The 57,671-nt window shown below is 70.4% G+C and carries 45 protein-coding genes and 2 pseudogenes (2 of these 47 running past the window's edge); 24 read left to right on the forward strand and 23 right to left on the reverse strand.

What is annotated here, in order from left to right; all coding sequences use genetic code 11:
• Nucleotides 1-734, forward strand: partial view of a helix-turn-helix domain-containing protein gene (locus UA75_RS28860; protein ID WP_257787612.1) — the 3' portion only. The gene continues 112 nt to the left of window position 1, outside the view; 734 of the gene's 846 nt are visible here — the last part of the coding sequence; its start codon lies off the left edge, out of view; its stop codon occupies nucleotides 732-734.
• A 145-nt stretch (nucleotides 735-879) separates the two neighbouring features.
• Here the strand turns inward: UA75_RS28860 and UA75_RS28865 are convergent, their stop codons facing one another.
• Nucleotides 880-2,658 (reverse strand): M14 family zinc carboxypeptidase, encoded by a 1,779-nt coding sequence (locus tag UA75_RS28865; RefSeq protein ID WP_075742917.1) that lies wholly within the window; start codon nucleotides 2,656-2,658, stop codon nucleotides 880-882.
• A 208-nt stretch (nucleotides 2,659-2,866) separates the two neighbouring features.
• Here UA75_RS28865 and UA75_RS28870 point away from each other — a divergent pair, with 208 nt between their 5' ends.
• The 6 genes from UA75_RS28870 to UA75_RS28895 all read left to right on the forward strand — a co-directional run bounded on the left by UA75_RS28870 (nucleotide 2,867) and on the right by UA75_RS28895 (nucleotide 8,980).
• Nucleotides 2,867-3,178, forward strand: a complete 312-nt coding sequence (locus UA75_RS28870; protein WP_083683749.1) for a hypothetical protein — start codon at nucleotides 2,867-2,869, stop codon at nucleotides 3,176-3,178.
• A 297-nt stretch (nucleotides 3,179-3,475) separates the two neighbouring features.
• Nucleotides 3,476-3,727, forward strand: coding sequence for a hypothetical protein (locus tag UA75_RS28875; protein ID WP_075742918.1), 252 nt, complete (start codon nucleotides 3,476-3,478; stop codon nucleotides 3,725-3,727).
• Between the two features lie 76 nt (nucleotides 3,728-3,803).
• Complete coding sequence (locus UA75_RS28880) at nucleotides 3,804-6,650, forward strand: FtsK/SpoIIIE domain-containing protein (protein ID WP_075744337.1); 2,847 nt, start codon at nucleotides 3,804-3,806, stop codon at nucleotides 6,648-6,650.
• On the forward strand, nucleotides 6,643-7,032 hold the full coding sequence (locus UA75_RS28885; RefSeq protein WP_075742919.1) for a hypothetical protein: 390 nt from the start codon (nucleotides 6,643-6,645) through the stop codon (nucleotides 7,030-7,032). The genes UA75_RS28880 and UA75_RS28885 overlap by 8 nt, the downstream gene beginning before the upstream one ends.
• Before the next feature lie 67 nt (nucleotides 7,033-7,099).
• Nucleotides 7,100-7,897 carry a GNAT family N-acetyltransferase gene (locus tag UA75_RS28890; RefSeq protein ID WP_198042869.1) on the forward strand — a complete coding sequence of 266 codons (798 nt, stop codon included), beginning with the start codon at nucleotides 7,100-7,102 and terminating at the stop codon, nucleotides 7,895-7,897.
• 75 nt (nucleotides 7,898-7,972) lie between these two features.
• The gene (locus UA75_RS28895; protein WP_075742921.1) at nucleotides 7,973-8,980 is read left to right on the forward strand and encodes an NADP-dependent oxidoreductase; all 1,008 of its coding nucleotides are present in this window, start codon (nucleotides 7,973-7,975) and stop codon (nucleotides 8,978-8,980) included.
• A 272-nt stretch (nucleotides 8,981-9,252) separates the two neighbouring features.
• Here the strand turns inward: UA75_RS28895 and UA75_RS28900 are convergent, their stop codons facing one another.
• Nucleotides 9,253-9,465, reverse strand: a complete 213-nt coding sequence (locus tag UA75_RS28900) for a hypothetical protein (RefSeq protein ID WP_075742922.1) — start codon at nucleotides 9,463-9,465, stop codon at nucleotides 9,253-9,255.
• Nucleotides 9,466-9,726: 261 nt separating this feature from the next.
• On the opposite strand from UA75_RS28900, the gene UA75_RS28905 reads away from it, so the two are divergent.
• The 4 genes from UA75_RS28905 to UA75_RS28920 are packed head-to-tail and all read left to right on the forward strand — an operon-like array spanning nucleotide 9,727 to nucleotide 12,921.
• Complete coding sequence (locus UA75_RS28905; RefSeq protein WP_075742923.1) at nucleotides 9,727-9,999, forward strand: helix-turn-helix transcriptional regulator; 273 nt, start codon at nucleotides 9,727-9,729, stop codon at nucleotides 9,997-9,999.
• Complete coding sequence (locus UA75_RS28910) at nucleotides 9,996-10,796, forward strand: hypothetical protein (protein WP_075742924.1); 801 nt, start codon at nucleotides 9,996-9,998, stop codon at nucleotides 10,794-10,796. The genes UA75_RS28905 and UA75_RS28910 overlap by 4 nt, the downstream gene beginning before the upstream one ends.
• Nucleotides 10,793-11,704, forward strand: coding sequence for an ABC transporter ATP-binding protein (locus tag UA75_RS28915; protein WP_075742925.1), 912 nt, complete (start codon nucleotides 10,793-10,795; stop codon nucleotides 11,702-11,704). Before UA75_RS28910 ends, UA75_RS28915 begins: the two co-directional genes overlap by 4 nt.
• Nucleotides 11,701-12,921, forward strand: a complete 1,221-nt coding sequence (locus UA75_RS28920; RefSeq protein ID WP_083683751.1) for an ABC transporter permease — start codon at nucleotides 11,701-11,703, stop codon at nucleotides 12,919-12,921. The genes UA75_RS28915 and UA75_RS28920 overlap by 4 nt, the downstream gene beginning before the upstream one ends.
• A 75-nt stretch (nucleotides 12,922-12,996) precedes the next feature.
• Here UA75_RS28920 and UA75_RS28925 read toward each other — a convergent pair whose 3' ends face one another.
• From UA75_RS28925 to pdxH, 8 genes are all read right to left on the reverse strand, one after another.
• The gene (locus tag UA75_RS28925) at nucleotides 12,997-14,388 is read right to left on the reverse strand and encodes a cryptochrome/photolyase family protein (protein ID WP_075742926.1); all 1,392 of its coding nucleotides are present in this window, start codon (nucleotides 14,386-14,388) and stop codon (nucleotides 12,997-12,999) included.
• Nucleotides 14,389-14,532: 144 nt separating this feature from the next.
• Nucleotides 14,533-15,837, reverse strand: a complete 1,305-nt coding sequence (locus UA75_RS28930; protein ID WP_075742927.1) for a citrate synthase — start codon at nucleotides 15,835-15,837, stop codon at nucleotides 14,533-14,535.
• A gap of 774 nt (nucleotides 15,838-16,611) precedes the next feature.
• Entirely contained in the window at nucleotides 16,612-17,655 is a 1,044-nt protein-coding gene (locus UA75_RS28935; protein WP_075742928.1) for a carbohydrate kinase family protein, read from the reverse strand.
• 201 nt (nucleotides 17,656-17,856) lie between these two features.
• Entirely contained in the window at nucleotides 17,857-19,074 is a 1,218-nt protein-coding gene (locus UA75_RS28940) for an amidohydrolase (protein WP_075742929.1), read from the reverse strand.
• 308 nt (nucleotides 19,075-19,382) lie between these two features.
• Complete coding sequence (locus UA75_RS28945) at nucleotides 19,383-20,309, reverse strand: aldose 1-epimerase family protein (RefSeq protein ID WP_075742930.1); 927 nt, start codon at nucleotides 20,307-20,309, stop codon at nucleotides 19,383-19,385.
• Between the two features lie 198 nt (nucleotides 20,310-20,507).
• Nucleotides 20,508-21,887 (reverse strand): APC family permease, encoded by a 1,380-nt coding sequence (locus tag UA75_RS28950; RefSeq protein ID WP_075744339.1) that lies wholly within the window; start codon nucleotides 21,885-21,887, stop codon nucleotides 20,508-20,510.
• A gap of 160 nt (nucleotides 21,888-22,047) precedes the next feature.
• On the reverse strand, nucleotides 22,048-23,733 hold the full coding sequence (locus UA75_RS28955; protein WP_412459530.1) for an MFS transporter: 1,686 nt from the start codon (nucleotides 23,731-23,733) through the stop codon (nucleotides 22,048-22,050).
• A gap of 404 nt (nucleotides 23,734-24,137) precedes the next feature.
• Entirely contained in the window at nucleotides 24,138-24,791 is a 654-nt protein-coding gene (gene pdxH / locus UA75_RS28960; RefSeq protein ID WP_075742931.1) for a pyridoxamine 5'-phosphate oxidase, read from the reverse strand.
• A 531-nt stretch (nucleotides 24,792-25,322) separates the two neighbouring features.
• On the opposite strand from pdxH, the gene serC reads away from it, so the two are divergent.
• Both serC and sepH read left to right on the forward strand, forming a co-directional pair.
• A complete protein-coding gene (serC, locus tag UA75_RS28965) occupies nucleotides 25,323-26,459 on the forward strand; it encodes a phosphoserine transaminase (protein ID WP_075742932.1) in 1,137 nt (378 codons plus the stop codon).
• A 216-nt stretch (nucleotides 26,460-26,675) separates the two neighbouring features.
• On the forward strand, nucleotides 26,676-27,692 hold the full coding sequence (gene sepH / locus UA75_RS28970) for a septation protein SepH (RefSeq protein WP_075742933.1): 1,017 nt from the start codon (nucleotides 26,676-26,678) through the stop codon (nucleotides 27,690-27,692).
• A 142-nt stretch (nucleotides 27,693-27,834) separates the two neighbouring features.
• Here the strand turns inward: sepH and UA75_RS28975 are convergent, their stop codons facing one another.
• From UA75_RS28975 to UA75_RS28985, 3 genes are all read right to left on the reverse strand, one after another.
• Nucleotides 27,835-28,740, reverse strand: coding sequence for a hypothetical protein (locus tag UA75_RS28975; RefSeq protein WP_075742934.1), 906 nt, complete (start codon nucleotides 28,738-28,740; stop codon nucleotides 27,835-27,837).
• Nucleotides 28,741-28,749: 9 nt separating this feature from the next.
• Nucleotides 28,750-29,769: an OmpA family protein gene (locus UA75_RS28980; RefSeq protein ID WP_075742935.1), complete on the reverse strand. Its 1,020-nt coding sequence runs from the start codon at nucleotides 29,767-29,769 to the stop codon at nucleotides 28,750-28,752.
• 483 nt (nucleotides 29,770-30,252) lie between these two features.
• On the reverse strand, nucleotides 30,253-30,489 hold the full coding sequence (locus tag UA75_RS28985) for a hypothetical protein (protein WP_075742936.1): 237 nt from the start codon (nucleotides 30,487-30,489) through the stop codon (nucleotides 30,253-30,255).
• Nucleotides 30,490-30,675: 186 nt separating this feature from the next.
• Here UA75_RS28985 and UA75_RS28990 point away from each other — a divergent pair, with 186 nt between their 5' ends.
• Both UA75_RS28990 and UA75_RS28995 read left to right on the forward strand, forming a co-directional pair.
• A complete protein-coding gene (locus UA75_RS28990; RefSeq protein ID WP_232237528.1) occupies nucleotides 30,676-32,871 on the forward strand; it encodes an ABC transporter ATP-binding protein in 2,196 nt (731 codons plus the stop codon).
• The gene (locus UA75_RS28995; protein WP_075742938.1) at nucleotides 32,868-34,733 is read left to right on the forward strand and encodes an ABC transporter ATP-binding protein; all 1,866 of its coding nucleotides are present in this window, start codon (nucleotides 32,868-32,870) and stop codon (nucleotides 34,731-34,733) included. Before UA75_RS28990 ends, UA75_RS28995 begins: the two co-directional genes overlap by 4 nt.
• 459 nt (nucleotides 34,734-35,192) lie before the next feature.
• On the opposite strand, the gene UA75_RS29000 is transcribed toward UA75_RS28995, so the two are convergent.
• Both UA75_RS29000 and UA75_RS29005 read right to left on the reverse strand, forming a co-directional pair.
• Nucleotides 35,193-35,813 carry a DUF2537 domain-containing protein gene (locus tag UA75_RS29000; protein WP_075742939.1) on the reverse strand — a complete coding sequence of 207 codons (621 nt, stop codon included), beginning with the start codon at nucleotides 35,811-35,813 and terminating at the stop codon, nucleotides 35,193-35,195.
• A gap of 166 nt (nucleotides 35,814-35,979) precedes the next feature.
• Nucleotides 35,980-36,811, reverse strand: a pseudogene (locus UA75_RS29005) (TrmH family RNA methyltransferase).
• Between the two features lie 186 nt (nucleotides 36,812-36,997).
• Between UA75_RS29005 and UA75_RS29010 the strand changes: the two are divergent.
• On the forward strand, nucleotides 36,998-38,494 hold the full coding sequence (locus tag UA75_RS29010; protein ID WP_075744340.1) for a glutamate--cysteine ligase: 1,497 nt from the start codon (nucleotides 36,998-37,000) through the stop codon (nucleotides 38,492-38,494).
• A 717-nt stretch (nucleotides 38,495-39,211) separates the two neighbouring features.
• Here UA75_RS29010 and UA75_RS29015 read toward each other — a convergent pair.
• The 3 genes and pseudogenes from UA75_RS29015 to UA75_RS29025 form a co-directional block, all read right to left on the reverse strand.
• Nucleotides 39,212-40,516 (reverse strand): annotated as a pseudogene (locus UA75_RS29015) (MFS transporter); the annotation flags it as partial.
• A 55-nt stretch (nucleotides 40,517-40,571) separates the two neighbouring features.
• Nucleotides 40,572-41,000 carry a MarR family winged helix-turn-helix transcriptional regulator gene (locus tag UA75_RS29020; RefSeq protein ID WP_075742940.1) on the reverse strand — a complete coding sequence of 143 codons (429 nt, stop codon included), beginning with the start codon at nucleotides 40,998-41,000 and terminating at the stop codon, nucleotides 40,572-40,574.
• Between the two features lie 151 nt (nucleotides 41,001-41,151).
• Nucleotides 41,152-42,726: an NCS2 family permease gene (locus tag UA75_RS29025; protein WP_083684180.1), complete on the reverse strand. Its 1,575-nt coding sequence runs from the start codon at nucleotides 42,724-42,726 to the stop codon at nucleotides 41,152-41,154.
• A gap of 269 nt (nucleotides 42,727-42,995) precedes the next feature.
• Between UA75_RS29025 and UA75_RS32280 the strand changes: the two genes are divergently transcribed.
• On the forward strand, nucleotides 42,996-43,289 hold the full coding sequence (locus tag UA75_RS32280; RefSeq protein ID WP_232237529.1) for a DUF2530 domain-containing protein: 294 nt from the start codon (nucleotides 42,996-42,998) through the stop codon (nucleotides 43,287-43,289).
• Between the two features lie 231 nt (nucleotides 43,290-43,520).
• Here UA75_RS32280 and UA75_RS29035 read toward each other — a convergent pair whose 3' ends face one another.
• The gene (locus UA75_RS29035; RefSeq protein ID WP_198044211.1) at nucleotides 43,521-46,625 is read right to left on the reverse strand and encodes a sacsin N-terminal ATP-binding-like domain-containing protein; all 3,105 of its coding nucleotides are present in this window, start codon (nucleotides 46,623-46,625) and stop codon (nucleotides 43,521-43,523) included.
• Nucleotides 46,622-48,001 (reverse strand): DUF3027 domain-containing protein, encoded by a 1,380-nt coding sequence (locus tag UA75_RS29040; protein WP_083684181.1) that lies wholly within the window; start codon nucleotides 47,999-48,001, stop codon nucleotides 46,622-46,624. The genes UA75_RS29035 and UA75_RS29040 overlap by 4 nt, the downstream gene beginning before the upstream one ends.
• 102 nt (nucleotides 48,002-48,103) lie before the next feature.
• Here UA75_RS29040 and UA75_RS29045 point away from each other — a divergent pair, with 102 nt between their 5' ends.
• The 3 genes from UA75_RS29045 to UA75_RS29055 all read left to right on the forward strand — a co-directional run bounded on the left by UA75_RS29045 (nucleotide 48,104) and on the right by UA75_RS29055 (nucleotide 52,061).
• Entirely contained in the window at nucleotides 48,104-48,916 is an 813-nt protein-coding gene (locus UA75_RS29045) for a glutaminyl-peptide cyclotransferase (RefSeq protein ID WP_083684182.1), read from the forward strand.
• A 135-nt stretch (nucleotides 48,917-49,051) separates the two neighbouring features.
• Nucleotides 49,052-51,394 carry an MFS transporter gene (locus tag UA75_RS35120; RefSeq protein WP_318533275.1) on the forward strand — a complete coding sequence of 781 codons (2,343 nt, stop codon included), beginning with the start codon at nucleotides 49,052-49,054 and terminating at the stop codon, nucleotides 51,392-51,394.
• A 169-nt stretch (nucleotides 51,395-51,563) separates the two neighbouring features.
• Nucleotides 51,564-52,061: a DUF2771 family protein gene (locus tag UA75_RS29055; RefSeq protein ID WP_232237530.1), complete on the forward strand. Its 498-nt coding sequence runs from the start codon at nucleotides 51,564-51,566 to the stop codon at nucleotides 52,059-52,061.
• Between the two features lie 187 nt (nucleotides 52,062-52,248).
• Here UA75_RS29055 and UA75_RS29060 read toward each other — a convergent pair whose 3' ends face one another.
• The gene (locus UA75_RS29060) at nucleotides 52,249-54,072 is read right to left on the reverse strand and encodes a right-handed parallel beta-helix repeat-containing protein (RefSeq protein ID WP_075742943.1); all 1,824 of its coding nucleotides are present in this window, start codon (nucleotides 54,070-54,072) and stop codon (nucleotides 52,249-52,251) included.
• A 99-nt stretch (nucleotides 54,073-54,171) separates the two neighbouring features.
• Between UA75_RS29060 and UA75_RS29065 the strand changes: the two genes are divergently transcribed.
• Nucleotides 54,172-55,038, forward strand: coding sequence for a TetR/AcrR family transcriptional regulator C-terminal domain-containing protein (locus UA75_RS29065; RefSeq protein ID WP_075742944.1), 867 nt, complete (start codon nucleotides 54,172-54,174; stop codon nucleotides 55,036-55,038).
• 40 nt (nucleotides 55,039-55,078) lie between these two features.
• On the opposite strand, the gene UA75_RS29070 is transcribed toward UA75_RS29065, so the two are convergent.
• Nucleotides 55,079-55,465 carry a cold-shock protein gene (locus tag UA75_RS29070; RefSeq protein WP_075742945.1) on the reverse strand — a complete coding sequence of 129 codons (387 nt, stop codon included), beginning with the start codon at nucleotides 55,463-55,465 and terminating at the stop codon, nucleotides 55,079-55,081.
• Nucleotides 55,466-55,604: 139 nt separating this feature from the next.
• Between UA75_RS29070 and UA75_RS29075 the strand changes: the two genes are divergently transcribed.
• A complete protein-coding gene (locus UA75_RS29075; protein WP_075742946.1) occupies nucleotides 55,605-55,811 on the forward strand; it encodes a hypothetical protein in 207 nt (68 codons plus the stop codon).
• Between the two features lie 201 nt (nucleotides 55,812-56,012).
• Here UA75_RS29075 and UA75_RS29080 read toward each other — a convergent pair whose 3' ends face one another.
• Nucleotides 56,013-56,642, reverse strand: a complete 630-nt coding sequence (locus tag UA75_RS29080; RefSeq protein ID WP_075742947.1) for an HAD family hydrolase — start codon at nucleotides 56,640-56,642, stop codon at nucleotides 56,013-56,015.
• A gap of 80 nt (nucleotides 56,643-56,722) precedes the next feature.
• Here UA75_RS29080 and UA75_RS29085 point away from each other — a divergent pair, with 80 nt between their 5' ends.
• Nucleotides 56,723-57,352: a TetR family transcriptional regulator gene (locus tag UA75_RS29085; RefSeq protein WP_083683759.1), complete on the forward strand. Its 630-nt coding sequence runs from the start codon at nucleotides 56,723-56,725 to the stop codon at nucleotides 57,350-57,352.
• Between the two features lie 68 nt (nucleotides 57,353-57,420).
• Nucleotides 57,421-57,671, forward strand: partial view of a PhzF family phenazine biosynthesis protein gene (locus UA75_RS29090; protein ID WP_075742948.1) — the beginning only. It continues 535 nt past the right edge of the window; only the first 251 of its 786 coding nucleotides appear in the window; the start codon lies at nucleotides 57,421-57,423; the stop codon falls past the right edge of the window.

Raw genomic sequence — 57,671 nt, forward strand, 5'->3', positions numbered from 1 at the left:
GCAGCACGGCGCGGCGGAAGGAGAACGGGACGACGTCGTTGAGCGTCACCGAGGTCCGTGCGCTCTGCGCTCTCTACCGGGCCACTGCGGAGCAGGAGGCCGTCCTGGTGGGGATCGCCGCGAGACTCGGCGAGCCCGACTGGTGGCAGCCCTATGCGGCAGGCGCCACGGGCGCCTTCCGGGACTTCCTCGAACTGGAATCGGACGCCAGCGAAGTCCGGAATTTCGAGATCGACGTCGTTCCCGGCCTGTTGCAGACCGAGGGCTACGTCCGGGCGCTGGTGGAGTCGTGGATTCCGCGGGTCCCCGAGGCGACGGCACACGCGAGGATCTCCCTGCGCCTGGCGCGCAGACAGCGCCTCCTGACCGGACCGTCGACCCTCTGGGCAATCATGGACGAGGCGGCGCTGCGCCCGCGCATCGTGACGGGCCGAGCCTGGCAAGAGCAGACGGCGGCCCTGCTGGAGTTCGCCGATCATCCGAACATCACCCTTCAGGTGCTGCCGTTCTCGGCGGGACCGCATCCCGCGATCGGGAGCCCCTTCGCGTGGCTGGGTCTGCCTGCGCCCGACCCCGGCGTGGTCCTGCTGGACAACGTCGCAGGCAGTGTCGCCGTCGAGGACGCCGCGGAGGTGCAACGGTTCCGCAACGCCTTCGACCACCTGCGGGCGATGGCGCTGGCTCCGTCCGACACGCGGTCCTTCCTCTCGACCGCCCTGAGAGCCTGTCCTTGATCCCCCTGGAGTCGTGAGCGGGGATCAGCGTGGATGAGCTGAGGCGGAGGAAAGAAACATGACGGAGTTATGTTGACTGACGACAACGCCGCAGATCGCCGCGCCTGCCCCGCGCAACAGGAAAGTGGGGATTAAAGACACGCTCTCAGGAGCCCGCCAGCCACGCCGAGGTGACCGGGCCCCAGTTCCCGTCGGCGTCCTGGGCTCGGACGTGGATCGGATGCCTCCCGGCGGGCAGCCCGGCGATGCTGATGACACCGCCCAGCTCCACCTCGGCGCCGGAGCCCTGCACCCCGATGGGCTGCGGAGTGCCGCCCGCCCACGGCGGCGCGTCCAGGTAGACCTCGGCGGCCACCACGTCCTGCGCGGCCGGTCGGTCGACGCCGACCTCCCCGTAGGCGTCGTCGTCGGCCGTGGCGTGGACCGAGGCCCACCAGCCCAGCGCCCTCGTGCTCGTCACCTCCGACACCGTCGGCCCCAGCGAGAGCGCGTAGGGCTGCCGCGCCGTCTTCGCCGCGTACAGCAGCGCGTCCCGATTGAGATCCCAGAACATGTCCTGGCACGAGTAGGCCGCGTGGAATCCGGGACATCCCGAGGCCGAGGAGCCGATCTCGAAGGTGTAGGAGGCGATGCCCAGGGTGTCGTAGGTCCAGTCGTCGGTGGCCCCGGTGACCGCGTAGAGCACCTCGGGCGGCTGGCCGGTGGTGTAGCCGTTGAAGTGGCTGAGCCGGAAGCCCAGCGACCGCAGTCCCGCGTCGTTGGGCGCCTGCTGTGCCGCGTCGTGCCCCCAGGGGAAGAGCACCAGATCGCCGGTGGAGTGCAGGGTGATCATGGTGCCGGTGGTGGTCTGCGGCGCGGCGTCGTCCTCGCCGGGACCACGCTGGTCGGGAAAGAGGCTCTCGATCAGCGTGGCGAGCTGGTCGGTCTCCGGTTCGGAGTTGCCCGCCGGGCCGGGATAGGTCTGTCCACAGGGGTTCGGGCTGGTGCCGACGCCGCCCCAGCGGGTGTCCCAGTTGCGATTCAGGTCGATGCCGTCGTGATTGGACGACCAGGAGCTGCCCGTCCCGCACTCCGCGACGTTGTTGGCGTGGTCGACGTTCTTGCGCTGCCAGGCCGGGCTGCTCGACCCGAGGCCGACCTCCTCGATGCCGTCCTCGACGACGGTGACGCCGTCGGGATTGATCTGCGGGACCACCCAGATCTCGGTGCCTGCGAGCAGCGTGGTGATCTCGGCGTCCCGTCGATGACCGTCGAGGAGCTCGGTGATGAACCGCCAGGTGAGCTCGCTGGTCGTGAGTTCTCGCGCGTGGATCTGACCCAGCAGCAGGAACCTCGGCCTCGGCGAGTCCGGGTCCAGGGCACAGTGATCGGCCGCGTCGGCGGTGATGCACAGCGCGGTGAGTTCGTGGCCCGTCGACCAGTCCTGCTGTCGCCGCCACGAGTCGCCGTACTCGACCTTGCGGACCAGGTCCGGATAGGCGGCGGCGACATCGTCGGCGAACCGCTGATGACCGGCGACGGTCCGGTAGCCGCCGTAGAACGTCGGATACTCCCGGCCGCCAAGTCGGTCGGGCAGCGGATGCTCGCCCTCCGAAAGCGGCAGTGCGGCAGGCGCGGCAGGATCGGTCCGAATCGGCTCGAGGCCCGTCGCCGCCAGCTCGTCGGCGTCCTCGGCGACGCCGAGGACGACCAGGTGATCGCCCTCGCGCCCGACCACCTCGAAGCCCTCGTGAGCGAGCCGCTCGGCGAGGGCGGTGTGCGACTGGTCGCCGACCGGCACCTGAAGGAGCAGCATCTGATCCCCGACCCCCGGCTGGTCGACGGCGGAGTCCGCCACGGCGACGGCGGCAGGGGTGGTGGCGAGAGAGACGGCCGCCGCGAGGAGCAGCAGCCCGATCCGTTGTCGGTGAACACGTCTGGCCATGGGCATCTGCACCGCCTGAGACGAGTACGAAGAAGACGGACACTGAATTCTCTGCACGGGTCGCGCACACCGGCAAGACGCCATTCCGCTGCACCTGACTAGGGATCTCTCGGCCAGGCGTGGAAAGCACGGGCGGCAGGCGTGCCGAACGACGGTGATGTTCCTTGCATGGCCGAGGTGATCACCCACTAACCTCGAACACACACGCGTGGCGACGATCGTCGGACGCGACTTCGGCAGTGATGTGGAGGCAGGGGGCATGGCAGGCATCGAAGAGGTTCGGGCGAGCGTGGCACTGGCCAACGAGAGGGTCAATCAGGCACTCGCCGCAGTGGCGTCAGCCGTCGAGGCGACGCAGGACGCACATTCCATCTTCTCCTCGGCGACGCAGGGCAGTGCCCAGGTCGCGGTGCCACAGGGCCTCGGGATGTTGACGCAGGCAGGCGAGAACCTCACCGCCGCCAACGGGAATCTCAACGGCTGGGTGGGGTTCGCCGACGAGTACGTCTCACGGCTCTAAGAGCCTGTCTTTGACCCTGCTTTCGGAGTTGCGCGAGGCAGGCGCGGCGATCTGCGGCGTTGTCGTCGGTCACCATGGCTCCCTCCTGTCGCCTGGCAGCTCAGCCACGCTGAGCCCTCGCTCACGGCTCGAGAGGGATCAGAGACAGACTCTCGAAGACTCGTTCGGAGTCGTCAGGGCATCGAGCAGCTGCGGCATGGCGGCGCGGTACGAATCTGACCCGCAGGGCGTCGATGCCCCGGGACAGGCACGGCGGACACGGCAGTGATCGAGTAGTGGTCGGAAGGTGACGCGGAGATGTCGAGTGTCGAGGACGTGCGTGCCGCGCTGGAGCAGGTCAAGGACGAGATCAACCGGGCACGGCTGAGCACGGCCACGGCCCTGCGTCTGGTCGAGGAGGCCCTGGCCATCGTGGCCGAGGTCGAGTCGGATCACCACGAGACGATCACCCCGCCGGAGGCGAGCCGCGCCAGAGGAGACCTCGATCGGACCCTCGAGTCGCTGACGGGTTCGGAACAGGCGGTGGATGCGGTGCTCAGCCGGCTGTGATGATCGCAAGTAACGTTGATCTCGACAGGCCGGTGGTCACCGAGCCGACCAGGGAGAGGCGTCACGAGGTGTGCTGGTGAACAGGCGAGACGAGCGACGACGTCGCATCACGGAGTCCTTCGAGGAGTTTCGGCTGGCCGTGGCTCGCGCCCTCGGAGTCGCGGTCCGGCAGCACACCGCCGCTCAGCAGATTCACGCCGAACGCATCTTCGAGCTGTGGCTGCGGGACGCGGGTATCGATCGTGCGCTGGTGGACCCGGAGCTGGCCGTCGGGCTGCGCAATCCGGCGCTGGAGACCGTGGTGCAACGAGCCACGAACGATCGAGACGCGCACTTCGCCGACTGGACGGGCACCGTGCCAGGGGAGCTGGCGAGCCTGGTGGCCCGGTCGGCCCCGGGCTCGGCCTCCGAGCCGTATCCGGAGTGGCTCGGTTCGCCGGGCAGACGCGACGGCAGTGTCGGCGACGGCGGTGTTCCCGAGCTCTGGCGCATCGGCACGGCCGTGATGGACAGCGCCCCGGTCCCGGAGCCGTTCCCGGTCGCAGTGCCGCTCCTGGACGGCGCGCATCTGCACATCACGTCGTCACCGGAGTCCAGAGTCGACGCCGAGAACCTGGTGGAGACGCTGCTGCTGCGCGTGCTCAGCCACTTCCAGCCCGGTCTGGTGCAGGTGCACGTCTGGGACGTCGGCGCGCTCACCGGATCGCTGCCGGGCCTGTACCCGCTGACCAGGGCGGGCCTGCTGACCGTGCACGACCCGGCCCGGCTGCATGACCTGCTCGACGAGTTCGCCGAGCACATCCGGCGCATTCACACCAGCGTGCTCGTCGACGGCAGACGCTCGATCGGGGCGCTGCACTCGGAGACCGGCAGACGCCCGGAGCCGTGGCGGGTCGCGGTGCTCTTCGGCAATCGCACGGCACTGCGCGAGGAGCATCAGCAGAAGCTCCAGCGCATCGCGCGCAACGGGCTCTCCTGCGGTGTGCAGCTCATCATCGTCGACCTGCCGATCACCGTGAACAGCGCCGTGGAGACGCTCCGGCTCCACGACGATCAGACGGCCCGATGCAGCATGACCGGGCCGCATGCCACGGTCTACCTCGATCCGGCGCTGCCGAGGGAACTCGTGCCTCGGGCCTGCAATGCGATCGCCGACGAGCTGCTCACCCGACGCAGCCGGGTCTCCAGCTTCGACGACCTGCTGCCCAACGAGCCGTGGACCTACCACTCCGCCACCGGGCTCCAGACGCCGATCGGCTACGCCGACGGCGACCCGGTGTACGTGTCACTGGGCGACGCCTCGCCGCACGCCCTCATCGGCGGGCCGAGCGGCTCCGGCAAGACGAACTTCCTCTATGCGATGCTCGGCGGGCTCGCCGCGCGGTACTCGCCCCACGAGCTGGAGTTCTACGTCCTGGACTTCAAGGAGGGCGTGTCGTTCGCGCAGTTCGCCCCCGGCCGTCGCGACCCGAGCTGGCTGCCGCACGCGCGGCTGGTGGGGGTGAACGTCAACGAGGATCGCGAGTTCGGCGTGGCCCTGCTGCGCTACCTCTCCGACGAGATGCGACGCAGGGCCGAGCGCGCCAAGCAGCACGAGGTGACCAAGCTGGAGGAGCTGCGCGCCGAGGACCCGACGGGCCGGTGGCCTCGGATCGTCGCGGTGATCGACGAGTTCCAGTATCTGTTCGCCGCCAGAGACGAGGTGACCAGCATGGCCGCCGCCCTGTTGGAGGACGTCGCACGGCGGGGCCGGTCGCAGGGCATCCACCTGGTGCTGTCCAGCCAGGACGTCTCCGGCATCGAGGTGTTCTGGGGCAAGCCCGCGATCTTCGAGCAGTTCACCGTGCGCATCGCGCTCCCGAAGGCGCGCCGGGTGCTCACGGAGGTCAATCAGGCCGCGATGGAGATCCCGCGCAGGCACGCGGTGATCAACCACGACTCCGGCGTCCCGCACGGCAACGAGGTGGCCCGCATCCCGGACTCCACGGCGCGCGGCACCGCCGATCGGCTACAGGCCGATCTGTGGCAGCGCAGGCCCCCGGAGCTGACCGAGCCTCGGCTCTTCGACGGCAGCAACACCCCGAAGCTGCGCACGCTGCCGGACTTCACCCGGTTGGCCGCGCCCGCGACCGGGTCCCGACACGTCCCGGTCGCCCTGCTGGGCCAGGTCATCGACATGGCGGGCAGCGGCGCGGTCGTACCGTTGGCGGCCAGTCCCGGCCGCAACATCGCGGTGCTGGGCTCGGTGCAGCGCGATGCGAGCGCGGTGCTCACCGCGGCGGCGCTGTCCCTGGCCAGGCAGCACAAGGCGGGGACGGTGCGCTTCACGGTGGCGTCGCTGGTGGAGGGCTCGGAGCAGGCGGCGGAGAGCCTGCACGGCGAGCTGAAGGATCTCGAACACCGTGCCGAGATCAAGTATCTCGTGGATGCCAGGGACCTGATCGACGCCACGGCCGACGAGTTGAAGGCCAGACTCTCCGATGAACCGCCCGCCGAAGACGAGAAGAAGCTTCCGCACTACCTGCTGCTGTTCGGCGTCGACTCGGCGCACCCTCGGCTGGAGGATCGCGACACAAAGAAGGCCCGCACCGGTCTGGACAGCCTCCGGCTGGTGCTCAAGCACGGACCGGAACTCCAGACCCATGTGATCGGCTGGTGGCGCAGTACCGGCAGACTCAAGAGCGCACTGGCGATGGGCGGGTTGGAGGACATCGGGGCGTGGGTGGCGTTCGACGTGCACGGGCAGGAGCTCGGCAGCCTGGCCGCGAACCAGGTGATCACCTGGTCGCCTCGGCCTCGACGCGGCCTGTTCTTCGACCGCTTCCATCATTCCCGGCCGCAGGTCGTCATTCCCTGCGACGCGGGCGAACGAGAGACCCCCGGCCCGATCCCCTCGCCCGACCCACGGAGTGACGATGACTGAGTTCGGCTCGGCAGGCGAGCGGTACAAGGAGCTCTGCGGGACGGCCACCGGAGCACTGGCCGCGATGCGCGCACAGGATCAACGACTCGCGGCAGAGCTGCGCGAGTCCGTGGCCGAGGCGCGCGACGACGTGCTGCGCGCCGCCGACCGGGAGCGGGTCACCCGGCTCATCGTGCGACTGCGGTGGGAGGCTGCGGTGGAGGCCCTGTGGGATCAGCGCTGGCTGACCATGACGCCGCTGCCCAGACCGGCGGCGGTGGCACTCGCCTACGACCTCGACGACTGCGAACGGGACATCGACCGGGCCTTCGATCGGCTGGACGAGGCTCTGCGCCGCCGAGGCCTGCTCGACCTGCCGATGCTGACCCGTCGTCGGTCCTGACCGGAGGGCGTGTGGCCTTGCACCCAACTTCTAGAGCTGAAAGCCCCCACAGCGGATGATCCGGCGCGTGCACGAATTGTTCGGCCCCGACGAGGTGGCCGCCTCGACAGACAGCCTGCTGGTCCAGTGGGCCTCGCAGGTGCTGCTGCCGACCCATCCCCACGGCAGAGGCCGGGCCTACCGACTCGGCGACGCGGTGGCCGTCGTGGCACCTCGGCTGAACCGGGACGATCGGATCGTGGTGGACGGGCCGGAACGCGACGTCGCGGAGCTGCTCATCTCCGCCTGGGAACGGCACGGCCCCGACTATCGGCCCCTGCTGTGGACCGACCTGGCCGACGCACCGCTGCTCGCCGGGTTCAGCGAGGCGGGCCGAGCCGACTTCGGCTGGATGGAGCTCAGCAGGCGGGGAACACCGGTGGAGACGCATCGGGCGCGCTGGCTGCGGGACGACGAGATCGACGAGGCCGACGAGCTGGTCCGGCGGAGCAATCCGGACGCCTTCGTACTGCCCTCCGGTCCGGAGCGAAGCCGATGGGCGGGCTGGCACAACACGAAGGGCCGGTTGGTGTCGGTCGGCGGCAACGCGTGGAGCGGGCCGACGGTCGGCTTCCTCGGCGGCGTCGCGACCGAGCCGCACTATCGGGGCCGAGGCGCGTCGACGGCGGTGTGCGGCTTCATCCGCGACTCGCTGATCGCCGAGTACGGCCGAGCGACTCTGATGGTCGATCAACAGAATATGGCGGCGATTCGCGTCTATCGACGGCTCGGCTTCGACTATCGCCGGGTGACCGCGTTATGGGCGGTCGCCAGTCGGGCACGGAGGTCACCGGAGAAGACCGCCGATCCAGCCCGACAGCGGTGAGCCCGCGGACCCGCTCGCTCACCCCGCCGCCCTCCCGTCACCGTCACAGCCGCCAAGCGTGAGGAGCTGGTCGTCATGACCGCGTCGAACTCCAGGGAGATCCGACTCGCCGCCCGTCCGGTCGGCTGGCCGGTCGCGGAGGACTTCGACCTCGTCGAGGTGCCGATCCCGGCCCCCGGACCGGGCCAGGTGTTGATCCGCAACCTGGCGATGAGCGTCGACCCGGCCATGCGCGGTCGGATGAACGACGTCGAGTCCTATGCGCCGCCCTTCGAGATCGGGGCGCCGATGCAAGGCCTGGCCGTCGGCGAGGTGGTGATGTCGGACACCGAGTCGGTGCGCACCGGTGACCTCGTCCTGCACAACCTCGGCTGGCGGGAGCACGCGGTCGTCGACGCCCGGCACACCACCCGGGTAGACCCCGATCTCGCGCCGCCGAGCGCATACCTCGGCGTGCTGGGCATGCCCGGCCTGACGGCGTATGCCGGGATGTTGGAGGTGGCGGCGTTGGCGGTGGGCGACGTCGTCTTCGTGTCCGGCGCGGCGGGCGCCGTCGGCTCCGTGGCAGGCCAGGTGGCCAGGCTCAAGGGCGCGGCCAGGGTCATCGGCAGCGCGGGCTCTCCCGAGAAGGTGCGGTACCTGACCGGGGAGCTCGGCTTCGACGCCGCCTTCGACTACAAGGACGGGCCGGTGGCCGACCAGCTCCGCGCCGCCGCGCCCGAGGGCATCGATGTGTACTTCGACAACGTCGGCGGCGAGCACCTGGAGGCCGCCATCGGCGCGATGCGGCGCAACGGCCGCATCGCGATGTGCGGCGGGATCTCCGGATACAACGCGACCGAGCCGCCGCCCGGCCCCCGCAACCTGCTGCGCTTCGTCGCCCGTCGGCTGACCATGCGCGGCTTCCTGGTCATCGATCACGCCGACCTTCGTCCCGAGTTCCTGCGCGAGGTCGGCGGCTGGGTGCGCGACGGCAGCCTCCGGTACCGGGAGACCGTCGTCGAGGGGCTGGAGAACGCCCCTGCCGCGCTCATCGGGATGATGCGAGGGGAGAACATGGGCAAGATGGTCGTCACCCTCTGACGGGGTCTCGGCAGGAGCGTGCGCGGCCTCCCGGCGGCTTCGACTCGGCAGGCGGGCAGAGTCAGCCGGGGGGTGGCGCCAGCCGGGGCAGAGCAGCCTGGCTCGGCAGCGATCTCGCACGGCCGCCGCCAGCCTGCGCGGTCGGCAAGGCATCGGGGCAGGCCAGCCGGACTGAGGGCCTGCGCCGTCGCAGCCGCCGGGCCGACGGCGCGGGGCTGCACAGGGAGTCGCCCCGCCGAACCGGGCCGATCGGCTCGACGCCTCGCATTCGGTCACTCCCCGGAGGACGGAACGCTGCCTCCGGTCGCGGGCCCGGCCGTCTCCGTCTCGGGCGCCCAGACGTGCCATCCGTCGTCGTAGTGCGGGCATCGGCGGGCTACCAGGCAGCCGTCGGCGACCCGGACCAGCGCATTGGCGGTGCCCTCGTCGAGCAGGGCCCGGTGCGAGCACGGTTCGCATCGGTCCGCCTCGCTGTACATCGTCATCCCGCTCTCCTCCCAGTGGCGAGTAGGCATCTCGGTGTCGCCGCACGCCTGCGGCGGCCGGGCCCGACGGGCAGGTCCGGATACACGCCCCAGGGTGCGGCGTCCCAGCTCGTCCGGCAATGCCCTCCGACGAGCCTCGACGGGCACCGATCGTAGCCACCCGATCACCTCGCGAGACCGGATCTCGGCCTGGGCGGGTCCACGACCACCGAACATGAGTTCGTTTTGACTTCCTGTTGTGTTTTTGCAACATTGTGTTGCGTGAGCCCAGTCCGTAGGGGGAAAGACCTGCCGATCTTCAATCGGATTCAGGTGCTTCGGACCGAACGGGGGTTGTCGAGAGTGACGTTGGCGAAGGCGGTCGAGGTGAATCCACAGACGATCGGGGCGTTAGAACGCGGGGATCACTACCCGAGCCTCGACCTCGCCCTGCGAATCTGCGAGGTCTTCGGGCTGCCCGTCGAGGCGGTGTTCAGTCGAACCCCGTTCGCCCCCTTGTCCGAGGAGCTCTACGGCAGGCGGGGCGAGACGTGAACCGGCAGGAGACGCTCCGGCAGCGCTATCGCGAGATCCGCGTCGGCGCGCATCAACGCCGCCTGGAGCGGCTGGACCGCACGCTGCCCGCCTGGCGCGATCGAGCCCACCGCAGGCCGCTGGTGGTGACCTGCGGAGCCACCGCCGTCGCAGGCGTGCTGGTCACCGTGACCTCAGGCGGCGAACCGAGCTGGCGTCAGCTGCTCTGGCTCGGGTTGGTGGTCCTCTGGATCGCGCAGTGGATCCTGTTGCGTGTCGTCACCAGAGGCATCTCCGAATCCAGCACGCTGGTGCTCGACGAACGAGAGAGCGCCCTGCGGGACAGAGCGACCCGGTACGGCTTCATCACCGCGATGACTCTCAACGGGGCGGTCTGTGGAGCACTGGGTTCGCTGGGCGCCCAGCAGGTCACTGCGGCACACCTGGCCGTGGTGATCGCCTCGGTCACCCTGTTCTGCGGCACGGTCCCCGTCGGCGTGCTGGCCTGGACCCTGCCCGACGACGACCCGGCGGACCTGCTCGACGAGGTCGAGGAGGCGGGCGGCGCCGCGGCCACGCCTCGGCAGGCAGGCTCGACCACCGCAGTCACCGCAGAGAGCGCGGAGAACGCGCCCACCGCCCAGACTGTCCCCACCGCAGAGGCCCCACCACAGACACCGGAGTCGACCCGAGACCAGAACTTCCACCGCGAGGCTTCCACCGACGAGGCCGCCCACGGTGTGGAGCCCCGCGTCGCCCGCTTCGGCGACGCAGAACAGAGAACACCGCACGACAGAAATGGGGGAGGACGACAGTGAACGAGTCCACCTTAGAGATCGACCGGCTGAGCAAACGCTACGGCGAACTGGTCGCGCTGAACGAGATGACCTTCGAGGTCCGGTCCGGAGAGCTCTTCGGGTTCGTCGGCAGCAACGGTGCGGGCAAGACGACCACGATGCGCATCGCCATGGGGGTGCTCGCCACCGACTCCGGCGAGGTCCGCTGGCAGGGCCACGCCGTCGACTTCGACACCCGCCGCAAGATCGGCTACATGCCCTCCGAACGTGGGCTCTACCCGAAGATGAAGGTGCACGACCAGCTCGTGTACCTGGGTGAGCTGCACGGGATGGCCACGGCCGACGCACGTCGGGCCGCCGACGAGTGGACGGAGCGGCTCGGCCTCGCCGAACGCCGCAAGGACGAGGTGCAGAAGCTCAGCCTGGGCAATCAGCAGCGCGTGCAGCTCGCCGCCGCACTCGTCCACGACCCCGAGGTGCTCATCCTGGACGAGCCGTTCTCCGGGCTGGACCCGATGGCCGTCGACGTGATGAGCAGCGTGCTGCGCGAGAAGGCATCGGCAGGAGCGCCGGTGATCTTCTCCAGCCACCAGCTCGAACTCGTCGAGCGGTTCTGCGACCGCGTCGGCATCATCCGGTCGGGCGAGATGGTGGCCTGCGGCACCGTCGACGAGCTGCGCGGTGACGCGGCGCTGCGCATCCGGATCGACGTCCCCTCGGCGCAGCCGGGGTGGACCGACGCGATCTCGGGCGTGCGAGTCGTCGAGCAGACCGGCTCCGCCTACCTGGTCGAGCTGTCCCACGGCGTCGACGACCAGCAGCTGCTCGCCGCGGCGTTGGCGACCGGGCCGGTCCGCGAGTTCTCCCCCCACCGCCCCGCCCTCACCGAACTGTTCCGCAACGTCGTCAGTCAGGAGGTGGCGCAGTGAGCGCCCCGACTCCCTCCCGCAGCCGGGCGGTCAGCCCCACGAAGGCGATCATGCTGGTGGCCAAGCGGGAGATCGACACCCGACTGAAGTCGAAGAGCTTCGTGTTCGGCACGCTCGGCCTCGTCGCAGCCATCGCGCTCTACATCGCCATGATGACCTTCATCGGCGGCCGTGACAGCTCGACGTCCATCGGGCTCACCGGCGAGATGACCGCGATCTCGGCGGAGCTGTCCGCGTCGGGCGAGGCGCTCGGCGAGGACCTGGTCGTCACTGAGGTGCCCGACGCCGCCACCGGCGAGCAGCAGGTGCGCGACGAGGAGCTGGACGTCCTGGTCGGCGGCACTCCAGCCGAACCCCAGGTGACGGTGAAGACCGGCCTCCCCGACACCGTCGAGGTCCTGTTGTCCGGCATCGCCCAGCAGGCGGCGCTGAACGCCCAGCTGACCGCAGGCGGGCTCGATCCGGCGCAGGTCCAGCAGGAGGTCGCGGCGGCGGCGCAGGTCCAGATCACGCACCTCGACGAGGCCAACCCCCAGCAGGTCGAGCAGCTCTTCATCGGCATCGCGACCTGCTTCCTGCTCTACATGTCGATGATGATGTACGGCTCCTACGTGGCGCAGGGCGTCGTGGAGGAGAAGTCGAGCAGGGTCGTCGAGCTGCTGCTCGCCACCATCCGGCCCTACCAGCTGATGCTCGGCAAGGTCGTCGGCATCGGGGCGGTCGGGCTCGTACAGCTGCTGTCCATCGCGATCATCGGCGTCGGCGGCGCCGTGGCGGCGGGACTGCTGACGGTGCCGACGGCGGCGTTGAGCGCCGCGGTGTCCGGCCTGCTGTGGTACCTGCTCGGCTTCTTCCTGTTGGCCACCTTGGCGGCGGCCTCCGGGGCGCTGGTCTCCCGGCAGGAGGACGTGCAGTCGGTGATGATGCCGATGATGATGCTGGTCCTCATCCCGTTCATCCTGACCTTCACGCTGCTGGTCGGTGATCCGGAGAACGAGACGGGCGAATGGCTGTCGCTGCTGCCGTTCTTCTCGCCGTTCATGATGCCGGTCCGGATCGCGACCTCGGTGGTGCCGATCTGGCAGATCGGCGTGGCCGTCGTCCTCAGCCTCGTGGCGGCCGCGGTGCTGCTGGCGCTGGCGTCGCGGATCTACTCGAACGCCGTGCTGCGCACCGGCAGCCGGGTGAAGCTGAAGGACGCGCTGAGCAAGGCCTGATCCCACGCCGCAGACCGACTCGGCCCCGCTCTCGACTCGTGGAGCGGGGCCGAGTCCCGTCTCGGCAGCGGTCCGTCAGCGACCGCTGATCTCGCCGAAGCGGCGCAGCGCCTCCTGCCGTTCCTCGCCGTGATCGACCATCCGCTCCGGATAGTCGGCGGGCGCGTCCTCCCCTGCCTTCCACGGTTCGTGCACCGCCTTGCCTGCGATCCCCCGCAGTTCCGGGACGTGCCTGCGCACGTAGTCGCCGTCCGGGTCGAAGCGCCGCCCCTGTGTCACGGGGTTGAACACCCGGAAGTACGGCGCCGAGTCGGTGCCGCTGCCCGCGACCCACTGCCAGTTATGCTGATTCGACGCCAGGTCGCCGTCCACCAGCGCCGTCATGAAGTGCCGCGCACCCCACCACCAGGGCAGGTGCAGGTCCTTGACCAGGAAACTCGCCGTGACCATCCGCACCCGGTTGTGCATCCAGCCCTCGCGGGTCAGCTGTCGCATCCCGGCGTCGACGAAGGGGAAGCCGGTCCGTCCGGTTCGCCACCGTTCGAAGCGCTCGTCCGCGTCCGGACCCGTGTCGTAGGAGATCCGGTCGAAGCGCCGGTCGAGGTTCTGCCGCGCCGACTCCGGCTGATGCCACAGCACGTCGGCGAGGAAGTCCCGCCAAGCCAGTTCACGTCGGAAGGCCGTCGCGCCTTCTCCTCGATCGCCTGCCAGGTCGGCGAGCAGGGTGCGCGGGTGGACACAGCCCCAGTGCAGATAGGTCGAGAGCCTGCTGGTGCCGTCGGCCGAGGGCCGATCCCTGCCTTCCGCGTAGTCGGCGAGTCGCTCGTCGCGGAAGGACGCCCAGCGGTCCAGCCCGGCCCGCTCCCCCGCTGCGGGCAGTCGGACCTCGCCGAGGTCGTCGTCAGCGGGCACGGGCACCGCCGTCGGGCCGCCGCGAAGCGTGCCGGGGTCGATCCAGTCGATCGTCGAGGGATCACTCGCCGAGGGCTGCCGCCACCCGTGTTCACCCCAGGCCCGGCGGAACGGTGTGAAGACGCGATAGGGGGTGCCGTCCGGCTTGCGCACTCGGCCTGGCGAGACCGCGTAGGCGGTCCCGGTGCCGATCAGCTCCACGCCCTGTCCGGCAAGCCGTCGCTGCACCGCGTCGTCCCGACGTCGTCCGTACGGGCCGGTGTCGGTGGTGACGTGCACGGTGCGGGCGGACACCGCCTCGGCTGCGGCCGCGACCGCCTCGACCGGATCACCGTGCACGATGAGCAGTCGTCCGTCGAGCTGCTCGGCCAGCGCCCGCAGACAGCGGAAGAGGAAGGTGCGACGCGGGGCGCCCGCAGGCCCGAGCAGCCGATCATCGAGGACGAACAGGGCCAGCACCCGGCCTGCCCGTTCCCCGGCCGCCGCCATCGCAGGCTGATCCCCGCAGCGCAGGTCACGCCGAAACCACAGCACGCTCGTGTCGTCCCAAACCATGCTCGCGACGCTAGCCGCAGAGCATCGCCTGCGCAGCGGTGTCGTCGGCGGCGATCCGGCACCACCGGCACAGGAACCGGCCGACACACCACGAAGGGCACCCCTGCGGAGTGCCCTTCGTGACGGTGCCTGCGGTGCGGCGGATCAGCGCTCGGTGAGCGGGATGAAGTCCCGGTCGGTCGCGCCGGTGTACACCTGCCGAGGCCTGCCGATCTTGCGGGCCGGGTCCTCGATCATCTCCCGCCACTGTGCGATCCAGCCGGGCAGCCTGCCCAGCGCGAACAACACGGTGAACATCCTGGTCGGGAAGCCCATCGCCTTGTAGATCAGACCCGTGTAGAAGTCGACGTTCGGGTAGAGCCTGCGCTCCACGAAGTAGTCGTCGGACAGGGCCCGCTCTTCGAGCTTGAGCGCGATGTCGAGCAGCGGGTCGTCGACGCCAAGCCTGCCGAGCACCTCGTCGGCCGTCTTCTTGACGATGGCCGCGCGAGGGTCGTAGTTCTTGTAGACCCGGTGACCGAAGCCCATCAGCTTGACGCCGTCGGCCTTGTTCTTGACCTTGTCCACGAAGCTCTCGACGTTGCCGCCGTCGGCACGAATGCCGTCGAGCATCTCCAGGACGGCCTGGTTCGCCCCGCCGTGCAGCGGCCCGAACAGGGCGTTGATGCCCGCCGAGACGCTGGCGAACAGGTTCGCCTCCGACGAGCCCACCATCCGCACGGTCGCCGTCGAGCAGTTCTGCTCGTGGTCGGCGTGCAGGATGAACAGCAGGTCGAGGGCGCGGATGAGCGCCGGGTCGACCTCGTAGGGCTCTGCGGGCAGACCGAAGGTCATCCGCAGGAAGTTCTCCACCAGCCCGTGCGAGTTGTCCGGGTACAGGAACGGCTGTCCCACGGACTTCTTGTACGCGTAGGCCGCGATGGTGGGGAGCTTCGCCATCAGGCGAATCGTCGACATCTCGACCTGATGGGGATCGAGCGGGTTGAGGCTGTCCTGGTAGAACGTGGACAGCGCCGAGACCGCCGAGGAGAGCACCGGCATCGGGTGCGCATCGCGGGGGAACCCGTCGAAGAACCGTTTCAGGTCCTCGTGCAGCAGCGTGTGCCGCTGGATCTTGTCGGTGAAATCGTCGAGCTGGGCCTGGGTGGGCAGCTCACCGTAGATCAGCAGGTAGCTGACCTCGATGAAGTTCGACCGCTGCGCGAGCTGCTCGATCGGATATCCCCGGTAGCGGAGGATGCCTGCGTCACCATCGATGTAGGTGATGGTGGAGGAACAGGCCGCGGTGTTGACGAAGCCCGAGTCGAGCGTCACCAACCCCGTCTTCGCGAGCAACTTGCCGAGATCGATACCAGACGCCCCGTCGGTGGCGGGCACGACTGACATCTCATGGTCGCCGCCCTTGTGGCGCAGCGCGACGGAACGGTGAGCATTCGCGTCGTCGGGCATACTGGTCCCTCTCAACACTCGGACGAGACAACGCTCACCGTGCTAGTCGCACTACGCCACCGCAAGCCGAATCGGCTGCCCACAGCTGAAACGTCAGCACCGCCTCGTCGGGGTCCTGTCTCTCGCCACGCTAGTCCTCGGAATGGCCGCCGCCTACCCATCGCGTTAGCCGGCAGGCCCAGTTGGGATCACAATCACAGATTGGGGAGAGGCTCAGCTCACAATTGAGCCCGCTGAGGCCGCTCCGCCCGCCCGCGCGGTCTCCGGCGAGCGGACACCCCCGACCGACGGTTGCGCTACGGAGTCGGCGACTACTCCATCAGACGGATGCCTACGGCGGTCGAACGGCCGGACCCCGGCACCAGGACGGGGTGCAGCATCGGAGGCGTCCGCGAAGATCACCCGGAACGGAATGAGACGGACATCACACACAGTGATCGTTTCCGGCCGCTGGGCCGTCCGGGGTAGCACGACGGCGGAGACACCGAAGGCATAGATTCTTCACATTTCGACCCCGATCGGGCCGGATGAAGTGTCGATCCGTTCCCATTCTCGTGCCGGGACGATAAAGAAACCCGGATGCGGGCACTGATCGAGGACACGGAAAGTGACAATTTCCGGTGCCCTCGATCAGAAGATGTTCGGCCGCCCGCGAATAGTCGGCTCACCAGTCACCGAGGGCATCCGAAACCGAGGATGAGGTCATCGTCGGCGCCTGGACCGAATATCCGGGGACGACCAGGATCAATCGATTCGGCAGGCGCCATGCCGAACTCATCCCGTAGACCACCCCGCCAGTTCGGCGGCCCAGGGCGGTTCGGCGCCCTGCCGAGAACAGGTCAGGGCCGAGGCGGCCGCAGCGAACGACAGGCAGTCGGTCCAGCCGCCCTCGTCGAGGCCCGCGAGACCGGCCGGGGTCACGGCGCCGTGCCGATGCAGCCACGCCAGCACCGCGCCGGAGACGGTGTCGCCCGCGCCGATGGTGTCCACGACGGTGACCGGGACGCCCGGCACCTCGACGAGGCGGCCGCCGGAGAACAGGACCAGCAGGCCGTCGGCGCCTCTGGTCAGGATCACGGCGGCGGGCCCGGCCTCCTGCCATCGACGGGCCGCCGCCAGCACCCGAGGATCGACGCCGAGCGACTCCTGGGCACCGTCGACGCCGTGCGTCACCTCGGCAGGCTCGGACAGCGGGGCAGGCTCTCCTGGCTCGACGTCGGCCAGCCAGGCCGCGTCGTCGTCGGAGAGCTTGAGTACGCCGACGTCGGGCAGCCAGGACAGGAACCGGCTGCGATACGCCGCCGCGTCGGGGATGAGCGCGGCCCGGATGTTCGGGTCGAGCATCGTCAGCGTGCCGCGTCGCACCGCCCGCCGCAGCAGCGACTCGTACCGGCTCGCCCCCGGCTCCAGAACCATGCCCAGGGTCCCGAGGCACAGGGCGGTCACCTCGGCAGGCAGGGTGGCGGGCTCCTCGACCAGCCGATCGGCCGTCGCGGCGACATGGAAGGTGTACCGGGCCGAGCCGCCGCCGTCGAGGTCGACGACGGCGAGACTCGTCGGCTCCTGACCTCGCTGCACCAGTGTGACGTCCACCCCGGAGGCCGTGAGCCTGGCAAGCAGCGCCCGACCGAAGGAGTCGGTGGAGATCCGCGACAGGAAGCCCGTCGGCACACCGAGCCTGCCCGCCGCCATCGCCACGTTGAACGGGCCGCCCCCGAGCCGGGGCGACAGCGAAGCGAGATCGTCCTCGCAGGCTCGCCGATCCGCCGACTGCTCCGGAACGAGGTCGACCAGCGCTTCGCCGCCCACCAGGATCATCCGTACTCCTCATCGACAAGGTCACCGCCTCAGAGCCTGTCTTCAATCCCCACTGTCCTGTTGCGCGGGGCCAGCGCGGCGACGGAGGGGGATCAAAGACAGACTTTCAGACCGGCGTCGCCCTGACCTATCAGACCCGAGGCCGCGTGGGCAAGACGTCGATCGCCATCCTCGGCGGTCGACGGGAGCAGGTGCGAGGCCTCAGCCCTCGCGATAGAACGGATCGGCGATGGTCTGCTCGCGGGTGGCCTCGTCGTAGGTCAGGACCTCCCGGCCGTCGACGAACACCCGCAGCGCCCGACTCATCACGTCCAGCGGGTCACCGGACCACAGCACGACGTCGCCGTCCAGACCGGGTGTCAGCGAGCCGACCCGGTCGTCCAGGCCGAGGATGCGCGCCGGGTTGACCGTGAGCGAGCGCAGCGCTGCCGCCGGATCGAGCCCCTCCTTGACCGCCAACGTCGCCTGGTGCACGAGGAAGTTGATCGGGATGACGGGGTGATCGGTGGTGATCGCGATCTCCACGCCCGCCCGGTCCAGGATGCCGGGGTTGCGCAGGTGCCGCTGTCGCACCTCGACCTTGGACCGGGTGGTGAACAGCGGGCCGATGATGACCGGGATCTGCTTCTCGGCGAGCAGATCGGCCACCAGATGACCCTCGGTGCCGTGGTTGATCACCAGTCGGTAGCCGAACTCCTCGGACAGCCGGATCGCGGTGGCGATGTCGTCGGCCCGGTGCGTGTGCTGGCACCACGGCAGCTCCCGGTCCAGGACCTTGACCAGGACCTCCATCGTCGCGTCCCGTTCGAAGGGCTTGCCCTCCTGGCGGGTGTGCTCCCGCCGCTCCCGGTAGTCCTGGGCCTTCAGGAAGGCGTCCCGGATGATCGCGGCCACCCCGAGCCGAGTGGACGGCGTCTTCTTCTGCTCGCCGTAGACCCGCTTCGGGTTCTCGCCGAGCGCGCTCTTCACGCTGACCGGCTGCCGGACGAGCATCTCGTCGACGGTGCGACCCCAGTTCTTCACCGCGACGGTCTGGCCGCCGATCGGGTTGCCGGAGCCCGGCTTGATCACCGAGGACGTGACACCGCCCTCCAACGCGTCGTGGAAGCCGATGTCGGCTGCGTTGATCGCGTCCAGCGCGCGGAAGCGGGCGCCGTTGGGGTCGGTCATCTCATTGGTGTCCTGCCCCGCCCAGCCCTCACCCTCCTCGTGCACGCCGATGTGCCCGTGCGACTCGACGAAGCCTGGCAGCACCCATTGCCCGCTCGCGTCGATCGTGCGAATGCCGGTGGGCGCGGTGACCTCGGCGGCCGAACCCACCGCGACGATCTTCCCGGCCTGGATCAACACCGAGCCGCCCGAGATCGGATCGCGGTCGACCGGGACCACGTATCCGCCTGTGATGAGGACATCTGTCATGGTTAGCAACGCTAATCTCTTCGGCCGATCAGAGCAACGCGGCATCGACGTCGGCGCAGGCGATCGGCGGACCTCCGGCACCGCACAAGACAGTCCGTCGAGACCGAGACGGGCGGGCAGAACACCCGCCCGTCGTCGAATCACGGTCGAATCACACCCGCATCACCGTCGTATCGGGCTCCGCGACACAGACACCGGCGCCCGGCCGCAGCCCGTCGAGACCCGCCAAGCGAGGCCTGCGCCGTCGAGCCGCGCGCCGGGCGTCGGCGTGCGGGTGTGACGGCGACAGGCCGCCCCCGGCACCGCGATCACACCCGCCGGATGCCCCAGCTGCCCTGCCAGGTCTCGCCGGGCTCCAGCCAGATCAGATCGACGCCCGAGTTCAACGCGTCCGGCGGACAGGTCATCGCCTCGATCGCCACCGCAGGGCCGTTCCCGCCGAGGTCCTCCGGAGTGAAGACCTGCACCCAGCTGAACACCGGCTCGGCCCACACCTGCACTCCGGAGCCGTCCGGGCCGAGCAGGCTGTGCCGGACCAGACCCGTCTCATCCGGCCGACAGTCGCCGAAGGCGGTGTCCAGCGTGACCCCGCGCAGCGGTCGGCCCGCCCGGAAGTCGAAGTCCGTCCCGTCGACCGGCTCGGCGGGCCCGGTCGGCAGCAGCCGGTCGTCGACCGGGAGGACCGTGCCTGCGGGCAGCGTCAGCGTGCAGTCCAAGGTCGGCGTGTTCCCCGGCCTCGGGAACGGATGGGAGGCGACCCCGAACGGGCTGCGGCTCCGACCGATGTTGGTCGCGCGGTGGGTGATCGTGAGTCCGTCCGCGCCGACCTCGTAAACGACGGCCACCCGCAGCGGAACCGGCCAGCCCGCCTGCACGTTGACCGTCGCGGCGAGCTCGATCCGGGCCTCCCGCCGCTCGACGACCTCCCAGGAGGTCTGCCGGAGCAGTCCGTGGATCGCGTTGTGCCGGGCTGGCTCGGTCAGGGCGAGCTGCTGCGGCTCGCCGTCGAGGGTCCACCTGCCGTCCGCGACCCGGTTCGGCCACGGCGCCAGCAACGTGCCCGCGCCGAACGGCGGCAGCTGCTGTTCGGAGAAGGAGTGCAGGTAGGCGATCCCGTCGACCTCGAATTCGCGCAGGCCTGCGCCGACCTCGGTCGCGACCGCACGAACCTCGCCGTCTCGGATCTCGTACTGCTCGCCGGTAACGGGTCGGACGGCCTGGTCAGGGGACGACATCGTCGTGATCTCCTCAAGGGGAACTCTGGCCCGGCTGCGCCGGACGGGCTGTCGTGATCGAACTCTGTTGCCGATCGGCGGTCGTGCCGATCCGATGCCGCCGCACGGTGGCACGGCAGGATCGAGGGCACCGGGTTGATCCTCGGCGAGGTCGCTCCGGCCGGGGCGAACTGCGTTCGATCGGCGGAGGCAGGCGCGTCAGTCGGCTCGTCGCGAGCCCGCTGCCGGATCGACTGTCACCCTGCCCAGGATCATCCGGTTCACCGCCCAGAACACCAAGCCGATCACCAGCAGGATGCCTGCGATGCCGTACTCCTCCGCGGGCCTGCCGGTGAGCGGACTGGCCAGCAGGAAGCAGGTGATCGCGCCGAGCACCGGCACTGCCGTCGGGGCGCGGAAGTGTGCATGTGCCACCTCCTCGCGCCGCAGCACCAGCACCGCGATGTTCACCACGCCGAAGACCACCAGCAGCAGCAACGAGGTCGTGCCGCCCAGCAGGGCGATGTCCACCGTGCTGACGAGCACCACGGCCACCATGCTGGTGAACAGGATCGCCACCCACGGCGTACGGCGCACCGGGAGCACCCGCCCGAACTGCCGGGGAATGATCCTCTCCTTGGACATCCCGTACAGGAGCCTGCTGGCCATCATCATGTTCATCAGCGCCGAGTTGGTGACCGCGCAGATCGCGATGGCCGAGAAGAGGATCAGCGGGAAGCCGGGAGCGCCGATCCGCACGACCTCCAGCAGCGGCCCGTCGGAGGCGGCGAGCACGTCGGTCTCGACGAGCAGCGAGGACGTCAGCGCCACCAGCACGTAGATCAGTCCGGTGATGCTCAGCCCGAGTAACAGGCCGCGCGGGAAGATCTTCGCGGGCTCGTGGCACTCCTCGGCCATGTTCACCGAGTCCTCGAAGCCGACCAGTGCGAAGAACGCCAGCGCCGTCGCGGAGGTCACCGCCAGCAACGGCCCCATCTCGGCGTTGAACTCCAGCAGCCTGCCCGGATCGCCCGCCCCGTTGAGGACCGCGCCCACGCCGATGGCGATCACGATGAGCAGCCCGAGCAGTTCGATCACGGTGAGCACGACGTTGGCGATGAGGGACTCGGCGACACCGCGGAGATTCACCAGTGCCAGGAGAACGATGAACCCGATCGCGACCACCAGCGCGGGAACCGTCACGAACTCCTGGAGGTAGTCGCCGCTGACCGCGCGGGCCGCCGAGGAGGCCGAGGTGATGCCGGAGCACATCACGGCGAAGGCGATCATGAAGGTGAAGAAGGGACTGCGAAACGCTCGGTTCGTGTACAGCGCGGCGCCTGCGGCCCTCGGGTACTTGCCGACCAGCTCGACGTAGCTGAAGGCGGTGAGGAAAGCGATGCCGAACGCGATCAGGAACGGCACCCACAGCGCGCCGCCGACCACTCCCGCGACCCGGCCGCTGATGGCGTAGATGCCGGTGCCCAGCACGTTGCCGATCACGAACAACAGCAGCAGCCGAGGGCCCATCACGCGTTTCAGCGCGGGCTCCTCCGAGGCAGGCTGCACCGGTGATCCCCCACTGGTCCCGTTCACCATGACCATGGAGTGTGCCGCGCAGCCGACGATCCGGGTAGCGGCCGATGAGGATGGAACCCTTCTGTCGGAACGGACTGCGCCATCCAGGCCGGAACAGGTGAGCCGAACGGCCGACGAGCGGCGGACGCCGCCGCAGTCCTTCACTCGTTCAGCGCAGCGATCACCTGACGGTGGCGTCGCCGCCCCGCTGCCCGTTCCGTTCTGTTTCCGCAGGCACGTCCGATTCGTGGCCGGTTGTCCTGATCTCAGGGTCAACGGCGTCGACAGCGAGGACGGTGTCCAGGGCGCCGACGGGCGCGTCGGCGGTGTCTCCTGCGCCGACACCGGTGTCGGCGGTGTCCACTGCGCCGACATCCGTATCGGTGTCCACGGCGGCTGCGCCGCCGGGCACCAGACCGGTCGACTCCGGCTCCGGACCGGCGGGCTCCGCGCGGGCCGACTCCGATTCAGCCGCGCCCACTTGAGCCGCGCCCACTTGAGCCGCGTCCGATGGAGCCGCGTCCGATCCGGCGGCGCCCGCCCCCGCTGCGTCCTGGTCGTCGACGGGCGGCCGATATCGCCAGACCGCAGGCAGCAGCAGCGCGCCCACGATGGTCAGCACCACCACCAGCACCCCGCCGCCCGCCGTGGCGGCTGCGGTGCCCACCGACGCCCCCGCCGTGCCGTGCAGCACGTCGGCCAGGCGCGGCCCGCCCGCCACGACCACGAGGAACACGCCCTGGGTCCGCCCCCGCATGTCGTCGGTGGCGACCGTCTGCAACATCGCGCCCCGGTAGATCGTGCCCACCAGATCGGCCGCGCCGCCGAGCGCGAGGAACAGCACGGCGAGCCACAGCGAGTCAGCCAGCCCGAAGCCGATGACGGCCAGCCCCCAGCACAGCCCCGCGATCACCAGGCCCGCGCCCTGCCGTCGGATTCGCGTCACCCAGCCGGAGAAGAGACCGAACAGGAAGGCGCCGAGCGGCAGGGCGGCGTACAGCAGGCCCAATGCCGCGCCGCCGCCCGGCGGGTCGCCGAAGGTCCGCTCGGCCATCTCCGGGAACAACGCTCTGGGGAGCCCGAACACCATGGCGATCACGTCGAGGACCAGGACTGCGACCAGCACGGTGTGCACCCGCATGTAGCGCACGCCGTCGATGACCGACCGCAGTCCCGCCCGCCTCGGCGCGGACGCCGACGGCGGCATCGCAGGCAGTCGCCACACCGCCGCCAGCGCCACCAGCAGCGAGAGCGCATCGACCAGGTAGAGGGTGGAGAGCCCCACGAAGGGCAGCAGGATGCCCGCGAGAAGCGGGCCGACCACGGCTCCGAGCTGCGCGACGGTGGCCGTCAGCGCCTGCGCCGCCGGGAGCTGCGCGGTGGAGACCAGTCGCGCCACCGACGCCGTCCTGGCGGGCATGTTCACCGCGAAGAACGACTGCTGCAGGGCGTACAGCAGCAGGACGGTCCACACCGAGTCGGTGTTCACCGCCGCGGCGGCCCACAACAACAGCGCCGTGGTCGCGATGCCGAGGTTGGTGACGATCATCAGCTTGCGGCGGTCGACGCTGTCGGCGATCGCACCGCCCCATAAGCCGAAGACGAGCAGCGGGACGAGGCCGAACAGACCGGTCAGACCGACCCAGCCCGAGGAACCGGTGATGTCGAAGATCTGCTTGGGCACCGCCACGGCGGCGAACTGCGCGCCGACGGAGGTGACCACGGTCGACGTCCAGAGCCGCCGGAACGGGGCGACCCGCAACGGCTCGGTGTCCAGCATCAGCCTGCCGAGCCTGCCGCGCGGCCGACGGGGCGGCGGGGAGGACGTCGATGACTCGTCGTTGTCGTCCAGCCCCGGCTCGCTCACCGCCGCAGCCTAATGCCCTTAGCGACGCGAACAACTGCCCTGCCGAGGATCTCAGTCGCAGGCAGGCGGCGCGGGCGCGCGGCGCACGCCACCGGAACCGCGCCGCGAGAAGGCCCTTCGGGTCCGTCCCCGGGCGGCCCTGCGAGCGCCGCCCTTCCCGCACCACGGCCGATGTCGACGTCACGTCCCGGTGGACGAACCTGCCGCATCGCCGGATCGACAGACCGACGCCCCCGCCGTCGGCATCGCGCCGGACCCGGCACGCCTGCCGTGCTGCGACTCGCCAGAGATCGACCGCCGCGAGGCAGCCCGACCGAGCGCGGACGGTGCCCGACGCGAGGGCCCGCAGCCGTGGTCAACAGGCTGCGGACCCGGTGGTCGTGGTGCCCGACAAGGAGCCCGGTTCAGGGAGCGATGCGCTCCACCCGCCAGCCGTCCCTGCCCTGGCGGTAGCGGAGCCGGTCGTGCAGGCGATCGGGCCTGCCCTGCCAGAACTCGACGGTCTCCGGTCGAATCCGCCACCCGCCCCAGTGCGGCGGGACCGGCACGTTCTCGACGTCGGCGAATCGCCGCTGCACGGCCGACAAGGCCGCATTCAGGCTGCTCCGACCGCTGACCACGGCCGACTGCGGCGAGGCCCAGGCGCCGAGCTGAGCGCCCCGTGGACGCTGCTCCCAGTACGCGGCCGTCTCCGCGCTGTCGATCTTCTCCACCTGCCCGCGCACCGTCGCCTGGCGCTGTAGAGCGATCCACGGGAAGGTCGCGGAGGCGTACCGGGTCGCGGCCAGTTCGTGGCTCTTGGCCGACGTGAAGTTGGTGAAGAACACGAGGCCCCGCTCGTCGAGCATCTTCGCGAGCACGGTCCGTGACGACGGCCTGCCCTGCGGGTCGGCGGTGGCCAGGACCATCGCGTTCGGCTCGGGAAGCCCGGCGGCCGCCGCCTCGTCCAGCCAGAGCTGCAGCTGCTCGGACCACGTCCCGGAGAGCTGCTCCTCGTTCAGCGCTCCCGCCTGGTACGCGACGCGCATGGAAGGCAGAACGACGTTCACCTCGGACATGGGTCTCACACTCCCCGCCTCGACCGCAATGGCACCCGTGACGAGGCACCGTACGTTCACCGAGCCGCCATCCGATAGCACCCAGAAGGTGAAGTCCTGCCAACCGTCGGGTGATCCTGGACACCAGAAAAGCGCAGATCAGCAGCGGGATCGATCCCGTGACCGATCCAGCGTCGAGTCGGGCTCCAGGGACGTCTCAGATCCTGTCTCTGATCCCTGCCTTCGGGCTTGCGCGGGGCAGGCGCGGCGATCTGCGGCGTCGGCGTCGGTCACCATGACACCGCCATGGCTCCCTCCTGTCGCCTGGCAGCTCATCCACGCCTAATCCCCGCTCACGACTCCAGCGGGACCGAAGACCGACTCTCAGATCATCCACGCCCTGCCCGTCGCGCAGCCCTCGGAGAGTCGCGATAGAGTTGATCATCACGCGACCCCCTGAAGTCATCTGTCCGTCATAGAGCTGCAACACTTGCTCATCCGGCAACGGCGCCGGAGGAGTACCTGTCCGCTGCTCCACACGGAGGCGCCGTCATGACCCAGACAGTCGACCCGACCACCTTGGTGCTCCCCGCCGAGCTGCTGCCGTCCGACGGCCGCTTCGGCTGCGGCCCCTCCAAGGTGCGGCCGGAACAGCTCGCCCGCCTCGCGGCCGAAGGCGCCGCCGTGCTCGGCACCTCGCACCGCCAGAAGCCGGTCAAGTCCCTCGTCGCGCGCGTGCGCGCGGGACTGCGCGAGCTGTTCGCCCTGCCCGACGGCTACGAGGTCATCCTCGGCAACGGCGGCACCACGGCCTTCTGGGACGCCGCGGCCTTCGGTCTGGTGCGGGAGCGCTCGCTCCACCTCACCTACGGCGAGTTCTCCTCGAAGTTCGCGAAGGTCACGCAGGGCGCCCCCTTCCTCGCCGACCCGGTGGTGATCAAGGCCGAGCCGGGCGACGCGCCCGCGCCGACGTCCCACGAGGGTGTCGACCTGATCGGCTGGGCACACAACGAGACCTCCACCGGCGTCGCCGTGCCGGTCAGCAGGCCTGCCGGTTCCGAGAACGCCCTGATCGCCATCGACGCCACCTCCGGCGCGGGCGGTCTGCCGGTCAAGGCCGAGGACTTCGACGTCTACTACTTCGCGCCGCAGAAGTCCTTCGCCTCCGACGGCGGACTGTGGATCGCACTGGCGAGCCCGGCCGCGGTGGCGCGCATCACCGAGATCGGCGAGTCCGACCGCTGGGTGCCCGAGTTCCTCTCGCTGCCCACCGCACTGGACAACTCCCGCAAGGACCAGACGTACAACACCCCGGCGGTCGCCACCCTGTTCCTGCTCGCGGACCAGATCGAGTGGCTGCTGGCAGGCGGCGGCCTCGACTGGGCCACCAGCCGCACCGCCGACTCGGCGAGCAGGCTCTACTCCTGGGCGGAGAAGTCGCCCTACGCGACCCCGTTCGTCGCCGACCCGGCCAACCGCTCCGCCGTCGTGGGCACCATCGACTTCGACGAGACCGTCGACGCCGCCGCGATCGCGAAGGCCCTGCGCGTCAACGGAATCCTCGACACCGAGCCGTATCGCAAGCTCGGACGCAACCAGCTGCGCGTCGCGATGTTCCCCGCGATCGAGCCGTCAGACGTCGAAATCCTGACCCGCGCCGTCGACTGGGTGGTTGAACGACTGGTCTGAACGGGCGGCTAATCGGCATTGAACTGGCGCGATGACTACAGAGAGGGCAAGATCGGAGGTGGAGACAAGCTGCCGTGTGGGTGAAATGGCGGCACTGTAGGTAGATGAGACGGACCTCCCGGACCGGGGCGGGGCCGTGCGGCCTCGAGAATTCGGGTGTCGCACCGAGCCACTCCTGTCGTCCGAGGAGGCCTGTGGTCATCGGGGGAGGTCGTGATGCGAGCGCTGCGAGTCGTCGGGCTCGACGACGACGGCAAGACCGTCATCTGCGAAGACCCGGCGCGCGGTGAGCGCTTCTCGATCCCGGTGGACGAGCGGCTGCGTGCTGCCGCCCGGGGCGATGCCACTCACCTCGGCCAGGTGCAGGTCGAGATGGAAAGCCAGATGCGTCCGAAGGAGATCCAGGCGCGAATCCGGGCGGGGGCCTCGGTGGAGCAGGTCTCCGAGGCAGCGGGAATTCCACCACACCGGGTGGAGCGCTTCGCGTACCCGGTGCTGTTGGAGCGCTCGCGGACGGCGGATCTGGCCCAGCGGGCACACCCGATGCGGGAGGACGGCCCGGACGTCCAGACCCTCGGCGAGGTCGTCTCGCACGCGTTCAGCCTGCGCGGGCAGGAGTACTCCGATTCGGAGTGGGACTCCTGGCGGGGCGAGGACGGCAAGTGGGTCATCTCGCTGCACTGGCACGCGGGCCGGTCCGACAACCGTGCGCACTGGGTCTTCCACCGGGGTGCACACGGTGGCACCGTGATCGCCCTGGACGAGCACGCCGCAGACCTCCTCGACCCGTCGCCGAGCAGACCGCTGCGCACGGTCCGACCGGTCACCCAGCTGGCCCGTCAGGCGTTGGACAACCCCTACGAGGACACCACGATCATCCCCGCCATCACCGACGAGGAGCCCGCTGTCGAGGAGCACGTGGTGGCGGGCGATTCCGGCGGTGATCGCGAGCCGCTACGGCCGGGCGATGGCGCCGAGACGGCGATCGACGCGACCGCCAGAGAGACGATCGTGCCGCCGCCGCTGACGGCGGGTCCCCGCCCCGGTGATCGCCGGGCTGCGGCACGGGCAGGCGGGGCAGGCGATGGCTCGGACGGGGCCGCTGCCCAGGGCACGGCGGACGCCGATCACGTCGGCGACGCGGGCAAGGCCGGTGCTCGGCGGAAGAAGAACCATCCGATCGTGCCCTCGTGGGAAGACGTGCTCCTCGGCGTCCGCTCCCAACGAGGCTGAGGCCGGTCCGGCACTTCGACACCCGAACCGACGAGACGGAAGGGGCGGTCACCACTCGGTGACCGCCCCTTCCGTCGTCGCCTAGGCCTCGTCGGGGTCCGTCCTGGCCGGTGCGGCCGCTCGGATCAGGACGAGATCTGCCTCAGCGGACCGACGTCGATCGGCGTACGGCGCTGGACGTGAAACCCGCCTGCTCCGCGTCGGTCTCGGTCTGGAACCACACCGTCGCCTTGGTCCGGGTGAAATACGGCGAGTCGCTGGTGTGGTAGAGCTTCGACTTCTGGTTCCCCTTCACCCGGTAGTCGGGCGCGGGTGCCGTGCCGTCGGGCGACGGGCGAGCCGAGTTCCGGTACGGACCGGGCACGACCATGCGAGGGGATACCTGCTGCTCCTCCTCGGACGGCTCCGGACGGGCCGACCTCGCAGGCTCCGGTTCCTCGTCGACGGGGCCACGAGTCTGAGCAGGCACCTGAGCCGCCGCCAAGGGCTGCACGGCCTTGCTCTCCTGGGCCCCGTTGCCGTTGTGTCCTGCACCGTTCTGCCCGTCGCCCGCAGCGCCGTTCTTCTCCTGCCCGTTACTCCTCGGGTCGCCTGCGATCCCCGCCGTCTCGGGCTGCCTCCGCTCCTCGCCGGGCTCATGCCAGGCGGGCTCGCCGTCCGCCGCCGCATAGGTGAGCCGGACCGACAACGAATCCTCGAACTCGGCGTCTTCGAACTTCGTGTCCCCGAACTTCGTGTCCTTGACCTTCGGTGCTGCCGACCGAGCCTCCGTCGGCAGCACCGACCCCGGCAGGACCTCCGGGCCGGGACCGCCCGACGGTTCGACGAATCCCTTCACCGCCCCGCCTGCCTTCGCCGCGCCGTCGCCACGCTCCGGTTCGATCGCCTGCGGCCGTGCGGCCTCGGCGACCTCGCCCACCGGGACGGTCCGCACGGCCCGCCCGGTCTCGATCCGCCGTTGCCGCGTCACGAACAGCCAGGTCACCAACGACCCCAGCAGGAACGACAACGCGCACAACAGGAACACCTGCCCGAACAACCAGGCCACCGCTCTCTCCTAACCAATCTGCACGTCGACGACGTCGACGTCACTGTCATCGGCGGCATCCACCGAGCTGCGCATGGTGACCAGCGAACCGGACACACCTTGATCGAGCAGTTCGGCGCGGACCGCCTCCGCGCGGGCTCCGGCGAGATCGGCCTCGCCGTCTGCCGCGCGGCCGTGAAGGATCACCGGCATGCCGGGCGCCACCCGCAACAGCCCCACGAGCTGTCGAAGCACCTCGGTTCCGGACGTGGTCAACCGGGCCGAGCCCGCCGCGAAGCGGAGGCCGCCACCGTCGGCGAGCATCGTGCTGACGGTCTCCTGGAAGGCCTCCGCGCCGAAGGTGGCGGTCTCACCGAGCCGGGCCTGCCAGGTGCGGTCCTCCAGCCGGATCTCCGCAGGCAGCACCGCACGCACCGAGGTGCGGAGTTCGATCGCGGTCTGCTCGTCGATCACCGGACCGGTGAGCATCAAGGTGTCGGACCACCAGTACATGCTCACCGTCGCCGCGGTCCGTTCCGGCACCTCGGCCAGCACCTCGGCGATGAGAGCCGGGTCGGCGGGCAGCGCGGAGCCGTCGACGACCAGTACGGCGTCGACCACCTCTCGGCCGTCCCGCCGGTCGCGGATCTCGTCGAGAAGCCGCCGGGCGGCCTGCTCGTCGGGAGCGATGCCCGACACCGCGAGCTGCCTGCCTCGGGGGATCACCGACAGGCCGCCGCCCGCAGCGCCGTCGGCGACGGCGGACACGGCACGAACGCCTGCGACCTCTTCGATCTTCTCTCGTGCCTCGGCCCGCCTGCCCGATGGCACGCCGGACACCCGGACGTCCCGACCTCGGACCTCCAGGCCCGTCCAGGAGATCCGAGCCTCGGTCAAGGCCTCCTCGGATCGTCGGGTCAACGTCTCCTCGATCGCCGCACCCGGCCAGACCATCCCGGCCGTGGACAGCACGGCGGGCACGAGAACCAGCATCGCCAGCCAGCGCCAGTTCTGTGTCCGCCCCACCTTCGGCAGTTGCCTATGCACCATCGCACTCCGTCAGTCGGCCCGGCCCTTCCGGCAGACGCGGTCGTCGGCTGCGCAGCGCGCGGCGAGCGGACCGACGTCGACGTGATCGTTCACCGAAGACACCTACCAGTGTCGGATCGGTCACTGAGGGAAACGCGCCGCGCGCGAGACAGGCGTTCCGTGGAGTCCACTCGATCGAGCAGTTCACGTCATCCGAACGGGCGGATCGCTGGAATGCGGTCATCGGGCTGCCGCAGGGAAGAGATTCGACGTCCACGGACCGCCCCGCGCGCAAGGCGGACGGCAGGTCGATCCGGTCCGGCCAGGCGGTGGAACGACAGCGGCCGACCCGCGACGAGTCGGGCGGAGGCCTCGAGTGCGGAGGTCACGCGGCAGCCGCCCAGGGCAGGCCGATCAACCGGGGAACGCTCAGCGCCTGCTCTCGAACACGAGACCCGCCGACCGGCACGACGCCGTCGGACGCGGGTGTCGGGACCCGGACGTCTACAGGCGGTAGGCCTCGTCCAACAGGTTCAGATCCCAGCCCTCCTGCTCGCACCAGTCCTCGGCACCCGCTCTGGACAGCTCGGCCGTCACGGCGGGCAGGATCGCACCGAGCCGAATCCAGCCGTCCGCCGCGAGGACGTAGCCGACGCCGTCGACCGAGACCAGCAGTCGTCCCACCGGGAAGGCCATGCTGGACGGGGTACGGAGGAAGGTCACCGAACGTCGGTCGGTCATGGTCTCGGATCATGCCCGCAGGACGGGAGCGCGGCATCTCCTCACCTGCGAACCGATCGGCAGGCACGGGCCGTCGACCGCCCTCGTCCCTGCCGTCCGATCCACCGTGCCGGGTGAGAAATCAGGATGCTTCGGCGCGACCCTGTCCGTAACGTCAACTCGGCTATGGGTACCGACCTTCCCCACGTGGGTTCTCGTGTCAGTCCGGAAGCTCAGCCAGCTGAACCGAGCACCGACGCCGTCCGCACCGTGTTCCGTGCCGACGACGGTCCCGTCGACGCATCCGGTGACCAGAACGCAGGCAGCCTGCCGCGCGGACTCGACGCAACCGCAGCCGGGGACACGACGAGACGTCGATCCGCCGTCCGCAGTCTTCTTCGGCTGCTGCCGTACGTTCGGCCGGTTCGGCTCCCGCTGATCGCGGCGGGCATCAGTGCCCTGCTGGCCACGCTGGCCGGACTGGCGATACCCCTGGTCGTCCAACGGATCATTGACGGGCCGATCGCGGAGTCGGACCGGTCGGGGCTGCTGTGGATGGTGGGGCTGGTCGTGCTGCTCGGCTGCGCCGAGGCCGTCCTGATCTTCCTTCGTCGCAGGCTGATCTCGGGGCCGACGACCGGTATCGAGGCGACGATGCGGCATGACCTCTACCACCATCTCCAACGCCTGCCCGCGTCGTTCCATGATCAATGGTCCTCCGGCCAGCTCCTGTCCAGGGCCATCAACGACCTGGCGCAGGTGCGGCGGTTCCTCGCCTTCATCGCGATCTTCCTGGTGGTCAATACCATCACGATCATCGTGGGACTCGGCGTCCTGTTCTACCTGGCGCCCTTCTTCGGGATCGTCCTGCTGGTGGCGGGCATTCCGGTCGCCGTGCTGTGCGCCCGCTACGAGGCGCAGTACAGCGTCAGCTCACGACGCTCCCAGGATCAGACCGGCGACCTGGCCACCACCATCGAGGAGTCGGTGCTAGGCGTCCGGGTGCTCAAGGCGTTCGGCCGGGGCAGGCACCTCGGCAGGAAGTTCGCCGAACAGGCTCGGGCGCTGCGGACGACCGAGATGCGCAAGGTCGGCATCATGGGCAGGTTGTGGCTCGTGGTGATCGCGCTGCCCGAGACGGGAATCGCGGTCATGATCGCTCTCGGCGGTCTCGCCGTCGCGGACGGATCGCTGACGCTCGGGGCGCTGGTCGCGGGCATCACCACGGCCACCGTCCTGCGGTGGCCGATCGAGTCGATGGGCTGGCTGCTCACCGAGACGAGCCAGACCGCCACCGCCTCGGACCGCTACTGGGAGGTCCGGGACGCCGTCCGCACCGTCGACGAGCCCTCCCGTCCCGTCGCACTGCCCGCCGACGCACGTGGCGAGCTCCGCTTCGAGAACGTCAGTTTCGCCTACGCGGCCGAGGCCGCAGGGCCCGGCCGGTCCGCCCCGGACGGCCACGACGGCGCGGCGAGGACGAGGCAGACCGCCGCGCCGACGACCGTGCTGCGCGACGTCGACCTCGTGGTCCGTCCCGGCGAGACACTGGCGCTGGTCGGCACCACCGGCTCTGGCAAGACGACGCTGACCGCACTGCCCTCCCGGCTCTACGACGTGACCGGCGGCCGGGTCACGCTCGACGGCGTGGACGTGCGTGACCTGCCGTTGGAGCTGCTGCGCACCCGGGTGGCCACCGCCTTCGAGGACCCGGTGCTGTTCTCGATGAGTGTCCGGGAGAACGTCGCATTGGGTGCTCCGCAGGCGAGCGACGAGGACATCGTGGCGGCGCTGCGAGTGGCGCACGCACTCGAGTTCGTCGGGGCCCTGCCGTGGGGTCTGGACACCAGGATCGGCGAGGAGGGCCTGTCGCTCTCCGGCGGTCAGCGGCAACGACTGGCGCTGGCCCGTGCCGTGGTGGGCAGACCGTCGGTGCTGGTGATGGACGATCCGCTCTCCGCATTGGACGTGCACACCGAGGCAGAGGTCGAGGCCGCGCTCCGACAGGTGCTGCGAGACGTGACGGCGCTGGTCGTCGCGCACCGACCGAGCACGGTGGCCCTGGCCGACCGGGTGGCGCTGCTCGTCGACGGCCGGATCGGGGCGGTGGGCACTCATCAGGAGCTGCTCGCCACCAGTGCCGAGTACCGCAGGATGCTGTCCACGCTCGATGAGGAGGTCGTCGCGGCGACGGCCACCGATCCCGCGCCTGCTGCGGACGTCGACAGCCTGAACGCCGGTCGAGGTGCCTGCCCCGACGAGACGTCCCCGGCCGACGCCGTGGAGTCCGAGGCGGCAAGTCCGCAGGAGATCGTCCGCGCCGAGACGCACCGGCCGACCGATGGGCGCGATCGGGTACGCAGCGGGCAGGCCCCGACGAACGAGGAGATGCAGGCGCGATGACCGGCTCGACCGAACAGGGCCGTCCGGACGACCCGGCGGACGACCGGACGGACGCGGCATGGCGCGGCGTCGCAGCCGAGGACCAGGACGAGCTGAGCAGGAACACGAACCTGCTGCTGGCCGCCAGGTCTCGCAGGCTGCTCGGCTCGCTGGTCCGCCCGGTCCGAGGCCGGGTGGTGGCCGCCCTGGTTCTGGTGACGCTCAGCAGCCTCAGCTACCTGGCGGGCCCGCTGTTGGTGGCGGGCGCCATCGACCGAGGCGTCCCGGCCGCACTGGACGGCGACCCCGTCCCGGTTCTGCTGTTCGCGGCGGGCTATGCGGTGACCAACCTGTTGACCGGCCTCTTCCAGCTCGGCTTCGCGCTGGTGTCCGGCCGGGCGAGCCAGGACCTGCTGCTCGACCTGCGGCAGCGGATCTTCCGGCACGGCCAGCTCCTGTCCGTCTCCTTCCACGAGAAGTACACCTCCGGTCGGCTGATCTCCCGGATGACCAGCGACCTCGACTCGATGAAGGAGCTGCTGGAGGAGGGCCTGGACAGCCTGTTCACCTCATTGCTGAGCATGGTGGGCATCGCGGTGCTGCTGATCTGGCTGGACGCGCCGCTCGCGCTGCTCACCCTGGCCGCGACGGTGCCGCTCGCCATCGTGGCTCGCTGGTTCCAGCGCCGGTCGCGCCGCTCGTACCGGCTGACCAGGTCCTCGGTGGCCAAGGTGATCGTGCAGTACGTCGAGACGATGAACGGCATCCGGGCCGTGCAGGCCTACCGTCGGGAACGTCGCAACGACGCGATCATCGACGAGTTCAACCAGGAGTTCCGCGACGCGAACCGACGCGCGCTCAACGTGCTCGCCGTCTTCACCGGACTCGTGAAGTGGATCGCGCACCTGAGCATCGCCTCGGTGCTCGTGGTCGGCGGCTGGGCGGTGGCGACCGGGAGTCTGGAACTGGGCATCCTGACGGCGTTCCTGCTCTACATGCGCCGGTACTACGACCCGATGGACCGGTTGGCGATGTTCCTCAACTCCTACATCTCCGCCACGGCGGCGCTGGAGAAGATCTCCGGAGTGCTGGAGGAGGCTCCCTCGGTCCCCGAGCCTGCCGAGCCGAAGAAGCTGCCCGAGTCGCGGGGGCGGCTGCGTTTCGACCAGGTGGAGTTCCGCTACAGCGCCGACCTGCCCACGGTGTTGCAGCCGCTCGACCTGGACGTCGCGGCGGGGCAGACCGTGGCGCTGGTCGGGACGACCGGGGCGGGCAAGTCCACGGTGGCCAAGCTCGTCGCCCGGTTCTACGACCCGAGCGCGGGCTCGGTGCGGCTGGACGGGGTGGATCTCCGGGAGCTGGCCGAGGCCGACCTCCGACGCTCGGTGGCGATGGTCACCCAGGAGTCCTTCCTGTTCTCGGGCTCGGTGGCCGAGAACATCGCGCTGGGCAGGCCCGGTGCCACCCGTGCCGAGATCGAGCACGCCGCCGCCACGGTGGGGGCGCACGAGTTCATCGCGGCCCTGCCCGACGGCTACGACACCGACGTTCGCAAGCGGGGCGGCAGGCTCTCGGCAGGCCAGCGCCAGCTGGTCTCCTTCGCTCGCGCCTTCCTCGCCGACCCCCGGGTCCTGGTGCTCGACGAGGCCACCTCCAGCCTCGACCTGCCCACCGAGCGCGCGGTGCAGCACGCGCTGGAGACGGTGCTCGCGGGCCGGACAGCGCTGATCATCGCCCACCGACTGTCGACGGTGCTGATCGCCGACCGGGTGCTGGTGGTGGACGCCGGCCGGGTCGTGGAGGACGGGGCGCCCGAGGAGCTCATCGCGGCCGGGGGTCGGTTCGCGGGTCTGCACCGTGCCTGGCAGGACTCGCTGGTCTGATCTCGATCAACCCGATCAGCCGACCGGTGCCTGCGACGGGGCGCGGACACCGGGTCGATTCGACAAGGCGGTTCAACACGGCGAGTCGACACGGCGGGCCTCGACGGCGATCGGCGGCCGCCGCGCGCCCCGCCCGGCGGTGCCAACCGCCGCGGCCGGCGTCGGGTGTCGAGCCGGACGACGACCCGACGGCCACGGGCGGACGCGCGGCGCAGCGGCAGTCGCCTGTCTGCTTCATGCCGGACCTGCCTGCCCGCCTGCCCGCCTGCCTGCCCGATGATCAGCGGTCCGGCGGGTCCGCCCCGTCCGTCGCTCCGCCCGTCCGCCCCGATCGCTCCGCACCGAGGCGGCGGTGCTCGACGTGGGCAGGCCTGCTGCCGTCGTCCACCGCAGGCGAGTGCCCCGGCCTGCGACGACGGCGGCCCGGCTCCACGGCCTGATCCGCCGTCGCCGCCATGTTCAGCCGAGGGCCGCAAGAGCGGCGATGAGCAGACCCGTCCAGGACAACAGCACACCGGCCGCCGCGCCGTAGACGATCCAGCGCCAGACCGGCGTCCGGCGCAGCAGCCACATCGCGGGCACCAGTCCGCCGACGACCACGAGGTTCACCCCGGCCGCGAACAACGCGGCGGTCTCCGCCCAGCCCACCGAGACGGTCGTCAGCGTGATGGTCACGATGATCGCGACGACTGCGCTCACCGTGAGCCCGGTGGCCCAGGGCGTCGACTCGCCGCAGGCAGACCGTCCTCTGGCCTGCCGGGCGAGGGAGTCGGCACGCTTGTCCGGGGGCCTGATCCGCACCTGAACCTCCCGGATCGGATCGAGATAGACGACATCGCTGTCCGTGACCGTGGCGAGCAGCCCGGCGAGACGTCTGCCGCGATCGGAGACCGCCGATCCGAGCGTGCCCTCCGCCGCCTCGGTGTCGGCGACGCTCTCGGCGACCGCAGCCCACTCGGTCAGCGCGGCACGCAGACCTGGGGGCAGTGCACTGAGATCGGGCGGGCAGCGCTCCTCCTCGCCTGCCGAGGCAGGCCTGCGGCTCAGTACCGGACGTCCGGTTCGAACCCGCAGCTCCACGACGACCGTCCCCTTCCTGGGCGGCGTTCCCTCTTGCTCTCACGGTGACAGCCCGGCGACGCCGGGACCACCCGGCGCGCTCCTCACGACCACGACGCGTGGTGCTGACGCGGCCGTCGTCTTCTCGACGATGACCGCGAGGTGCGCGCAGGCGGCGACGGCCGCGTCAGCGGCTGCGATACTCGGCAGGCTCGGGGAACACACCGAGATGGTGGAAGGCGATGGCCGCTGCCGTGGCCACGTTGAGCGAGTCGACGCCGACCGCCATCGGGATGCGCACCCGCAGGTCGGCCCAGTCCATCGCCTCGGCGGTGAGCCCCGGCCCCTCCGAGCCCAACAGCACCGCGCCCTGTCCGCTGGCCAGCTCGAAGTGGGAGAGCGGAAGGGCGGAGGCGTCCGGCGTCAGCGCCGCGACGCGGAAACCCGCCTCCCGCAGCGCACCGAGGCCGTCCGGCCAGGGACGCAGCTCGGCGAACGGCACTCGCAGGACATGGCCCATCGACACCCGGACGCTGCGGCGGTAAAGCGGATCGGCACAGCCGCCGCCGAGAAGCACGCCGTCGATCCCGAGGGCGGCGGCGTTGCGGAAGAGCGCGCCGAGGTTCTCGTGATCGCCGATCCCCTCCAGCACCGCGAGCGTTCTCGCCGTGCTCAGCAGTTCCTCCGCGCTGGGCCGCGGCGCCCGATCGGCCACCGCCAGCACTCCCCGGTTGAGATGGAAGCCCACGATGCTCGCCATGACCTCGGCCGAGGTCACGAAGGCGGGGATGTCGAGATCCGCCAGGATCCGGCATCAGATCGGCGACGCGACGTTCCACGCCCAGCAGCGCCCGTACCGGATATCCGGACTCCAGCAGTCTGCGGACGACCACGGTGCCCTCCGCGATCACCAGACCTCGGCCGCCGGGGCGGTCGGGTCGTCGATCAGCGGCGGAGAGATCGCGGAAGTCGTCCACCTCCGCGTCGTCGGGGTCTGAGATCAGGGTCCAGTGCGCCACACAGGCAGTCTCGCATCGACGGACGTCGGCGGTGGCGAAAGGCACTTTCCCGCGCAGATCCCATGACCTGCCTCGTGTACGCAGCGTTAAACACTTGTGACACCGGGCACCGTTTTGGCCGCTGCCCTGGTGGTTACTCCCTGTGTCACGGTGAGCATCCGCTACCGCGCCCAGCAGGGAGGCACCATGGGGAATGATCCGGCCGCCCGGTCGTTCAGTCCCGAAGACCGCCAACGATTCAGAGACAAGGTGCAGCGCTGTCTGGACGCGCTGGCGAGGATGCTCGCGGAGAGGAGCTTTTCGCCGGAGCGAGAGCACATCGGGCTGGAGATCGAGCTGAATCTGATCGATGGACAGGGCGTGCCCGCGATGGCCAACGCCGAGGTGCTGAATCAGATCGACGATCCCTCGTTTCAGACGGAGCTCGGCCAGCACAACATCGAGATCAACGTCCGACCGCACCCGCTGCGCGGCGACGAGGCGCTTCTCCTCGAGGACGAACTGCGCGCGTCACTGGACAGCGCGGAGGTTCGGGCGCGGACCGTCGGCACCGGCCTGGTGATGATCGGGATTCTGCCGACGTTACGCGGCGAGCACTTCGATCCGCACTGGCTGTCGGAGAACGATCGGTACGCGGTACTCAACCACGAGATCTTCTCCTCGCGCGGCGAGGAGATCATGCTGAACATCGAGGGGGTGTCGCTGTCGGGGCAGGAGCAGGAACGGCTCCACAGCTATGCCGACTCGATCCTCCCGGAGTCGGCGTGCACCTCCGTCCAGCTTCATCTCCAGGTCACTCCCGAGGACTTCGCCGATCACTGGAACGCAGCACAGTGCCTGGCAGGCGTCCAGGTCGCCACGGCGGCGAACTCGCCGTTCCTGCTCGATCGGGCGCTCTGGCATGAGACCCGCGTCCCGCTGTTCCAGCAGGCCACCGACACTCGCCCCCAGGAACTGAAGAATCAGGGCGTCCGGCCGAGGGTCTGGTTCGGCGAACGCTGGGTCACGTCGATCTTCGACCTGTTCGAGGAGAACGCCCGGTACTTCCCCGCGTTGATGCCCGAGACCGACGACGAAGACCCCCTGGCGGCCCTGCGGGCGGGGCGCGCTCCCCGGCTCTCGGAGCTGCGGCTGCACAACGGCACGGTGTGGCGCTGGAACCGGCCGGTATACGACGTCGTGGACGGGCAGCCGCACCTGCGGGTGGAGAACCGCGTGCTCCCCGCAGGCCCCACGGTGATCGACACCATGGCGAACGCGGCGTTCTTCTACGGCGCGCAACGTGCGCTGGCGGATCAGGAGCGTCCGCTGTGGAGTCAGATGTCCTTCCACGCAGCCGAGGAGAACCTGTACTCCGGGGCGCGACACGGGATGGACGCTCAGCTCTTCTGGCCTGGTCAGGGCTGGACGCCGCCGCACGAGCTCGTGCTGCGCACCCTGCTGCCCATGGCACACGACGGACTCGCCCGGTGCGGAGTGTCCGACGCGGCGCGCGAGCGCTACCTCGCCGTCATCGAGCAGCGCTGCCTCACCCGACAGACCGGGTCGAGCTGGCAGCGCAGCAGGGTCGCGACCTTCGAGGAGCGGGGTGCGAACCGGCGGGAGGCCCTGCTGGCCATGCTGCGGGAGTACGTCGAGCTGATGCACCACGGTGATCCGGTGCACACCTGGCCGACGGATTGAGCGCTTTCGTCGTCTCGACCGGATCGTCGAGGTGTTGGAGATGATTCGGCCCCGACACCGCCGAAGCGGTGCCGGGGCCGAATCGGTTCCCGAACTGACTGCCGCTCCCACCACGAAGCGAACTAGGATTAGGTTAGCCTAAGTTTCCTTCCCTGCAAAGGGGTCCCGCACGTTCCGTCGACGTTCGTCTTCGTCCCCGGTCTCCGAGCCCGCCGGACTCGCCAGCGCAAGGCCGGCCGGGTGCGGGTCTAGAGCAGCTGCGGCAGGGCCGTCCGCATCGCGGTCGGCGTCGTCGTCTCGGGCTCCAGCAGCCTCGGTCCCGGCGCACTCGGCCCCGACAGACCCGGCCGCAGCGCACTCGCCCGCAGCAGACTCGGCCGCATCGGCACGGACCGCACCAGACTCGGCCGCGTCGGACCGGGCCGCGGCGATGCAGTCGGTCTTGGCGGAGCCGGGCAGTGCCTCAGCAGGCACGGACAACTCCGGGACCGCGACCTCGGGCATCGCGACGTCGGGAACCGGCGCCCGCTCGGCGACCTCGCCACCCGGCGCGGTCGCCTCGGTCGCCCGCGCCGACGCCACGTCCCCCGCGTCCGACGTCGTCGCACCGTCCGCCTGCCGCGCCCGATCCGACGCGACGTCGGCGGCCGTCGGCAGCCCGCCGTCGGCACCGGCCCGCCGCCTGCTCAGCACGGTGCGCAGCCGCACGCCGGTCACCCTGGCCAGGACCACGCCGCCCGCCACCGAGGCCAGCAGCGAGATCACCCCGCCCACGATGATCGGTGACGGGACGGTGACCCGTTCGGCCAGCCAGCCGGACAGGGTGCTGCCCAACGGCATCCCGCCGAGCAGCACGAGCATGTACAGCCCCATGACCCGACCGCGCATCGTCGGCTCCACCGTGAGCTGGACGGTGGCATTCGCCGACAGGTTGAAGGTCATGAAGGTGATGCCGACCGGAATCAGCAGCAGGCCGAAGGACCAGAACTCCGGCATCAGCCCCACCACCACCGACAGCAGGCCGAAGGCCGCGCCCGCGGTCAGCAGCAGCCGGAGCCTCGGCCTGCCGTTCCTGCTCCGCCGAGCGGCCAGTGCGGCCCCGCTCAGCGTCCCGACGGCCATCAGCATCGAGAGCTGCCCCAGGCCTTCCGGCCCGGTCTGGAAGAAGTTGTTCGCCATGACCGGCAGCGTCGTGTTGTAGTTCATACCGAACGTGCTGACCAGGAAGACCAGGGCCATCAACACCGTCAGGTCGGGCCTGCTGCGCACGTATCGCAGTCCCTCGCGGAGCTGCCCTCTGCCTCGGGGCACCGGCGGCGATCGGTGCAGTTTCGCGGTGTCCATCAGCAGCAGGACGAGGATCACCGCCCCGACACTGGCGGCATTGGCCACGAACAGCCAGCCGGTGCCGATCGCCGCGATCACGTAACCGGCGACACCGGGTCCGATGATCCGCGCGGTGTTGAAGGTCATCGAGTTCAGGGCGACGGCGTTGGCCACCTGCTCACGCCCGACCATCTCCATGACGAACGACTGCCGGGCAGGCGTCTCCACGGCGGTGATGCAGCCGAGGAGGAGACAGAACAGGTACACGTGCCACAGCACGACCACGCCGGTGAGATCCAGGAGGCCGAGGCCGAGCGCACAGAGGCCCACCCCGGTCTGCACCACGAGCAGGATCTTGCGTTTGTCTAGGCGGTCGGCCAGCACGCCTGCCCACAGCGTGAGCGCCAGGGTGGGCAGGAACTGCAGCGCGATGGCGAAGCCCAACGCCACCGGGCTGTCGCCGGACAGCTTGAGCACCAGCCAGTCCTGGGCGATGCGCTGCATCCAGGTGCCGATCAACGAGATGATCTGCCCGCTGGCGTAGAGCCGGTAGTTGCGCACCCGCAGGGAGGCGAACATGCCCGCCTTCCTCGGCGGCCGCACTCGGCGACCGGGCGGCGGCAGGGTCGGATTCGCCTCGGCGGGGTGGGGTCCGTTCGCGGGCTTGCCGGCGTCGTCGGATGCGTACGCCGGCATGACTCAGCGCGCTTCTTTCGCGTCTCGCGGTGCGGCGCTCGGGCAGGTCATCCGATCAGCTCCCCGCCACTCGCTCGATGATCTCCGCCGCGCGAGACAGCACCACGCGCTCGGAGTCGTCGAGTTCGGCCAGCTTCCGCTCCAGCCACCGTTCCCGCGCGCTCACCTCGGCCTTGATGTAGCCCTTGCCCGAAGGGGTCATCTCGACGATCGCCTGCCTGCCGTCGGTCGGATGCGGGCGCCTGCTGACGAATCCGGCGTCCTCCAGCGCGCTGATCACGCGGGTCATCGACGGCGGCTGCACGTTCTCCTTGGCGGCCAGCTCCCCAGGAGTCAGCGGCCCGCACTTGTGCAGGCAGGAGAGCGCGGAGAGCTGAGTGAGCGTCGCCGAGGAGTCAGCACGCTGGGCCCGAAGCCTGCGGTTGAGCCGCACCACCGCCACGCGGAGTCTGCTGGCAAGACCGGAGTCGTCAAAATCCGACACCTCGTTAGCCTACCTCACTATCTGGGGCGCTCAGCACGTCGCGAGCTCCGTCTCAAGCGATCCTTGCTCATGTCTCGAGGATCCGTCGGAGTGACCGCCCCCACACAACCGGGCAGGCGGCCCCACGGCGAGCCGACGACTGCGAGCTCGCTCAGGAGGCGAACAGCTCCTGAATCGGGCCGACCGCGAAGTAGAGGACGAAGGCGCCCGCGACCACCCAGAGCAGCGGATGGATGCCGCGCGCCTTCCCGGTCGCCGCGCGCAGCAGCACGTAGCTGACGAAGCCCGCGCCGATGCCGTTGGCGATCGAGTAGGTGAACGGCATCACCACGATGGTCAGGAATGCGGGCAGGGCGAGGGTGAAGTCGGTGAAGTCGATGTGCCGAACCTGACCAATCATCAACGCACCCACCACCACCAGCGCCGGAGCCGCCGCCTCGATCGGCACGACCTGGTAGAGCGGGGTGAGGAACATCGCGGCCAGGAAGAGCACGCCGGTCACCACGTTCGCCAGGCCGGTACGGGCGCCCTCGGCGATGCCCGCCGCCGACTCGACGAACACCGTGTTCGACGAGGCCGAGGCCGCGCCGCCCGCCACCGCGCCGACGCCCTCCACGAACAGCGCCTTGCCGACGCCGGGGAGTTGGTCGTTCTTGTCGATGAGGCCCGCCTCCTTGCCCAGGCCGGTGAAGGTGCCCATCGCATCGAAGAAGTTCGCCAGGAGAAGAGTGAAGACCAGCAGGCAGACCGTGATGATCGGGAGCCGGACGAAGGCGCCGAGCGAGAAGTCGCCGACCAGCGACAGATCGGGCAGCGAGAAGACGTCCGAGGGCAGTGACGGGTAGCTCAGGCTCCAACCGGTCGCGTTGTCCGGCCCGCCCCGCCCCGCGTCCACCAGCGGTTCGATCGCGATCGACAGCACGGAGGCGGCGGCGACGCCGATCAGGATCGCGCCCCGCACCTTCCTCGCGACCAGGATGCCGGTGAGCAGCAGGCCGAAGACGAAGACGGCGGTGGGCCAGGAGGCCACCGAGCCGTCGATCCCCAGGCCCACCGGGACGGTGGTGCCTGCCGCGTCGGGCAGCCTGCGCACGAAGCCTGCGTCCACCAGGCCGATGAAGCAGATGAACGCGCCGATGCCTGCCGCGATCGCCGCCTTCAACGGCGGCGGCACCGCGTTGAAGACCGCCGTGCGGAAGCCGGTCGCCACCAGGATGAGGATCAGCACCCCGTTGACGACGACCAGACCCATCGCCTCCGCCCAGGTCACCTGCGGGACGATCGTCACGGCCACCAGCGTGTTGATGCCCAGCCCGGCGGCGAAGCCGAACGGATAGTTGGCGATCAGCCCGAAGAGCAGGGTCATCACGCCCGCGACCAGTGCGGTCACCGCCGCCACCTGCGGCACGGTGAGGATGCCGCCCAGGACGTCGGTCTTGGCACTGGGATCGTCGGCGGCGAAGCTGCCCAGGATCAGCGGGTTGAGCACGATGATGTAGGCCATCGTGACGAAGGTGACCAGCCCGCCGCGAACCTCCCGGCCCACCGAAGAGCCCCGCTCGGAGATCTTGAAGAACCGATCCAGCACCGAGCCGCGACCTCGGGCGTTCGCCGGGTCGCCGGAGGCGGCGGCCTGCGTCTCGGCGGCGCCCGCCCCTGACGACCCCGCAGGCGTGGCGGACTGCTCCGCCGAGCCCTCTGGCCGATCCTCCTGCGCCGAAGCCATCTGCACTCCTTGGTCCTGACCTGCCCTGCGGCAGCGACGATCCTGCTCTGCGGCAGCGACGATGCAACCGACGAGACGGTACGGGCTCGGCGTGACCGGTCTGCATCGCCCTGGCCATGCTCGGCGCCACACGAAGGAGACCCGCCTCACTCGCTGATCAGCCTCGACGCTCGCACAGGCACCCGCTCCGCACCCGGGCGGTTCCGCCGAACGGGGCGGGTCGAGCGACAACGCCCGGACCCGACGTCGAAGGGCGTAACCTGCACCTCGTGCCAGAACCGACCGAAATCGAACCTCCCCCAGCCCCCCGGCAGTGGAAGACTCCGCCACCACTGAACCCCCGGCTCGCCGAGCCGGACCCGGTGGTCCTGGTCGGGACCGGCATGTGGGGCCTCGCCAGCGTCGTGCTGCTGCTGGTGAACCTGATGACGGACTTCGACGTCTCGATCTGGCTCTGGACCGGCCTGGCGGGCACCGTGCTCGGCCTGCTCGGCTACGGCGTCCTCCGGTGGCAGCGCGCCGCCGCCCGCAGCGGCTCCCGCTCGGCGCAGACCGGGGTCTGACTCTCCTCTCGGGTCCGCATCCCGCCGCACGGCCCGCTTCACCCGCGACGACCTCCGGGTCACCGCGACCGGAACGGCCGCTGCACACAGACCCTGCCGACATATCGGCGCCGAATCCGCCGCGTGTCCAGCCGCACCCGAGGCGATTCGAGAACGCCCCGACACCTTCGGGATCTTCCCAGACACCGCAGCTGAGCAAGCCGGTGCGCCCCGCCCGCCTAGGGGGACGGATCAGCCCAACAGGCCGACGGCGGTGGACTCGATGAGCAGCGCGGCGATGAGGTGCCGCTGCGACCAGCGATCCAGCCGCCAGGCCAGCGCGCGAGCCAGTCCCTCATGGGTGTCGGCCGCATGCACGCCGCCGTCCTCGTCGACCCACCACGGCACCTGATGCTCGACGTCACGGGATCGCACCGGCAGCTTCTCGTGCAGCCACAGCACACCGTCCGGGACGCGGACGCCCATCAGGTCGACCACGCGGGCGATGCCGTCGTGGGCCGCCCAGTCGATCGGACGGCCTGGCTCGGCGACGCGACCCGCCCACTCGTCCGAGGCGAACGGCAGGTCCAGCAGTTCGGCCAACTCCACCGCGCCGCCCGGCTCCGCCCCAGCCCTGAGGCTGCCGAGATCACCCGGCGCGACCTGGCTCCCGGCGCCCTGCTGCCGGGGCCCGCCTTCGTCGTCGGCGAACGGGTCCGGCTCGGCGACGGCGACACAGCTCGCGGGATCGCCGACGGCCAGCAGCCACGGCTCGTCGAGCACCACGACGTCCTCGGCGGCGGCCACCGCGCCGGTCAGCGTGCGCAGCGAGTCCGGCGGATCGATCCGCGCCGCGTCGATCAGCCCGGCGGCGACCGCATCGGCCAGCGCCCGATGGACGCGCAGGGCGGTCCCGGCCGAGACCGAGAGTTCCGAGTCGGCCAGCCGAGCGAGCAGCTCCACCGCATCCGCGTTCCCGGTGATCAGCAACTCGGTGCGGACACCGGCCGCCACCAACAGTTCCTCGTCGGTCTCGGCGAGTACGGCCTCGGGAACCGGGTCGTAGAGCCCCGCGAGTTCACCAGCGCTCGGCAGCCGCCACTGCCTGGGCGGACGTCCGGCAAGCGACGCGTAGCGGGCCAGCCACCAAGCGGTGTAGCCGGGTGCACGCACCGCCCGCCAGGTGGCGGGCTCCGCGCGCAGCAGCCGCAGCGCGGCGGGCCAGGCATGGGCGGCGACGAGGTCGAGATCCCGCACCGCGATCAGTTCGGCAGGCGGCTCCGCATCGCCGTCGACGTCGGCCCACCAGAGTTCCTCGTCGGCCAGGTCGTGATCGGGTCCGTCGGGTGACTCGACCGTCAGCACGCTGAAACCGCTGATCACGCCGACGCGACGCAGCACGTCCACCGGGATGCGGTCGGCGACCGACGCGGCGAGCACGCCCAGCCCGGCGTCCTCGTCGAGCACCGAGGCCAGCGGGGCGTCGGGCAGCATCAACTCGTCGGCGGCCCGCAGCTCACCGGTCGTCGCGGGCAGGGGCAGCGATGCGAGCCAGGGCCTCGGGCCGTCCCCCGCCCTCGCGACCAGCCCAAGCACCAGGTCGACGAGCGCGGTGACCTCGCCGCCCGCCTCGGCCTCGTCGAGTCCGATGAGCACGGCCTGTCGCACCGGATCGGAGTCCAGCAGATCCACCGGGCCCGCTCGCACGGCGCCGAGCGTCTCCAGCAGGGGATGCACCGCGTCGGGGTGCGCGATCCGGAGGCCCGTCACGTCGACCACCGTCGTCTCGGTGAGCGCGGCCAGCTCCGGGTCGGGCAGCAGCACGTCTCGAGGCCCGGTGACCGTGCGACCGTCCACCAGCGGCACAGGCAGCGCGCCCAACTCGTCGCGGCGGGTCGCGGGCCCCTCGGCGATCGGGACCAGCGCGGTGTAGAGCCGCCGCCACCACCGGGGTTCGCGTCGCAGGCCGGACAGCTCCGCGACGACCTCGGCAGGCCCGAGTCGGCGCACGCCCAGCGCAGACAGCACCGCCGTGTGCCGAGCCTCGCCGAGGCCTGCGGACAACAGTCCGGGGATCACCTCGGCGAGCAGTTCGATCAGCTCGGGCGTGCCGTCCTCGATCACCACGGCTCGGCGGGCGGTCACCTCGGCGCCGGTCGCGGCGGGCAGCCAGGCCGCCTCGCGCAGGGCGGGCAGCAGTCGATCTCGCAGCGCCTCGTCCAGCTCGGAACGGGGGAAGCCCGGTGCGGGCACCACGGCGATCCGACGATCGGGCGCCAGCGCGGCGGGCAGCTCGGCATAGGTCTGTGCGGCGCGGTCCAGGACCGCGTCGAGCGCGGTGCCCGGCCGGACCCGCCTGCGGTCGGCTTCGAGCGGGACCGTGGCCAGCAGGCGTGCGGGCAGCGAGAGCAGGTCGTCGGTGGGGGTCGGCGCGTGCAGTCGATCGGCGGCCTGGGGTTCCGGCGTCCCGTCGGCATCCACCGGCAGTGCCCAGCAGACCGACCAGCGACGACGTCGCCGGGCCTCCGCCCCGGACTCGCCGAGCTCGTCCTCGGTCAACACTCCGTCGGAGCGTCTGCACAGCCAGTGCCGAGGCCCGGCGGGCCCGTGCACCGTCACGCGTCCGTCAGCGTGATCCTCGCGCCGCCACGACCGGTCCTCGATCTCGATCCTGACGAGTCCCGGCAGAGCCAACAGCAGGTCGGCGGCCTGCTCGGCACAGGCCGAGAGCACGGCCGCGCCGTCGACCTCGGCGCGCAGGGGAAGGCGCACCTCGGTCTCGAAACCCGCGGGCGGCGGCTCCGCCGACTCGACCGGCCAGACCAGGCGCAGCACCGGGACGGTGTGGTCCCGCTCGGCGGACTCGGCTGCCAGTGCGGGTTCGCCCGCGACGATCGCGCCGGTCCGGGCGGCGGAGAAGGCCACCGATCCGGTGGACGAGATCACGGCAGGCTCTTCGCTGACCGCGAGCACGGCGGCGAAGCCGACACCGAAGCGCCCGACGCTCGTCTCGCCGCGCTTCGCGGAGGCCCGCAACGCGCTCAGCGCAGCCACCCCGTCTGCGGTGAGCGGCGTGCCGGTGTTGGCGGCCCGCAGCTCGGTGACTCCGTCGGCGCTGATCAGGGCGAGACGCAGCGTCCCGCCGATGCCCGCCTCGACCGCAGCGTCCGCCGCATTCTGCGCGAGCTCGACCAGCAGCCGATCCCGATAGCCGCCGAAGCGCAGGTCGTCCTCGCTGTTGGCGTCCTCCCGAAACCGGGTCGGCGAGCTGCGCCAGGCGAGCAGGACGGACTCGCGCAGTCGCGCCGTGTCGAAGGGATCGACCACCGGCTCCTGCGCCGGAGCTGCCTCCGTCACGTGGTCGCGCCACCGTCGTCGGTGGACTGCGGATCGCTCGTCGCCTGCCCCGCACCCTGTTCGACCGCGCCCGCCTTCTCGGCCTTCCCGGCCTTACGGGACTTCCGGGGCTTCGCTGTCTTCTCGGTCTTCGCTGCCTTGTCCTGCTCTGCCTCGTCGACCTTCCCGGTCTCCTCGGCCGGTTCGGCAGCCGAGGACCGGCCACGACGGGACCGGACTCGTCGGGGCCGTGCCGCGTCCCGCTGGGTGGGGGCGGCCGCTTCGCCCGTCTCGCCCGCCTGCGGCGCGGTGGCGGCCGCATCGGCGGAGGCGGTCGAGTCGGAGGCGGTGACGCCTGCCGCAGCCGAGTCGGCGGGACCGGAGTCCTGGACCTGGGGCCGAGCCTCGGCCTCGTCGACACGCGCGCTGTGCGACGGCTCGGTGACGACCGTGGACGCCTCGGCCCCTGTGTGCGCATCGACCTCGGTCGATGCGACGTCCGCCGCGACGGCATCGGCCGACTCGTCGGCGGCGCCGCCCTCGACGGCGGCCTGCGTGGCGTCGGAGTCACCGGAGTCAAGAGTCCGGACCGCACCCACCGGGATGAGCTCGACGCCCGCGTCGTCGAAGACGACCTCGGCGACCGGGACCGGCGAGGCGTTGTCCACCTCGGCGTCGGAATGCGCACCACAGCCGTACTCCGCGTGGACGATGCGGCCGTCGGCGGGTGCCATCTCGTTTCCGCACGCGCCGAAGGCCGCCCGCAGCGAACCGGCGAGTGGAAGGTAGAAACCGCAGGTCCCGCAGTGTGCGGGCGCGCTGCGGGCCATCTGTGCCTCTGGACCGAAGTCACTCTGGAACCAGCGTCGCGCCGTCTCCACCCTGCCATGTCGACCGAGGAGCCTGCGCCTGCCGAGGCCCAGCTCGCTGGCCACCTCCTCGACCGCGGGATCGTCGCTGGCCAGGTAGCCCGGTACCAGCCTCGGGTCGTCGGGAGCCGAGGGCAGCAGATCGCCGACTCCCAGGTCACCGGCCCGGACCCGCTGGTCCCATGGCAGCCACTCCGGCGCCACGAGTGCGTCCGGCCCCGGCAGCAGCACCACCTCGCTGACCGTCACCGGGGTGCCGGGGCCCGCGAAGGCGACCGTGACCGCCCACCGCCAGCCGACGTATCCGGCGTTGGTGGCGACGAACTGGTGGGTGGCAGAGGAGTCGTCCTCCGCCTGGATGCCGACGTGCTCGCCGACCCTCTCCTCACCTGCCTCCGACTGGGCCGCTGCCCTGGCCTGCTCGACTGCCTCGGCCAGAGCGGGGGCGGGCAGACGGGCAGACGTCGCATCCACGCCGACCTGACCGGAGGGGGGTTCCGGCACGAACCTCGGGGTGCTGGGAGACATCACCCCTCCGATTGTGCCGGACGTCTTCTGCTCGGCTTCGTCCCGTGCCACGCTGTCGGAGTGGGCCTGCATAGATCCGCCTTGTCGAAGACCGTCGTGATGATGCTCTGCGGCCTGCTGGTCGGCGGCTGCGGTGCGTTTCCGGAGGCACCAGCACAGGATGATCGACAGTCCGAGAGCGATCATGCCGATCAGGACGCTGCGCACTCGGGCAGGGTGCCACAGCGCTACGACGTCGAGGTCCTCGAAACCCGTCCGCACGATCGCACGGCCTTCACCCAGGGCTTCGAGATCGCGGACGACATCCTCTACGAGGGCACCGGACTGGTCGGGCAGTCGTCGCTGCGTGCGACCGACCCGATCACCGGCGAGGTGTTGAACCAGGAGGATCTGCCCAGCCCGCTCTTCGGCGAGGGAATCACCGTCGTCGACGATCGGATCTGGCAGTTGACCTGGCAGAACAACATCGCATTGTTACGTGATCGCGACACGCTGGCCGAGATCGATCGATTCGAGTACCCCGGCGAGGGTTGGGGTCTCTGCCACGACGGCACCAGACTGGTGATGAGCGACGGCACCGATCAGCTCCAGTTCCGTGACCCGGAGAGCTTCGAGCTGCTCGGCTCGGTTCGGGTGCTCCAGGAGGGCGAGCCGCGCCATCAGCTCAACGAGCTGGAATGCGTCGGCGGCGAGGTGTGGTCCAACGTCTGGTTCAGCGACGACATCCTCCGGATCGACCCGGAGTCCGGCGAGGTGACCGGCGTGGTCGACGCCACCGGTCTTCTTCCCTCCGACCAGCAGCCGGGTGCCGACGTGCTCAACGGCATCGCCGCGATCCCGGACACCGACGAGTTCCTGTTGACGGGCAAACGCTGGCCGAGCACCTTCCGGGTCCGATTCGTTCCCGCAGAGTGATCGCGCCTGCGGCACGCGAGGGACGCGATGATCGACCGCAGGCGGCACGGTCGCGGACGATGATCAGGCGACCGCGACCGATTCACTGCCGGAACCGGGTCCGCGAACCCGGTCGCGTACGGCAGGATTGAGCCCGTGCTGCGTTCCGATCCGCCAGAAGAGCCCGACCATCGTCGCGGCCGTGCCAGGCGGAAGGGCATGCTGCGTCCGAGTAGACGGACCGAGATCGAGCACCACGACGGGCCGAGTCGAGACGACGCGGCCGAGACCCGCTCGGCACGCGAGACGCCGACCCGCAGGCAGCCGCCGGTCCGGAGTCGCGATCGATACGAGCCGTCGCCCAGAAGGCGACGGCCTGCGCGTTACGCCGACGAGTACGACCACGACGACCTGTCCTACCGAGAGGACTACGACCGGCGCGATGCACGGTCGGCACCCGATCGCGATGATCGACGCCGGGACGATCGCTACGAGGACGACCGCAGACGTGATCGGGACGAGGACGGCAGGTCCTACCGGGAGCACGATCGCCGGGATCGGCGTGACGACCGGCCCCGGTCCGACGAGCGGTATGACGACCGGTACGCGGACGACTACGACGATCGGTACGACGACCGGCCTCGGCGCAGGACGGACGAGCCTCGAGGCCGGTCGCCTCGGGGCTCGGACCGGGCGGACGAGCGCCCCGCGTACGCCGACCGGCCGGACGACCGCGAGTGGGATGACGACCACCGAGACCATCACGGGGACGGGGACCGCGACCGCCGTCGCGCGCCCCGCCGGACCCGGCCGGATCACGACCGGCACCCGGACCGCCGCGACGCCGGTCGCGACGACTACCGCGACGACCATCGGGACGACTACCGATCCGACGAGGACGACGAACCCCGCCGGGCCGCTTCCGGCACCCGGCGACTGCGCAGCCGGGACGAACCGGCCGACGAGGCCGAGCGCCCCGGCAGGCCTGTCGTGCCCGTCCACCGGACCGACGTCCCGCCCGATGACGCCCCCGACGATGCGGCAGAGCACGCGGAGCATCTCCGAGGCCCGAAGAAGCTGACCGTCACCCGCGTGGCGATGTATCGGAGCAGGCAGCTCACCGGCCAGGCCTTCCAGGCGTTCCGGCGGGCCGCGCACGCCGACGGCGCGGACAAGTCCGGGCTGAACCGGCTCACCTACGCCGTGATGATGAACTACGCGGTGGACGCCGCCATCGCGGTCGCACTGGCCAACACCCTGTTCTTCTCCGCGGCCACCGGCGAGAGTCGGGGCCGGGTCGCGCTCTACCTGCTGATCACCGTCGCGCCCTTCGCCCTGATCGCCCCGGTGATCGGGCCCGCGCTCGACCGGCTGCAACGCGGCAGGCGCATCGCCCTGGCGATGTCGTTCGCCACCCGCGTCACGCTGCTGGCGATGATGGCGGTCAACTTCGACAGCTGGCTGCTGTATCCGGCCGCCCTGGGCAGCATGGTGATGTCGAAGTCGTTCGGCGTCCTCAAGGGCGCGGTCACCCCGCGAGTGCTGCCCTCCGAGATCACGCTCGTCGAGACGAACGCCCGACTCAACATCTTCGGGCTGGCCGCAGGCGGGGTGTTCGGGGCGTTGGCCAGCGGCCTGGCGGCGGTGTTCGACTCCTCCGGCGCGCTGTGGTTCGCCGTGCTCCTCGCGGGGGCGGGCACCGTCCTGTGTCTGCGCATCCCGGCGTGGGTGGAGGTCACCGAGGGCGAGGTCCCCGCCTCGCTGAGCGCCGGCCCGCGTAAGGCACGCCGACAACCCATGGGGCCGAGCGTGATCGTCGGTCTCTGGGGCAGCGGCACCGCGCGCACCCTGACCGGCTTCCTCACCTTCTTCGCGGCCTTCGTCGTGAAGGCGGAGACCGAGGAGTCCGCAGGCGTCCAGGTGATGCTGCTCGGATTGATCGTCGGCGCGGCCGGGCTCGGCAACTTCGTCGGCAACGGCGTCGGTGCCCGGCTGCGGATGGGCAGGCCGCACCAGGTCATCGTCGTCTCCGTGAGCGCGGCGCTGGCGACGACGGTGTTCGCGGCGATCGTGCCGGGCATCCTGACGGCGGCGCTGGTGGCCCTGGTCGGCTCGACCGCCAGCGCGCTGGCCAAGATCTCACTCGACTCCGTGGTCCAGCGGGAGACGTCGGAGGAGTCGCGGGCTTCTGCCTTCGGTCGCTCCGAGACAATCCTGCAACTCGCGTGGGTCTTCGGCGGCGTGCTCGGACTGCTGCTGCCGCCCTCGTACTGGATCGGTTTCACGGTGCTGTCGGTCCTGCTGGTGCTCGGCTTGGTGCAGACGGTGCTGGCAGGCAACGGCAGGTCGCTGCTGCCTTCTCGAGGATTCCGGCCCACGCAGCCCCCGCAGGGTCGGCGGGAGTCTCCCGGACGCCCGCAGCTCGGCCGGGGCCGGTCGGACGCCGCGACGCCGGGCTCCCCGTCGGCGGCGACCATCGAGGCACCGCCGGACCGCTGAACCGCGAAGGGCGTCCCCGGTGACGAGCGCGGTGAAGGCCTCCCGCCCGACTCGCGGACACTCGGCAGCGTCGTACCTGCCAGGTGAACCCGGCGGCTGACCTGCACCGCCACGGCGGCGAGCGACCACCCGGCCCGCCGCTGATCGACGGCGAACTAGGCTCCCTGTCGTGTCCCACGCCCCGCCGGTGAACAGGTCCCGGCTCGCCAGACTTGCCGTGACCATGCTGGCCGGCCTCGCGGTGGCGGGCTGCGCTGTCCCGGCGACGCCCAAGGTGACCTTCTACTCGAACCGGGAGACCGTCCACGTCGAGCCCGCACAGCTCTGTGACGCCCAGCTGACCGAGTGCTCGGTGAACGAGGGCGCGGTGGGCGTGCTGCGGGTCCCGCCCGGTGCGCCGCTCCAGATCTCGGTGCCCCATCACATCGGGGATACGCCGTGGCAGGTCGTGTTCCGCTACCGCGTCGACGGCGAGGTGGTCGACGGTCGCAGCGAGGTCTTCGCGCCCGACGAGCGGCTGGCCTACACCCTGCGGCTGCCCGAGGAGGACGCCCAGCTGGAAGCCCTGGAGGTGCAGCAGTTCGGCGCGGTCCTCGTCGAGGACCCCGAGAGCGGTGTCGGCTTCATCACCAGCGGCATCTGGGTGCTCTCGGTCGACGACCGCTGACCGGCCTGCCGTGGGCCTCGGCGGCTCGCCACACAGCCGGAGTCGCACAGTCGTGACGAGAGACGGCGGCGAGGCATGCCGCCGTCTCTCGGGCTGCCGACCGGTCGCTGGTCGCCGAACCCTGCTCGCCAGGCTGGGGAACCCGGCCATCGCGCAGACCGACGCCCCCTGCCGCGACTGGAGCGGCTCAACCCGCCTGGCGCGACCGTCTTCCCGCCGAGGCCACGATGTCGGCGCTCGCCGGATCGGCCGCCAGCGCCTGTTCGAAGCCCTCCTTCGGCAGCACGGTGTTCCCGGCGAGGATCACCGTGTCCGGCGGGTCGTCCTGGCCTGCGGGCTGGTCGTCCCAGAAGTTCCCGATGAACACGACGTCACGCAACGGCGGCGCCACCTCCAGCACCACCGGCGTGTCTCCGCGATGGACGACGTTGCCCGCGATGGTCACCCAGGCGGCGCCGTAGTCGGTGTAGAGGCCGAAGTTGTAGGAGGTGAGCGTGTCCCGGATGACATTGCCCCTGATCACCGCTCCGCTGGCGAAGGACGAGCCCTGCGGCGCCGAGACGTAGACGCCGCCGCCGTCGGCGAGCACCGTCATCGTGTGGTGGATCAGGTTCGCGATGATGTGTGCCCCTCGAGCCTGCTCGCCGCCGGTGACGACCACGCCCGCATGCGGCACGTGATGCACCTCGTTGTGCCGTACGACGACGTCCTGCGTCTCGGCCAGCAGGATCGCCGGGGCGCCTCGGTACTCGGCGCCGATGTCGTGCACCAGGTTGTCCTCGACGAGACAGTCCCTTGCCTCGCGCAGCGTGATGCCGCTGCCGGAGACGTCGTCGACGGTGTTGCCACGCACGATCACCTCCGCGCAGCCAGGACCGATCCCGAGCGCCCCCGCACCGAGCGCGGTGAAACGGTTCGCCGCCAGCACGACACGCGCGGCGTGGGAGAACGCCACGTTCGCGGGCAGCTGCTCCGAGTCGACCGGCACGGTCACGCTGCCCATGCCCGCAGGCAGCACGACCTCCATGACCTCGCCGCCGACGTAGTGCGTGTCGCCGTGATAGTGCAGGTGACCACCCGTCGTGCGGATGCCCGACCAGGCACCGTGGGCGAAGGTCAGCCCGCGCAGCGTCAGGTCGGCCAGCGGCCGTTCCGCCGTCCCGGAGCCGCTGATCAGCGTCTCCAGCACCGGGGCGATGACGACGGCGGCGTCCGGGCGCTCGTCTGGCCGAGGAAGGTAGTGCAGGACATGGCTGCCGGGAACGGAGCGATCGAGGACGAAGGTGCCGGGCTCGGTGAGGAAGGTGCGGCTGTTCTCCATCTCAGACGGTCCGGCGAGCGGCTCCCAGCTCGACTCGCCGTCACCGCCGTTCCACTCGCCGACGTAGAGCCGTCGCGCCCAATCCCAGGCGGGCTGTGCCATGACGATTCTCGTCGAACGGGCGTCGCCGGTGATCTGGGCGACCGCGCAGCGCGCCTGTGCCCACGGATAGATGCCGGTGTAGACGAACTCGATGCCGTCCGCATCGGCCCATTCCTGCGGGAGCGGACTGTCCGTGACGTATCCAAACTCTGTTTTCGTCACAGACGATCCCGGCAGCCCGGCCGTGGAGACGGCGCGGCCGATCCGGCGGCCGTCGCAGTAGAGCTGCCGAGGCTCGAGGTCTCCAATGGGAGCGGACCACGTGCCGTCGTCGGACCGCTCCCAGCCGGTGATCACCCGGCCGCCGCTGAGGACGACCTCTTCCTGTTCGGCGGTTCCGTAGCCGTGCGGCTGGTAGACCACCCGGTGGCCCCCGGTGCCGGAATCTCCCTGTCCGGCCTGGAAATCGAGGGTGTCATCCAGCAGATAGGTACCAGCCCGGAACTGCACCACCAGGTCTGCCGCCATCGTGGCGGTCCGCTCGCGCACGAGGCGCTGCGCGGCGGCAGGCGTCGCCAACGGCCGCTCCGGGGTGCCCGGCGAGCTGTCGCTGCCCCAGGGCGCGACGATGATCGTGGTGTCTGCCATGTCTGCTGGTCCTCCATAGTTATGGCATATACTTCTGATTACACCATAAACATCCACGCGGCAGTGCAGTCAAGTCGCAGCGGGCACGACGGAGGCAGGATGGGGACGGACGAGGATCGACCACTCGACCCGGACCACACGGTCGAGCTGCTCTGGAACACCGGTGCGGACCAGGTCACGGACGTACGGCTGAGCCTGTCGCGGATCGTGACGACCGCCGTCGACCTCGCCGACGCCGACGGCCTGGCGGAGTTGTCGATGCGCCGGATCGCGGAGCGCCTCGGCTACACGACGATGGCGCTCTATCGGCATGTGCCGGGCAAAGCCGAGCTCATCGACCTGATGCGCGACGCCGTCTACGCGGAGATCGAGGCCTCGGCAGGGGCCTCGGACTGGCGGTCGGGCCTCGCGGCCTGGGCCCGCGACAACCGCGACCTGCACCGTCGACACCGCTGGTTGGTGGACAGCACGGGAAGTCGCCGGGTGCCCGGACCGAACATCATGAGCAACTTCGAGCGGGTGCTCGCCATCGCCGCGAGCAGCAGGCTGCCGCCCGCCGAGGTGCTGGCGGTGGTCGACCTGATCGGCGGTTTCGTGGACAGTGCCGCGCGGAGCGAGCAGGAGGTCGAGAAGACGGAGCAGCGGACCGGACAGACCCATCAGCAGTGGTGGGAGGACCGGGACTCGCTGTACGAGCGCGTGGGCGACTACCCGACGCTGCGCAGGCTCTGGGAGTCGGGCGGCTACGACCAGCCGGTGGACGCCTTCGAGTTCGGTCTCGAACGCACACTCGACGGAATCGAACTCCTCGTCCGGCGCCGTGACGAAAATCGTGATGGAAAGAAGCCGGTGCGCTGCGAGGTCTGTGGAGCGGTCATGCCGGAGCCGCGCCGGGGCAGGCCGAGGTCCTACTGTTCCCGTAGCTGCCAACAGCGGGCCTATCGCCGCAGGCAGTCATCGGAGTGAGGTCTCGGCCCGGCCCCGGGTGTTCGTCAGCGGCCGGTGCTCAGGGCTCCAGCTCCCGAGCGACGGCGCGGACCAGTTCGGCGATCCGCTTGGTGTTCTTGCGGTCGGGGTACCGGCCGCGCCGCAGCTCCGGCTGAACGCTCGCCTCCAACACCGTGATCATGTCCTCGATCAGCCCGTGCAGCTCCTCAGCGGGCCTGCGCCTCGCCTCGGCGACCGAGGGCGGTGCGTCCAGGATCTTCACGGACAGAGCCTGTGGACCACGGCGCCCCTCGGCCATGCCGAACTCGACTCGTTGGCCTGCCTTCAGGCCCTCGACCCCCGGCGGTAGCGCGGAGGCACGGACGTAGACGTCCTCGCCTCCGTCCTGGGTCACGAAGCCGAATCCCTTCTCCGCGTCGTACCACTTGACCCTGCCGCTCGGCACTGTCCTCACCGTTCCTACTCGTCGTCGGGTCGCACCAGGCCAGTGGCAGGCACGACGAATCCCAGGGTAGAGGTTCCCTCAATCGAGGCGGCGCTCGCCGAGGGGATCGATCGACGTACGGCCGGGCTACGCTGGTCCGGTGAGCACGCAGGCGAGCAGAAGTCCCCTCTTCCCGTTGTCCCTGACGACCTTCGGCATCGGACTTCTCGCGGTCTTCGCGACGTTCGTGCTCTTCGCCCTCGGCTACTCGGATCAGCCGGTCTGGCTGAATGTGGCCTGCCTGCTGGCTCCGTTGGGAATGTTCTTCGGCGTGATCGCGATGCTTCGGCAGTCACGCCGCCGCTGAGCAGTCGCGCGACGAGTCCCAGGCCCCGTGACGTCGCCGGGCGGCCCGCAGGCCGGCGCAGGACTCGCTCGGCGCCCGCCGACCGAGTCGGCCTGGCCTCGCAACGATCCGGCGTGACGATCACCGGTCCTCGGCGCCGTCGGGACGACCCCGCGCAGGCCCGGGTGCGGTGCAGCTCTCCGTGCCGACGACGCCGGAGGCTCAGCGAGCCGGGGCCGCGGGCGGGCTGGTCATCTCGCGGAGCAGGGCGGGCAGGCCGCTGAGGTCCGGCAGCACGACGTCCGCGCCCGCCGCCGCCAGCTCCGCCGCCGAACACGGCCCGCTCGCCACGGCGACCGCCCGTGCGCCTGCGGCTCTGGCCCCCAGCACGTCGGCGACGTGGTCTCCCACGTAGAGCCCGACGCCGTGTTCGGTCAGGACGGCGGCCTTGCCGACCCCGAACACTCCGCCCGCCAGGTGATCCACCTCCCAGCCGAAGGCCGCGAGGTGCAGCGCCGCGCTCGGCCGATGTTTGCCCGTGACCACGACGACCCGGCCGCCCAGCTCGCGGACCGCCGCCAACGACTCGGCCGCGCCCGGCATCGCCACCGTCTCCGGGACGACGTGTTCGAGATAGTCGGCCCGGTACCGGTCGACCACCGTCCGCACCTGTTGCGCCGAAAGGCCGTGCGCATGCAGCGCGTCTTCCAATGGCGGGCCCAGATTCTCAGCGAGACGCGCGCCGTCCACGTGGATGCCCGTCGCCTGCGAGAGAAACCGCATGATCCGGCGAATTCCCAGTCGCGGATCGATCAGCGTCATGTCGAGATCGAAGCCGATGACCGGACCCATCACGATCCCCCACTTTCTTGACTACTCAACGAGTAGCGTAGCCCAATTGACATCCAGTCACGGTGCGTCAGAATATCTAGGTGACCCCAGCCCCTCGGCTCACCGTGCGGGTGAAGATGTCGTTACGCGACAACCTCCTGTGCGGGGCCGCCGACCTGCTCGCCGAACGCGGCTTCGCGAGACTGCGAATGAGTGAGGTCGCAGCGATGGCGGGTGTGAGCAGACAGACCGTCTACAACGAATTCGGCGGCAAGGAAACTCTTGCCCACACCGTGGTCTTGAACCAGGCGCGGATCTGTCTGGAGCGGGTAGGACAGGCAATCAGGGGCGCTGATGATCCGGTTGCCGGAATTCGCGCGGCCGTCCGGCGGATACTGGAGATCTCGGCGAACGATCCGCTGCTCACCTCATTGCTCACCGGAATCGACCGAGAGGCGCTGCTGCCCTTCCTCCCGGTGCCCGATCTGCCGACGCTGCGCGCGTTGACGGAGCTGATCAGCCGCCAGCTGCACTCCCAGCTTCCGCAGCTACCGCCCGCCTCGACGACCTTCTACGCCGACACCGTCGTCCGGCTGACCATCAGCCACCTGCTCATCCCCACCGCGACCACCGCCGAGGCCGCCGACGCGGTGACCGCGATCGCCGCCGCCGTCCTCAGCCCGCATCTCCCGATCGGCCAGCTGAAGCCTCGCCCCCTACGGCCTCGATGACCTGCGGCGGCCGCCCCGAGACGGCCACCGGGCGACGCCTGGCTGAGTGAGGGCTCTACATTCTCCGCATGGCGGTGGACGTGTACGTCGTGGACGCTTTCAGCGATCGACCCTTCGGGGGGAACCCCGCGGGCGTCGTACTGCTGCCGAGTTTCCGGGACCCGGAGTGGATGCAGGCCGTCGCCGCCGAACTGAGGCATTCCGAGACCGCCTTCGTCGAGGTCGACGGCCCCGCCGACGCGCCGAAGCCCCTGCGCTGGTTCACCCCCACCGTCGAGGTCGACCTCTGCGGTCACGCCACGCTGGCCACCGCGCACGT

Source organism: Actinoalloteichus sp. GBA129-24 (assembly GCF_001941645.1).
In the GTDB taxonomy this organism is placed as follows: domain Bacteria; phylum Actinomycetota; class Actinomycetes; order Mycobacteriales; family Pseudonocardiaceae; genus Actinoalloteichus_A; species Actinoalloteichus_A fjordicus.

What these genes read in the sequence shown, in the direction of transcription:
- UA75_RS28945 (WP_075742930.1), bottom strand. Translation starts at nt 20,309, where the DNA reads ATGTCGTCCCCTGACCAGGCCGTCCGACCCGTTACCGGCGAGCAGTAC.
- UA75_RS29025 (WP_083684180.1), bottom strand. Translation starts at nt 42,726, where the DNA reads ATGGCTTCGGCGCAGGAGGATCGGCCAGAGGGCTCGGCGGAGCAGTCC.
- UA75_RS29010 (WP_075744340.1), top strand. Translation starts at nt 36,998, where the DNA reads ATGGGGAATGATCCGGCCGCCCGGTCGTTCAGTCCCGAAGACCGCCAA.
- pdxH (WP_075742931.1), bottom strand. Translation starts at nt 24,791, where the DNA reads ATGTCCGAGGTGAACGTCGTTCTGCCTTCCATGCGCGTCGCGTACCAG.
- serC (WP_075742932.1), top strand. Translation starts at nt 25,323, where the DNA reads ATGACCCAGACAGTCGACCCGACCACCTTGGTGCTCCCCGCCGAGCTG.
- UA75_RS28875 (WP_075742918.1), top strand. Translation starts at nt 3,476, where the DNA reads ATGTCGAGTGTCGAGGACGTGCGTGCCGCGCTGGAGCAGGTCAAGGAC.
- UA75_RS28865 (WP_075742917.1), bottom strand. Translation starts at nt 2,658, where the DNA reads ATGGCCAGACGTGTTCACCGACAACGGATCGGGCTGCTGCTCCTCGCG.
- UA75_RS28900 (WP_075742922.1), bottom strand. Translation starts at nt 9,465, where the DNA reads ATGACGATGTACAGCGAGGCGGACCGATGCGAACCGTGCTCGCACCGG.
- UA75_RS28895 (WP_075742921.1), top strand. Translation starts at nt 7,973, where the DNA reads ATGACCGCGTCGAACTCCAGGGAGATCCGACTCGCCGCCCGTCCGGTC.
- UA75_RS28980 (WP_075742935.1), bottom strand. Translation starts at nt 29,769, where the DNA reads ATGGTGCATAGGCAACTGCCGAAGGTGGGGCGGACACAGAACTGGCGC.
- sepH (WP_075742933.1), top strand. Translation starts at nt 26,676, where the DNA reads ATGCGAGCGCTGCGAGTCGTCGGGCTCGACGACGACGGCAAGACCGTC.
- UA75_RS29065 (WP_075742944.1), top strand. Translation starts at nt 54,172, where the DNA reads ATGGGGACGGACGAGGATCGACCACTCGACCCGGACCACACGGTCGAG.
- UA75_RS28950 (WP_075744339.1), bottom strand. Translation starts at nt 21,887, where the DNA reads ATGGTGAACGGGACCAGTGGGGGATCACCGGTGCAGCCTGCCTCGGAG.
- UA75_RS28925 (WP_075742926.1), bottom strand. Translation starts at nt 14,388, where the DNA reads ATGGTTTGGGACGACACGAGCGTGCTGTGGTTTCGGCGTGACCTGCGC.
- UA75_RS28940 (WP_075742929.1), bottom strand. Translation starts at nt 19,074, where the DNA reads ATGACAGATGTCCTCATCACAGGCGGATACGTGGTCCCGGTCGACCGC.
- UA75_RS29060 (WP_075742943.1), bottom strand. Translation starts at nt 54,072, where the DNA reads ATGGCAGACACCACGATCATCGTCGCGCCCTGGGGCAGCGACAGCTCG.
- UA75_RS29080 (WP_075742947.1), bottom strand. Translation starts at nt 56,642, where the DNA reads ATGGGTCCGGTCATCGGCTTCGATCTCGACATGACGCTGATCGATCCG.
- UA75_RS28930 (WP_075742927.1), bottom strand. Translation starts at nt 15,837, where the DNA reads ATGCCCGACGACGCGAATGCTCACCGTTCCGTCGCGCTGCGCCACAAG.
- UA75_RS28935 (WP_075742928.1), bottom strand. Translation starts at nt 17,655, where the DNA reads ATGATCCTGGTGGGCGGCGAAGCGCTGGTCGACCTCGTTCCGGAGCAG.
- UA75_RS29040 (WP_083684181.1), bottom strand. Translation starts at nt 48,001, where the DNA reads ATGTCTCCCAGCACCCCGAGGTTCGTGCCGGAACCCCCCTCCGGTCAG.
- UA75_RS28985 (WP_075742936.1), bottom strand. Translation starts at nt 30,489, where the DNA reads ATGACCGACCGACGTTCGGTGACCTTCCTCCGTACCCCGTCCAGCATG.
- UA75_RS28885 (WP_075742919.1), top strand. Translation starts at nt 6,643, where the DNA reads ATGACTGAGTTCGGCTCGGCAGGCGAGCGGTACAAGGAGCTCTGCGGG.
- UA75_RS29045 (WP_083684182.1), top strand. Translation starts at nt 48,104, where the DNA reads ATGCTCTGCGGCCTGCTGGTCGGCGGCTGCGGTGCGTTTCCGGAGGCA.
- UA75_RS28995 (WP_075742938.1), top strand. Translation starts at nt 32,868, where the DNA reads ATGACCGGCTCGACCGAACAGGGCCGTCCGGACGACCCGGCGGACGAC.